60 protein-coding genes and 4 tRNA genes (1 of these 64 only partly in view) are annotated in these 56775 nt (G+C 71.4%); 59 read left to right on the top strand and 5 right to left on the bottom strand.

Annotation, left to right across the window (positions count from 1 at the left end; translation table 11 throughout):
- The 9 genes from GD970_RS14105 to GD970_RS14065 all read left to right on the top strand — a co-directional run.
- Positions 1-316: part of a molybdopterin dinucleotide binding domain-containing protein coding region (locus GD970_RS14105; RefSeq protein ID WP_152203531.1), annotated on the top strand (this coding region is incomplete at its 5' end). Its footprint begins 558 nt before the window's first position; the window shows 316 of its 874 annotated nt.
- A complete protein-coding gene (nuoH, locus tag GD970_RS14100) occupies positions 313-1668 on the top strand; it encodes an NADH-quinone oxidoreductase subunit NuoH (protein WP_152203530.1) in 1356 nt (451 codons plus the stop codon). The genes GD970_RS14105 and nuoH, both read left to right, overlap by 4 nt.
- Positions 1661-2374, top strand: coding sequence for an NADH-quinone oxidoreductase subunit NuoI (nuoI, locus tag GD970_RS14095; RefSeq protein ID WP_152203529.1), 714 nt, complete (start codon positions 1661-1663; stop codon positions 2372-2374). The genes nuoH and nuoI overlap by 8 nt, the downstream gene beginning before the upstream one ends.
- A complete protein-coding gene (locus GD970_RS14090; protein ID WP_226925352.1) occupies positions 2371-3372 on the top strand; it encodes an NADH-quinone oxidoreductase subunit J in 1002 nt (333 codons plus the stop codon). The genes nuoI and GD970_RS14090 overlap by 4 nt, the downstream gene beginning before the upstream one ends.
- A complete protein-coding gene (gene nuoK / locus GD970_RS14085) occupies positions 3369-3668 on the top strand; it encodes an NADH-quinone oxidoreductase subunit NuoK (RefSeq protein WP_152203528.1) in 300 nt (99 codons plus the stop codon). Before GD970_RS14090 ends, nuoK begins: the two co-directional genes overlap by 4 nt.
- An 11-nt stretch (positions 3669-3679) precedes the next feature.
- Complete coding sequence (gene nuoL, locus GD970_RS14080) at positions 3680-5632, top strand: NADH-quinone oxidoreductase subunit L (RefSeq protein WP_405002582.1); 1953 nt, start codon at positions 3680-3682, stop codon at positions 5630-5632.
- A gap of 21 nt (positions 5633-5653) precedes the next feature.
- Positions 5654-7252, top strand: coding sequence for an NADH-quinone oxidoreductase subunit M (locus GD970_RS14075; protein WP_152203526.1), 1599 nt, complete (start codon positions 5654-5656; stop codon positions 7250-7252).
- Positions 7249-8814: an NADH-quinone oxidoreductase subunit NuoN gene (gene nuoN, locus GD970_RS14070; protein ID WP_152203525.1), complete on the top strand. Its 1566-nt coding sequence runs from the start codon at positions 7249-7251 to the stop codon at positions 8812-8814. Before GD970_RS14075 ends, nuoN begins: the two co-directional genes overlap by 4 nt.
- A gap of 14 nt (positions 8815-8828) precedes the next feature.
- Entirely contained in the window at positions 8829-9833 is a 1005-nt protein-coding gene (locus GD970_RS14065) for a polyprenyl synthetase family protein (protein ID WP_405002581.1), read from the top strand.
- 105 nt (positions 9834-9938) lie between these two features.
- On the opposite strand, the gene rarD is transcribed toward GD970_RS14065, so the two are convergent.
- Positions 9939-10910 carry an EamA family transporter RarD gene (rarD, locus tag GD970_RS14060; protein WP_152203524.1) on the bottom strand — a complete coding sequence of 324 codons (972 nt, stop codon included), beginning with the start codon at positions 10908-10910 and terminating at the stop codon, positions 9939-9941.
- A 145-nt stretch (positions 10911-11055) separates the two neighbouring features.
- On the opposite strand from rarD, the gene GD970_RS14055 reads away from it, so the two are divergent.
- The 3 genes from GD970_RS14055 to GD970_RS14045 all read left to right on the top strand — a co-directional run bounded on the left by GD970_RS14055 (position 11056) and on the right by GD970_RS14045 (position 14711).
- Positions 11056-12462, top strand: coding sequence for an FAD-dependent oxidoreductase (locus tag GD970_RS14055; RefSeq protein WP_152203523.1), 1407 nt, complete (start codon positions 11056-11058; stop codon positions 12460-12462).
- 128 nt (positions 12463-12590) lie between these two features.
- Positions 12591-13451, top strand: coding sequence for a zinc metalloprotease HtpX (gene htpX, locus GD970_RS14050; protein ID WP_152203522.1), 861 nt, complete (start codon positions 12591-12593; stop codon positions 13449-13451).
- A 357-nt stretch (positions 13452-13808) separates the two neighbouring features.
- On the top strand, positions 13809-14711 hold the full coding sequence (locus GD970_RS14045) for a DUF559 domain-containing protein (protein WP_152203521.1): 903 nt from the start codon (positions 13809-13811) through the stop codon (positions 14709-14711).
- A gap of 147 nt (positions 14712-14858) precedes the next feature.
- On the opposite strand, the gene GD970_RS14040 is transcribed toward GD970_RS14045, so the two are convergent.
- Positions 14859-15356 (bottom strand): YajQ family cyclic di-GMP-binding protein, encoded by a 498-nt coding sequence (locus GD970_RS14040; RefSeq protein ID WP_152203520.1) that lies wholly within the window; start codon positions 15354-15356, stop codon positions 14859-14861.
- Between the two features lie 164 nt (positions 15357-15520).
- On the opposite strand from GD970_RS14040, the gene GD970_RS14035 reads away from it, so the two are divergent.
- The 7 genes from GD970_RS14035 (at position 15521) to GD970_RS14005 (ending at position 18425) form a co-directional block, all read left to right on the top strand.
- Positions 15521-15602: transfer RNA gene (locus GD970_RS14035), tRNA-Tyr, on the top strand.
- 169 nt (positions 15603-15771) lie between these two features.
- Positions 15772-15844: transfer RNA gene (locus tag GD970_RS14030), tRNA-Thr, on the top strand.
- An 85-nt stretch (positions 15845-15929) separates the two neighbouring features.
- Positions 15930-16006 (top strand) — tRNA-Met (locus GD970_RS14025).
- Between the two features lie 61 nt (positions 16007-16067).
- Positions 16068-16238 carry a 50S ribosomal protein L33 gene (gene rpmG, locus GD970_RS14020; protein ID WP_143419433.1) on the top strand — a complete coding sequence of 57 codons (171 nt, stop codon included), beginning with the start codon at positions 16068-16070 and terminating at the stop codon, positions 16236-16238.
- 35 nt (positions 16239-16273) lie between these two features.
- The gene (locus GD970_RS14015; RefSeq protein WP_152203519.1) at positions 16274-16747 is read left to right on the top strand and encodes an FAS1-like dehydratase domain-containing protein; all 474 of its coding nucleotides are present in this window, start codon (positions 16274-16276) and stop codon (positions 16745-16747) included.
- Positions 16744-17184 carry a MaoC family dehydratase gene (locus GD970_RS14010; RefSeq protein ID WP_152203518.1) on the top strand — a complete coding sequence of 147 codons (441 nt, stop codon included), beginning with the start codon at positions 16744-16746 and terminating at the stop codon, positions 17182-17184. Before GD970_RS14015 ends, GD970_RS14010 begins: the two co-directional genes overlap by 4 nt.
- 62 nt (positions 17185-17246) lie before the next feature.
- Entirely contained in the window at positions 17247-18425 is a 1179-nt protein-coding gene (locus GD970_RS14005; protein ID WP_405002580.1) for a UDP-N-acetylmuramate dehydrogenase, read from the top strand.
- Between the two features lie 25 nt (positions 18426-18450).
- Here the strand turns inward: GD970_RS14005 and GD970_RS14000 are convergent, their stop codons facing one another.
- Positions 18451-19200, bottom strand: coding sequence for an esterase/lipase family protein (locus GD970_RS14000; protein WP_226925351.1), 750 nt, complete (start codon positions 19198-19200; stop codon positions 18451-18453).
- A 53-nt stretch (positions 19201-19253) separates the two neighbouring features.
- Complete coding sequence (locus GD970_RS13995; RefSeq protein ID WP_170297248.1) at positions 19254-20288, bottom strand: adenosine deaminase; 1035 nt, start codon at positions 20286-20288, stop codon at positions 19254-19256.
- A gap of 107 nt (positions 20289-20395) precedes the next feature.
- Here GD970_RS13995 and GD970_RS13990 point away from each other — a divergent pair, with 107 nt between their 5' ends.
- From GD970_RS13990 to GD970_RS13980, 3 genes are all read left to right on the top strand, one after another.
- Positions 20396-21670, top strand: a complete 1275-nt coding sequence (locus GD970_RS13990) for a phosphotransferase family protein (RefSeq protein WP_152203517.1) — start codon at positions 20396-20398, stop codon at positions 21668-21670.
- A gap of 150 nt (positions 21671-21820) precedes the next feature.
- Positions 21821-22678, top strand: coding sequence for a ketopantoate reductase family protein (locus tag GD970_RS13985; protein WP_152203516.1), 858 nt, complete (start codon positions 21821-21823; stop codon positions 22676-22678).
- 100 nt (positions 22679-22778) lie between these two features.
- The gene (locus GD970_RS13980) at positions 22779-24191 is read left to right on the top strand and encodes an alanine/glycine:cation symporter family protein (RefSeq protein ID WP_211489801.1); all 1413 of its coding nucleotides are present in this window, start codon (positions 22779-22781) and stop codon (positions 24189-24191) included.
- Positions 24192-24250: 59 nt separating this feature from the next.
- Here the strand turns inward: GD970_RS13980 and GD970_RS13975 are convergent, their stop codons facing one another.
- Complete coding sequence (locus tag GD970_RS13975; protein ID WP_405002583.1) at positions 24251-25477, bottom strand: pyridoxal phosphate-dependent aminotransferase; 1227 nt, start codon at positions 25475-25477, stop codon at positions 24251-24253.
- A gap of 401 nt (positions 25478-25878) precedes the next feature.
- On the opposite strand from GD970_RS13975, the gene GD970_RS13970 reads away from it, so the two are divergent.
- The 37 genes from GD970_RS13970 to map all read left to right on the top strand — a co-directional run bounded on the left by GD970_RS13970 (position 25879) and on the right by map (position 56311).
- A tRNA-Trp gene (locus tag GD970_RS13970) sits at positions 25879-25954 on the top strand.
- A gap of 117 nt (positions 25955-26071) precedes the next feature.
- Positions 26072-26338 (top strand): preprotein translocase subunit SecE, encoded by a 267-nt coding sequence (secE, locus tag GD970_RS13965; RefSeq protein ID WP_152203515.1) that lies wholly within the window; start codon positions 26072-26074, stop codon positions 26336-26338.
- A gap of 78 nt (positions 26339-26416) precedes the next feature.
- A complete protein-coding gene (gene nusG / locus GD970_RS13960) occupies positions 26417-27244 on the top strand; it encodes a transcription termination/antitermination protein NusG (RefSeq protein ID WP_226925350.1) in 828 nt (275 codons plus the stop codon).
- A gap of 67 nt (positions 27245-27311) precedes the next feature.
- On the top strand, positions 27312-27743 hold the full coding sequence (gene rplK / locus GD970_RS13955) for a 50S ribosomal protein L11 (protein WP_152203514.1): 432 nt from the start codon (positions 27312-27314) through the stop codon (positions 27741-27743).
- A gap of 83 nt (positions 27744-27826) precedes the next feature.
- Complete coding sequence (gene rplA / locus GD970_RS13950; protein WP_152203513.1) at positions 27827-28543, top strand: 50S ribosomal protein L1; 717 nt, start codon at positions 27827-27829, stop codon at positions 28541-28543.
- Positions 28544-29300: 757 nt separating this feature from the next.
- Complete coding sequence (gene rplJ, locus GD970_RS13945; RefSeq protein ID WP_152203512.1) at positions 29301-29822, top strand: 50S ribosomal protein L10; 522 nt, start codon at positions 29301-29303, stop codon at positions 29820-29822.
- 72 nt (positions 29823-29894) lie between these two features.
- Positions 29895-30287, top strand: a complete 393-nt coding sequence (gene rplL, locus GD970_RS13940; RefSeq protein ID WP_152203511.1) for a 50S ribosomal protein L7/L12 — start codon at positions 29895-29897, stop codon at positions 30285-30287.
- Between the two features lie 282 nt (positions 30288-30569).
- Positions 30570-34079 carry a DNA-directed RNA polymerase subunit beta gene (rpoB, locus tag GD970_RS13935; RefSeq protein ID WP_152203510.1) on the top strand — a complete coding sequence of 1170 codons (3510 nt, stop codon included), beginning with the start codon at positions 30570-30572 and terminating at the stop codon, positions 34077-34079.
- Positions 34080-34210: 131 nt separating this feature from the next.
- Positions 34211-38098 (top strand): DNA-directed RNA polymerase subunit beta', encoded by a 3888-nt coding sequence (locus tag GD970_RS13930; RefSeq protein ID WP_152203509.1) that lies wholly within the window; start codon positions 34211-34213, stop codon positions 38096-38098.
- 501 nt (positions 38099-38599) lie between these two features.
- Positions 38600-38974, top strand: coding sequence for a 30S ribosomal protein S12 (gene rpsL, locus GD970_RS13925; RefSeq protein WP_139930145.1), 375 nt, complete (start codon positions 38600-38602; stop codon positions 38972-38974).
- Positions 38974-39444 carry a 30S ribosomal protein S7 gene (rpsG, locus tag GD970_RS13920; protein ID WP_152203508.1) on the top strand — a complete coding sequence of 157 codons (471 nt, stop codon included), beginning with the start codon at positions 38974-38976 and terminating at the stop codon, positions 39442-39444. The genes rpsL and rpsG overlap by 1 nt, the downstream gene beginning before the upstream one ends.
- A gap of 79 nt (positions 39445-39523) precedes the next feature.
- On the top strand, positions 39524-41626 hold the full coding sequence (fusA, locus tag GD970_RS13915; protein WP_152203507.1) for an elongation factor G: 2103 nt from the start codon (positions 39524-39526) through the stop codon (positions 41624-41626).
- Between the two features lie 122 nt (positions 41627-41748).
- The gene (gene tuf, locus GD970_RS13910) at positions 41749-42942 is read left to right on the top strand and encodes an elongation factor Tu (RefSeq protein ID WP_152203506.1); all 1194 of its coding nucleotides are present in this window, start codon (positions 41749-41751) and stop codon (positions 42940-42942) included.
- A 747-nt stretch (positions 42943-43689) separates the two neighbouring features.
- A complete protein-coding gene (rpsJ, locus tag GD970_RS13905; RefSeq protein WP_006502853.1) occupies positions 43690-43998 on the top strand; it encodes a 30S ribosomal protein S10 in 309 nt (102 codons plus the stop codon).
- Positions 43999-44009: 11 nt separating this feature from the next.
- Complete coding sequence (rplC, locus tag GD970_RS13900) at positions 44010-44678, top strand: 50S ribosomal protein L3 (protein ID WP_152203505.1); 669 nt, start codon at positions 44010-44012, stop codon at positions 44676-44678.
- Between the two features lie 5 nt (positions 44679-44683).
- Positions 44684-45337 carry a 50S ribosomal protein L4 gene (gene rplD / locus GD970_RS13895; RefSeq protein ID WP_152203504.1) on the top strand — a complete coding sequence of 218 codons (654 nt, stop codon included), beginning with the start codon at positions 44684-44686 and terminating at the stop codon, positions 45335-45337.
- A gap of 2 nt (positions 45338-45339) precedes the next feature.
- On the top strand, positions 45340-45639 hold the full coding sequence (rplW, locus tag GD970_RS13890) for a 50S ribosomal protein L23 (protein ID WP_152203533.1): 300 nt from the start codon (positions 45340-45342) through the stop codon (positions 45637-45639).
- Positions 45640-45675: 36 nt separating this feature from the next.
- Positions 45676-46512 carry a 50S ribosomal protein L2 gene (gene rplB / locus GD970_RS13885; RefSeq protein ID WP_152203503.1) on the top strand — a complete coding sequence of 279 codons (837 nt, stop codon included), beginning with the start codon at positions 45676-45678 and terminating at the stop codon, positions 46510-46512.
- Between the two features lie 18 nt (positions 46513-46530).
- Positions 46531-46812 (top strand): 30S ribosomal protein S19, encoded by a 282-nt coding sequence (rpsS, locus tag GD970_RS13880; RefSeq protein ID WP_152203502.1) that lies wholly within the window; start codon positions 46531-46533, stop codon positions 46810-46812.
- 44 nt (positions 46813-46856) lie between these two features.
- Positions 46857-47255: a 50S ribosomal protein L22 gene (gene rplV / locus GD970_RS13875; protein WP_152203501.1), complete on the top strand. Its 399-nt coding sequence runs from the start codon at positions 46857-46859 to the stop codon at positions 47253-47255.
- Positions 47255-48070 (top strand): 30S ribosomal protein S3, encoded by an 816-nt coding sequence (gene rpsC, locus GD970_RS13870; RefSeq protein WP_152203500.1) that lies wholly within the window; start codon positions 47255-47257, stop codon positions 48068-48070. The genes rplV and rpsC overlap by 1 nt, the downstream gene beginning before the upstream one ends.
- Before the next feature lie 3 nt (positions 48071-48073).
- Complete coding sequence (gene rplP / locus GD970_RS13865; protein WP_152203499.1) at positions 48074-48490, top strand: 50S ribosomal protein L16; 417 nt, start codon at positions 48074-48076, stop codon at positions 48488-48490.
- Positions 48490-48729, top strand: a complete 240-nt coding sequence (gene rpmC / locus GD970_RS13860) for a 50S ribosomal protein L29 (RefSeq protein WP_152203532.1) — start codon at positions 48490-48492, stop codon at positions 48727-48729. The genes rplP and rpmC overlap by 1 nt, the downstream gene beginning before the upstream one ends.
- 11 nt (positions 48730-48740) lie before the next feature.
- The gene (rpsQ, locus tag GD970_RS13855; protein ID WP_152203498.1) at positions 48741-49031 is read left to right on the top strand and encodes a 30S ribosomal protein S17; all 291 of its coding nucleotides are present in this window, start codon (positions 48741-48743) and stop codon (positions 49029-49031) included.
- A gap of 78 nt (positions 49032-49109) precedes the next feature.
- A complete protein-coding gene (rplN, locus tag GD970_RS13850) occupies positions 49110-49478 on the top strand; it encodes a 50S ribosomal protein L14 (RefSeq protein ID WP_152203497.1) in 369 nt (122 codons plus the stop codon).
- Positions 49478-49819 (top strand): 50S ribosomal protein L24, encoded by a 342-nt coding sequence (gene rplX, locus GD970_RS13845; RefSeq protein WP_152203496.1) that lies wholly within the window; start codon positions 49478-49480, stop codon positions 49817-49819. Before rplN ends, rplX begins: the two co-directional genes overlap by 1 nt.
- Positions 49820-49821: 2 nt before the next feature.
- Complete coding sequence (rplE, locus tag GD970_RS13840; protein WP_152203495.1) at positions 49822-50382, top strand: 50S ribosomal protein L5; 561 nt, start codon at positions 49822-49824, stop codon at positions 50380-50382.
- 1 nt (position 50383) lies between these two features.
- Positions 50384-50569, top strand: coding sequence for a type Z 30S ribosomal protein S14 (locus GD970_RS13835; protein ID WP_152203494.1), 186 nt, complete (start codon positions 50384-50386; stop codon positions 50567-50569).
- A gap of 54 nt (positions 50570-50623) precedes the next feature.
- On the top strand, positions 50624-51022 hold the full coding sequence (gene rpsH, locus GD970_RS13830; RefSeq protein ID WP_152203493.1) for a 30S ribosomal protein S8: 399 nt from the start codon (positions 50624-50626) through the stop codon (positions 51020-51022).
- A gap of 18 nt (positions 51023-51040) precedes the next feature.
- Positions 51041-51580 (top strand): 50S ribosomal protein L6, encoded by a 540-nt coding sequence (gene rplF, locus GD970_RS13825; protein WP_152203492.1) that lies wholly within the window; start codon positions 51041-51043, stop codon positions 51578-51580.
- A gap of 3 nt (positions 51581-51583) precedes the next feature.
- The gene (rplR, locus tag GD970_RS13820; RefSeq protein ID WP_152203491.1) at positions 51584-51955 is read left to right on the top strand and encodes a 50S ribosomal protein L18; all 372 of its coding nucleotides are present in this window, start codon (positions 51584-51586) and stop codon (positions 51953-51955) included.
- Between the two features lie 34 nt (positions 51956-51989).
- The gene (rpsE, locus tag GD970_RS13815) at positions 51990-52685 is read left to right on the top strand and encodes a 30S ribosomal protein S5 (RefSeq protein WP_152203490.1); all 696 of its coding nucleotides are present in this window, start codon (positions 51990-51992) and stop codon (positions 52683-52685) included.
- Entirely contained in the window at positions 52685-52867 is a 183-nt protein-coding gene (rpmD, locus tag GD970_RS13810; protein ID WP_152203489.1) for a 50S ribosomal protein L30, read from the top strand. Before rpsE ends, rpmD begins: the two co-directional genes overlap by 1 nt.
- The gene (gene rplO / locus GD970_RS13805) at positions 52867-53331 is read left to right on the top strand and encodes a 50S ribosomal protein L15 (protein WP_152203488.1); all 465 of its coding nucleotides are present in this window, start codon (positions 52867-52869) and stop codon (positions 53329-53331) included. Before rpmD ends, rplO begins: the two co-directional genes overlap by 1 nt.
- A 196-nt stretch (positions 53332-53527) precedes the next feature.
- The gene (gene secY / locus GD970_RS13800) at positions 53528-54817 is read left to right on the top strand and encodes a preprotein translocase subunit SecY (RefSeq protein WP_152203487.1); all 1290 of its coding nucleotides are present in this window, start codon (positions 53528-53530) and stop codon (positions 54815-54817) included.
- Positions 54814-55392, top strand: coding sequence for an adenylate kinase (locus GD970_RS13795; protein WP_152203486.1), 579 nt, complete (start codon positions 54814-54816; stop codon positions 55390-55392). Before secY ends, GD970_RS13795 begins: the two co-directional genes overlap by 4 nt.
- Before the next feature lie 85 nt (positions 55393-55477).
- Positions 55478-56311 carry a type I methionyl aminopeptidase gene (map, locus tag GD970_RS13790; protein ID WP_152203485.1) on the top strand — a complete coding sequence of 278 codons (834 nt, stop codon included), beginning with the start codon at positions 55478-55480 and terminating at the stop codon, positions 56309-56311.
- Positions 56312-56775: the final 464 nt, after the last annotated feature.

Below are 56775 nucleotides of genomic sequence, written 5' to 3'. Positions count from 1 at the left end.
CGGTCAGGCGGTGCTCGCCACCTGGAAGCCCCAGCTCGACGCCGGGCGCCTGCAGGACGGCGAGCCGCACCTGGCCGGCACCGCCCACCGCCCGGTGGTGCGCCTGAGCGCCGCCACCGCCGCCGCCCTCGGGGTGCGCGACGGCGCCGCGGTGACCGTCGCCGGCCCGCGCGGCAGCATCACCCTGCCGCTGGCCGTCACCACGATGCCCGACGGCGTCGCGTGGCTGCCGGAGAACTCTGCCGGCTCGAGCGTGCGCGCCATCGGCGCGGGCGCCGGCGCCGTCGTGACGCTCCTGTCCGAGGAGGACCGATGACCATCCTGGCGACCTCGGCGATGCCGACGGCCGACTTCAGTCAGGACACCTGGTGGATCTGGCTGATCAAGGCCGTCGCCATCCTCCTCTTCCTCGTCCTGTCGGTGATCTTCGCCCTGTGGGTCGAGCGCCGCGGCCTGGGCCGCATGCAGACCCGCCTGGGCCCGAACGTCACCGGCCCGCTGGGCTTCGGGCAGGCGTTCGCCGACGCCCTCAAGCTCGTCCTCAAGGAGGACTTCTGGCTCAAGGGCGCCGACAAGTTCGTCTACATGCTCGGCCCCTTCATCGCGGCCTTCACCTCGTTCCTCGTCTACGCGGTGCTGCCGTTCGGGCCCGAGGTCTCGATGTTCGGGATCACGACGCCGCTGCAGCTGACCGACATGCCGGTCGCCGTCGTCTACATCCTCGCCGTCACCTCGCTGGGCGTGTACGGCATCGTGCTGGGCGGCTGGTCGTCGAACTCCACCTACCCGCTGCTCGGGGCGGTGCGCTCGTCGGCGCAGATCATCTCCTACGAGCTGAGCATGGGCCTGTCCCTGGTGAGCGTCTTCCTCGTCTCGGGGTCGATGTCCACCTCGCAGATCGTCGACGCCCAGACCCAGCTGTGGTGGGGGATCTCGCTGCTGCCGGCCTTCGCGATCTACTTCGTCTCGATGGTCGGTGAGGTCAACCGCCTGCCCTTCGACCTGCCCGAGGCCGAGGGCGAGCTCGTGGCCGGGCACTCCACCGAGTACTCCTCGATGAAGTTCGCCTGGTTCTACCTCGCCGAGTACATCAACATGATGAACGTCTCCGGCGTGGCCGTGACGCTCTTCCTCGGCGGCTGGCGGGCGCCGTGGCCGCTGTCGGCCCTCGGCGACGGGGTGCTCAACACCGGCTGGTGGCCGGTGCTGTGGTTCCTCGTCAAGGTCTGGCTGGTCATGTTCGCGATGATCTGGCTGCGCGGCACGCTCCTGCGCTTCCGGTACGACCAGTTCATGCACCTGGGCTGGAAGCTGCTCATCCCCGCCGCCCTCGTGTGGCTCGTGGCCGTCGCCGTCATCCAGGGCGTGCGCCAGTTCGCCGCGGTGGACCTGCGGACGCTGCTGCTGTGGATCGCCGGTGCGTTCGTCGTCCTCATGGTGGTGCTGCTGCTGTGGCCCGCCAAGGAGGAGAAGAAGGAGCCGGAGGAGCCCGAACCGGCGGCGCGCCCCGACGTCGTGCCCGCGGGCTCGACCTTCGACGCCTTCGCCGGCGGCTACCCGGTGCCGCCGCTGCCCGGCCAGACCCTGCCGCCGTCGCCGCGCCGCGCCAAGCGCGAGGCCGCCGCGATGGCCGCTCAGACCCAGGACAAGGAGGGCCAGGATGTCTGAGGACTCCCAGAGCGCCGAGCTGGGGCGCCGCGACAAGCGCCGCCGCGGCGAGGTCGCCAAGTACGACCCGCAGGCGCTCGGCCCGGCGGAGAAGGGCCCGCTGGGCCAGCTGTTCGCGCCGGTCGCCGGGTTCGGGGTGACGATCTCCTCGATGTTCCGCCCGGTGGTGACCGAGCAGTACCCCTTCGAGAAGGTCCCCACCCAGCCGCGCTACCACGGCCGCCACCAGCTCAACCGCTACGCGGACGGGCTGGAGAAGTGCATCGGCTGCGAGCTGTGCGCGTGGGCGTGCCCGGCGGACGCGATCTACGTCGAGGCCGGCGACAATACCGCCGACGCCCAGTACTCCCCGGGCGAGCGGTACGGCCGCGTGTACCAGATCAACTACCTGCGCTGCATCTTCTGCGGCCTGTGCATCGAGGCCTGCCCGACCCGGGCGCTGACGATGACCAACGAGTACGAGCTGACCGGGCCGACCCGCGAGGGCCTGATCTTCGAGAAGCAGGACCTGCTGGCCCCGATGCTCGAGGGCATGCTCGCCGCCCCCCACCCCATGGTCGAGGGCACCGACGACGACGACTACTACCGCGGCGAGGTCACCGGCCCGACCGCGGCGCAGGTGGAGTGGGTGCGCGAACGCCGCCCCCACGACCCCACCGTGGCGACCGCCCGCGTCGTCGAACCCGCCCAGGAGGGCGCCAAGTGACCACCGCTGCCGTGCTGCCGACGACGCTGGCCCAGACGGGCACCGTCAGCGGCGGCGAGACCGTCCTGTTCTGGGTGCTCGCGCCGATCATGGTGATCGCCGCGCTCGGGCTGCTCTTCGCGCGCCGCGCGGTGCACGCCGCACTCAGCGTCGTCGTCGTCATGATCTGCCTGGCGTTCCTCTACGTCGCGCAGGAGGCGCCCTTCCTCGGCGTCGCCCAGGTCGTCGTCTACACCGGCGCGATCATGATGCTGTTCCTGTTCGTGCTCATGCTCGTCGGCGTCGACTCCTCCGACTCCCTCACCGAGACCATCCGCGGGCAGCGGTGGGTCGCCGTCCTCGGCGGCCTGGGCCTGGCCCTGGTGCTCGGCGGGGTCGTCGCGGCCGCCACCCTGCCGCAGGCGCGGGGGCTGGCCGCGGCCAACGCCGACTCCAACCCGGTGGGCGTGGCCCGGCTGATCTTCTCCGACCACGTCTTCACCATGGAGATCACCGGCGCGCTGCTCATCACCGCCGCGGTCGGCGCCGTGACGCTGACCCACATGGAGCGGCTGCGGCCCAAGGCCACCCAGCGCGACGTCCTCGAGCAGAAGATGCGCGCCTTCGCCGCCGGCCGCGGCGGCATCGGCCAGCTGCCCGCCCCCGGCGTCTACGCCCGGTCCAACGCCGCCACCGTGCCGGCGCTGTCCGCCGACGGCGAGGCGCTGGAGGTCTCCGTGCCCCGGGTGCTGCGCATCCGCGGCCAGGAGCGCACCCTCGCCGAGGTCAGCCCGGAGACCGTCGCGGCGATCGCCCGGGCGCGGGCCGGCGCCGCCGACGGGCTGCACGGCGGGGCCGTGAGCCGCGCGGTGGGCCAGTCCGGCCTGCCCGGCATGCGCGGCGAGGCGCCGCCCACCCCCCAGCTGCCCGGCAGCCCAGGGCAGGAGCCCACGCTCGAGCGCTCCGCCCGGCTCGCCGTGGACCACACCGACGGCGCGGCCAAGGAGGAGGAGCGATGAGCCTCGTGAACTACCTGGTGCTGGCCGCGATCCTGTTCGCCATCGGCGCCACCGCCGTGCTCGTGCGCCGCAACGCGATCATCGCGCTGCTCGGCGTGGAGATCATGCTCAACTCCTCCAACCTGGCGCTGGTGACCTTCTCCCGGCTCCACGGCGACCTCACCGGTCAGGTCGTCGCGTTCTTCGTGATGGTCGTCGCCGCGGCCGAGGTCGTCGTCGGCCTGGCGATCATCGTGTCCATCTTCCGAACCCGCAGGTCCGCGTCGGTCGACGACGTGAACCTGCTGAAGAGCTGACGGGGGCCGGCGTGACCGCCACCTTGTTCTCTGTGTCCGTCGCCGACGGCGCCGCCGCCGGGGGAGCGATCTCCCTGGCCTGGCTGCTCGTCGCCCTGCCGCTGCTGTCCGCCGGCGTGCTGCTGGTCCTGGGCCGGCGCGCCGACCGCTGGGGCCACTGGCTCGGCGTCGCAGCCTCCGCCGGGGCGCTCGTGGTGGGCGTGGCCGTGGCCGTGCAGCTCCTGAGCCGCCCGGCCGCCGAGCGGATCGTCGACGTCACCCTGTTCAGCTGGATCCCCGCCGGCGCGCTGGACGTGCCGGCCGGGATGCGCATCGACCCGCTGTCGGTGACGTTCGTGCTGCTGGTGACCTTCGTCGGCACGCTCATCCACATCTACTCCGTGGCCTACATGGAGCACGACACCGACCGGCGCCGGTTCTTCGCCTACCTCAACCTCTTCGTCGCGGCGATGCTGCTGCTGGTCCTGGCCGACAGCTACGCGCTGCTGTTCGTCGGCTGGGAGGGCGTGGGCCTGGCCTCCTACCTGCTCATCGGGTTCTGGAACTACCGCACCGACTACGCGGTGGCCGCGAAGAAGGCCTTCGTCATGAACCGCGTCGGCGACGTCGGCCTGCTGCTGGCGATGGCGATCATGTTCGCCGCGTTCGGCACGGTGAACTTCGCCGGCGTGTTCGGCGCCGCCGCCGGGGCCTCGGAGGGCGTGCTCACCGCCATCGGCCTGATGCTCCTGCTCGCCGCCTGCGGCAAGTCCGCGCAGTTCCCGCTGCAGGCCTGGCTCGGTGACGCCATGGCCGGCCCCACCCCGGTCTCCGCGCTCATCCACGCCGCGACCATGGTCACCGCCGGCGTCTACCTCCTGGTCCGTTCCGGCCCGATCCTCAACGGCGCCCCGAACGCGCTGCTGGTCATCGCCGTCGTCGGCGCCATCACCCTGCTGTTCGGGGCGATCGTCGGCTGCGCCAAGGACGACATGAAGAAGGTCCTCGCGGCCTCGACGATGTCCCAGATCGGCTACATGATGCTCGGCGCGGGCCTCGGCCCGATCGGGTACGCCTTCGCGATCTTCCACCTCGTCACCCACGGCTTCTTCAAGGCCGGGCTGTTCCTCGGTGCCGGGTCGGTCATGCACGCCATGGACGACCGGGTCGACATGCGCGGCTTCGGCGCCCTGGCCCCGTACCTGAAGATCACCTGGATCACCATGGGCCTGGGCTGGCTCGCGATCCTCGGCATCCCGCCCTTCTCCGGCTTCTGGAGCAAGGACCTGATCATCGAGACCGCCTTCATCGGCGAGGGCTGGCGCCCGTGGGTCTTCGGCCTCGTCGCGGTGCTCGGCGCCGGGATCACCGCCTTCTACATGTCCCGGCTGTTCTTCATGGTCTTCCACGGCAAGGCGCGCTGGAAGGACCCGGCCGCCGAGCCCGTGCACCCGCACGAGGCGCCGGCCCTGATGACCGTGCCGATGATCATCCTGGCCGTCGGCTCGGCGGGCCTGGGCGCGGTCCTGGCGTTCGGCGACAGCTTCGTCACCTGGCTCGAGCCGGTGACCGGGCACGCCGAGCACGGCGAGCCGGTGCTGCCCGTGGCCGCGATCATCGCGCTGACGCTGCTCGTGGTGCTGGTGGGCGCGTTCCTCGCCTGGCGCGCCTACGGCGCCCGCGAGGTGCCGGTGGAGGCCCCGCGCGGCTCCGCGCTCACCCGCGCCGCCCGCCAGGACCTGTACCAGGACGCCTTCAACGAGGGCGTGTTCATGCGGCCCAGCCAGTACCTCACCCGCTCGCTGGTCTACACCGACTCCTCGGTCGTCGACGGCGGCGTGATGGGCATCGCCCGGGCGACGGCGGGCCTGGGCGGCCTGCTGCGCCGGGTGCAGAACGGGTACGTCCGCTCCTACGCCGCCCTCATGCTCGCCGGCGTCGTCCTCGCTCTTGTCGTCGTCCTCGCCTCGCGCTTGCAGGCCTGAGGGAGAAGGTCACTAACAGACATGCAGACACTCAACGCGGCCTTCCCCTGGCTGACCGTCCTCATCGCCCTGCCCCTGGTGGCCGCGGCGGTGCTGTGGCTGGTGCGGCCCCTGCACAAGGTCGCCCGCCCCTACGGGCTCGCCGTCTCCCTCGTCGAGCTCGTCCTGGCCGTCGTGGCGGCCACCCAGTTCGACCTCGCCCAGGCCGGCCAGCAGCAGCTCACCGAGCTGGCCAGCTGGATCCCCCAGCTCGGCGTCTCCTACGCCCTCGGGGTCAACGGCCTCGGGCTGGTCATGGTCCTGCTCGCCGTCTTCCTCGTGCCGCTGGTGCTCCTGGCCGCCTGGCACGAGCAGGAGGCGGTGCCCGCCGGGGCCGTGCTCGAGCGGCGGCAGATGGGCTTCGTCGCCCTCGTGCTCGCCCTCGAGGCGCTCATGGTGGCCGTCTTCGCCGCCCGGGACGTGTTCCTCTTCTACGTCCTGTTCGAGGCGATGCTCGTCCCGGTGTACTTCCTCATCGGCAACTACGGCGGGCCCCGCCGGCGCACCGCGGCGCTGAAGTTCCTGCTGTACTCCCTCGCCGGCGGGCTGATCATGCTCGTCGGGGTGGTGGCGGTCTACCTCGCCGGCCCCGGCGGGGAGCAGGGCTTCCTCGTCGACACCCTCGCCGGGCACCTCGAGGTCTCCCCGGCCGTCGAGCGGCTGCTGTTCCTCTCCTTCTTCATCGCGTTCGCGGTCAAGGCGCCGGTGTGGCCGGTGCACACCTGGCTGCCCGACGCCACCCAGCAGGCCCCGGCCGGGACCTCCACGCTGCTCGTCGGCGTCCTGGACAAGGTCGGCACCTTCGGGATGATCACCCTGTGCCTGCCGCTGTTCCCCGAGGCCTCCCGGTGGGCGGCGCCGGCGATCATCGTCCTGGCGCTGATCTCGATCATCTACGGCGGGCTGCTCGCCGTCGGCCAGCGCGACATCATGCGGCTGATCGCCTTCACCTCGGTGAGCCACTTCGGGTTCATGGTGCTGGGCATCTTCGTCCGCGACCAGGTGGCCCTGACCGGCGCGATGGTCTACATGGTCGCCCACGGGGTCTCCACCGCCGCGCTGTTCCTCATCGCCGGGTTCCTCACCCGGCGCGGCGGGACCCAGCAGATCCCCGCCTACGGCGGCATGCAGCGGGTGACCCCGGTGCTGGCCGGCACGTTCCTCACCGCCGGCCTCGCCTCGATCGCCCTGCCCGGCCTGAGCGGGTTCGTGCCCGAGTTCCTCGTCATCCAGGGCACCTTCCGCGTCAACATCGTCGCCGCCGTCGTCGCGGTGCTCGGCGTCATCATCGCCGCGGTGTACATCCTGCTGCCCTACCAGCGCATCTTCACCGGCCCCAAGGTGCCCGAGCTGGCCCGCATCCCCGACCTCGGCGCCCGGGAGAAGTGGGTGGTCGGCCCGCTGGTCGCGGTCATGCTCGCCCTCGGCTTCTACCCGGCGCCGGTGCTCGACGCCGTGCGGCCGGTGGCGCAGTCCGTCGCGCTCGAGCAGCCCAGCTCCATCGACACCGCCCGGGGCCCGGCCGGCCCCGCGGACAGCGGCGCGGTCCTCGCGGCCGGCCCGGAGGGAACCACCAAGTGAACACGTTCGTCGCGCCCGAGGTGAACTGGGCCGCGCTCACGCCCGTCCTCATCGTCCTGGCCGCCGCCGTCGCCGGCGTGCTCGTCGAGGCCTTCGTGCCGCGCACCGCGCGCCGCCCGGTGCAGCTCGTGCTCGGGCTGCTCGCCACCGCCGGGGCGCTCGTCGCCGTCGTGTGGCGCTGGACCGTCGTGCAGGACGGCGGGCCCAGCGCGCTGGTCGCCGGCGCCCTCATCGAGGACGGCCCGGCGCTGGCCGCCCAGGCCGTGCTGGTGATCTTCGGCCTGCTGGGGCTGCTCGTCATCGCCGACCGCACCGAGTCCGGCGAGGGCGCCTTCGTCGCCCAGGCCGCCGCCCGGCCCGGGTCGACCGACGAGGCCGACGCCACCCGCGCCGGCATGGCGCAGACCGAGGTCTACCCGCTGACCCTGTTCGCGCTGTCCGGCATGCTGCTCTTCGCCGGCGCCGGGGACCTGCTGACCCTGTTCGTCGCCCTCGAGGTGCTCTCCCTGCCGCTGTACGTCCTCTCCGGGCTGGCGCGGCGCCGTCGCCTGCTGTCCCAGGAGGCGTCGCTGAAGTACTTCCTGCTCGGCGCGTTCGCCTCGGCGTTCTTCCTCTTCGGCATCGCCCTGCTCTACGGCTACTCCGGCACCGTGCGCCTGTCCGGCCTGGCCCAGTCCGTGCCGGCCACGGCCGGGATGGACTGGCTGTTGCTCGGCGGCGCCCTGCTCGTCATCATCGGGCTGCTGTTCAAGGTCGGCGCGGTGCCCTTCCACGCCTGGACCCCCGACGTCTACCAGGGGGCGCCCACCCCGATCACCGGCTTCATGGCGGCCGCCACCAAGCTCGCCGCCTTCGCGGCGCTGCTGCGGTTCCTCTACGTCGTCCTGCCGGGGATGAGCTGGGACCTCGAGCCGGTGATGTGGGTGGTGATCATCCTCACCATGCTCGTCGGCACCGTGCTGGGCATCGTGCAGACCGACGTCAAGCGGATGCTCGCGTACTCCTCGATCGCCCACGCCGGGTTCGTCCTCATCGGCGTCATCTCCCTGCGCAGCCTCGGCATCGCGGCGGTGCTGTTCTACCTGCTGGCCTACGGCCTGGCCACCATCGGCGCGTTCGCCCTGGTCACCCTCGTGCGCGAGCGCGACGCCGACGGCAACGTCACCGGCGAGGCCACCCACCTGGCCCAGTGGGCCGGGCTGGGCCGGCGCAGCCCCACCGCCGCCGTCGCGATGGTGATCTTCCTCCTGTCCTTCGCGGGCATCCCGCTCACCGCGGGCTTCATCGGGAAGTTCGCCGTCTTCTCCGCGGCGGTCGACAGCGGCGCCGCCGTGCTCGTGGTCCTCGCGGTGCTCGCCTCGGCCGCCACCGCGTTCTTCTACGTGCGCCTGGTGGTGCTGATGTTCTTCACCGAGCCCGACGGGGAGAGCACCGCGGTGGTCTCCTCCGAGGGGCTGACGTCCGTGGCGGTGGCCGTGTGCGCCGTCGGCACGGTGCTGCTCGGGGTGCTGCCCGGGCCCGTCCTCGACCTGGCCAACCAGGCGGCAGTGTTCCTTCCGTGAGTACCGTGCACCCTGTGACGACCTCCATCCTGCCCCTGGGCGACCACGAGCTCGAGGAGCGCCTGCTCCCGCTGATGTCCGACGTCGAGACGCGCCTGCGCGCGGCCGTGACCGGCGCGGACCAGCTGGTCGACGCCCCCGCCGCGCACCTGGCCGCGGCCGGGGGCAAGCGGCTGCGCCCGCTGCTGACCCTGCTGACCGCCGAGCTGGGCGGGGGAGCCAACGAGGAGGTGCTCACGGCCGCCGTCGCCGTCGAGCTGACCCACCTCGCCACCCTGTACCACGACGACGTCATGGACTCCGCGCCGATGCGCCGCGGGGCGCCGGCCGCCCACGAGGTGTGGGGCAACTCCGTGGCGATCCTCACCGGGGACCTGCTCTTCGCCCGCGCCTCGCAGATGGTCGCCCGGCTGGGCGCCGGCGCCGTGCGCGTGCACGCCGAGACCTTCGAGCGGCTGTGCCTGGGCCAGCTGCACGAGACCCTCGGGCCGGCCGAGGGGGAGGAGCCGGTCGCGCACTACATCCGGGTCCTCGCCGACAAGACCGGCTCGCTCATCGCCGCCTCGGCGCGCTACGGCGCGACGTTCTCCGGCGCCGGCGCCGAGGTGGCGGAGATCCTGACCCGCTACGGCGAGAAGGTGGGTGTGGCCTTCCAGCTGGCCGACGACGTCATCGACCTCTCGGCCGACGCCGCCACCACCGGCAAGACCCCGGGCACCGACCTGCGCGAGGGCGTGGACACCATGCCGGTGCTGCTGCTGCGCCGCCGGGCGGCCGAGGGCACCCTCGACGCCGCCGGGCTGGCCCTGCTCGACCGGCTCGGGCGCGACCTGGGCTCGGACGAGGCGCTCAGCGCCATCGTGGCCGACCTGCGCGGGCACGACGTGGTCGCCGAGGCCCGCGACCTCGCCGCCGCCTGGGCGCAGGACGCCGTCGCCGAGCTCGACCCGCTGCCCGCGGGCGAGGTCAAGGACGCCCTGGGCGCCTTCGCCGGGCTGCTGGTGGACCGCCTGGCCTGACCCCGCCGGCCCCTTGCCCCCCGCCCCGCGAGACGTCAAGTAGTGCGCGAGACGTCAAGTAGTGCGCGAGACGTCAAGTAGGGCGCGGGGTGCCGAGGGTGCGGCTCATGCCGCGCGGGCCAGGCGCGGCCGGTGCGTCCACCCGTCCACGGTGAGCACGACGATGGCCACCCACACCAGCACGAAGCCCGCCCACCGCTCCGGCGGCATGGGCTCGTGGAACAGCGCCACGCCCACGAGGAGCTGGAGCACCGGGGTGAGGTACTGGAGCATGCCGATGACACTCAGCGGCAGCCGGCGCGCCGCGGCCCCGAAGAGCAGCAGCGGGACCGCGGTGAGCGGGCCGGCGAGGGCCAGCAGCACCATGTGCTCGGTGCGGTCCGGGCCGGCGGCGCCGAAGGTGCCGGCGCCCGCGTGCGCGAGCCAGAGCAGGTAGCCCAGCGCGAGCGGGAACAGCGCCGTCGTCTCCACCGCGAGGCCCGGCAGCGCACCGACGGTGCGGCCCACCCGGTTCTTGGCCAGGCCGTACAGCCCGAAGGACACCGCCAGGGCGAGGGCGATCCACGGCACCTGCCCGTACCCGACGGTGATGACCACCACGGCCAGGGCGCCGATCCCCGTCGCCGTCCACTGCAGCGGGCGGAGGCGCTCGTGGAGCACCGCCACCGCGAGCAGCACGGTGACGAGTGGGTTGATGAAGTACCCCAGGGCGGCGTCGACCGTGTGCCCGGAGTTGACCCCGTAGACGTAGACCAGCCAGTTCGTCGCCACCAGCACCGCGGCCAGGGCCAGCTGCGCCACCGCCCGGGGCCGGCGCAGCACGGCGGTGAAGTCGCGCAGCGTGCGGGTGACCAGCAGCGCCAGCAGGCAGAAGCCCAGGCTCCACACGGCCCGGTGCGCCACGATCTCCACCGGGCCGGCCGGCTCGAGGAGCCGGAAGTACAGCGGGAACGCGCCCCACAGCAGGTAGCACGACAGGCCGAGGGCGAGCCCGGTGCGGTCCGTGCCCGGCTCCCGGGCCGGGGCGGGGGCCGCGGGGGCGGGGGCGCCGGCGCGTTCGGGGGAGTGATCGGTCACCGACCCACTCTGGCACCTCAGGGGCCGTGACCGCGCTCACCGGCCGGAAAGGTTGGCCGGCCGTAGACTGGAGGGTGGTTTTCCGCGACCCAGCCGCGCGCTGGTGCGTCGCGGTCGTCCCGTACACCCTGCACGAGAGGCACCCGTGACCAGCTCCCGCCCGCTCAGCGTGGCACTCGTCGGCGCCGGACCCGCCGGCATCTACGCGGCCGACATCCTGTCCAAGTCCGGGCTGGAGGTGAGCATCGACCTCTTCGAGCGCCTCCCCGCCCCCTTCGGCCTGGTGCGCTACGGCGTCGCCCCGGACCACCCGCGGATCAAGCAGATCATCGTCGCGCTGTACAAGATCCTCCAGCGCGGGGACATCCGGCTGATCGGCAACGTCGACGTCGGCACGGACGTGACGCTGGAGGAGCTGCAGAAGCACTACGACGCGGTCATCTTCTCCACCGGCTCCGACCGCGACGCCCCCCTGAACATCCCCGGGGTGGAGCTGCCCGGCTCCTTCGGCGCCGCCGACTTCGTCTCCTGGTACGACGGCCACCCCGACGTGCCGCGCACCTGGCCGCTGGAGGCCAAGGAGGTCGCCGTCATCGGCGTGGGCAACGTCGCCCTCGACGTCGCGCGCATGCTCGCCAAGCACGTCGACGACCTCATGGTCACCGAGATCCCGGACAACGTGGCGGAGGGGCTGCGCCGCAGCCCGGTCACGGACGTCCACGTCTTCGGCCGCCGCGGCCCCGCCCAGGTGAAGTTCACCCCGCTGGAGCTGCGCGAGCTGGGCAAGGTGCCCGACGTCGACGTCATCGTCTACGACGAGGACTTCCAGTTCGACGCCGGCTCGGAGGAGGCCATCCGCTCCTCGAACCAGACCAAGCAGGTCGTCAAGACCCTCATGGACTGGACGCTGCGTGACCCGGCCGAGCGCACCGCCTCCCGCCGCATCCACCTGCACTTCCTGCACCGCCCGGTCGAGATCCTCGGCGACGGCAAGGTCGAGGCCCTGCGCACCGAGCGCACCGAGCTGACCGGCGACGGGTCCGTGCGCGGCACCGGGGAGTTCGTCGACACCCCGGTCCAGGCCGTCTACCGCGCCGTCGGCTACTTCGGCTCCGCGGTGGCCGGGCTGCCGTTCGACGAGCGCAGCGGCGTCATCCCCAACACCGAGGGCCGGGTGCTGGGCGACGACGGCGAGTACCTGCCGGGCGTGTACGCCACGGGCTGGATCAAGCGCGGCCCGGTGGGCCTGATCGGCTCGACGAAGTCCGACGCGCAGCAGACCATCGCCCACCTCGTCGAGGACGCCCAGGCCGGGCTGCTCCACGCCCGCAGCGAGGACGAGGCCGGCGTCGGCCACGACGCCATGCTCGCCGCGCTCGAGGCCGCCGGGGTGCGCTACACCACGTGGGAGGGCTGGGAGCTGCTCGACGCCTACGAGAAGTCCCTCGCCGAGCGCTACAACGGGCTGGACCGCGAGCGGGTCAAGGTCGTCCACCGCGACACGATGACGGCGATCTCCCGGGGCGAGGAGCACGACGGCCGTCTGCTCTGAGGCTGCTGGGGCCGGACGGGCGTCCGGAACGAACGGGGCGCCGTCGGCGTTCAAGAGGGTGTCAGGCCCGCCGTGCACGCACGGCGGGCCCCGGCACGGATCTTGAGCGACCAGGAGCAGCGACCACCATGACGGACCGGCACCACAACGGGCTGAAGACCACCCTCCTCTTCGCGGTGATGTGGGTCATCCTGCTCGCCGTGGGGGCCCTGGTGGCCTCGGGGACCGGCAGGTCCTCGTTCATCTGGATCTTCGCCCTCATCGGCCTGGCGACGACGTTCTACGGCTACTGGAACTCCGACAAGCTGGCGATCCGGGCCATGGCCGCCCGCCCGGTCAGCGAGGCCGAGGCGCCGTGGCTGTACGCGATGGTCCGCGAGCTCGCCACCACCGCGCGCCAGCCCATGCCGCGCATCTACATCGCGCCGACGGCACAGCCCAACGCCTTCGCGACCGGCCGCAACCCGCGCAACGCCGCGGTGTGCGTCACGGAGGGCATCGTGCGCATCCTCGAGCCGCGCGAGCTGCGCGGGGTGCTCGGCCACGAGCTCATGCACGTGTACAACCGCGACATCCTCACCTCCTCGGTCGCGGCGGCGTTCGCCGGGCTTATCACCTCGGTGGCGCAGTTCCTCGTGTTCTTCGGCGGCCGGGACCGCAACGCCAACCCGCTGGCGCTGCTGGCGACGGCGCTGCTCGCGCCGATCGCCGCGTCCCTCATCCAGCTGGCCATCTCCCGCACCCGCGAGTTCGACGCGGACGAGGACGGCGCCCAGCTCACCGGCGACCCGCTGGCCCTGGCCTCGGCGCTGCGCAAGCTCGAGCGCGGCACCGCGGCGAGCCCGCTGCAGCCCACGCAGCGGCTGGAGAACGTCAGCCACATGATGATCGCCAACCCGTTCCGCGCGGGCGGGGTGGCGAAGATGTTCTCCACCCACCCGCCGATGAACGAGCGGATCGCCCGCCTGGAGCGCATGGCCGGGTACTGAGGCCCGCGGCCCAGCACCACTGACCACCTGCGCGAGTTCGACGGTGGGGCCGCGGCGGCGCTATCTGGCCCTCCTGGAGCACCGGCTGGCGGCGCAGCCGACTCAGATCGAGGTATTGGCTGTCACAGCAGCCAATACCTTGACCTGGTTTCGGCTGGAGCTCGCACGGTCGCCCACGTCATGAGCGTTGGTGCGCCGCGGCGCAACCAAGTCGAGGTTGTGGTTGTCACAGCAGCCAATACCCCGACTTCGCTTGGCGCGGGCGCGGGCGCGGGCGCGGGCGCGGGCGCGGGCGGTGCCGGGTGCGCCTGTGGATAGTGGCGACCGGCTCCCGAGGTGGCTCGCCATGCTGCAGGCGTGGACAGGAGCGACCGTGCGGCCGGCGAGGAGCGGCTTCGGCGAGCCAGCGTGCTCGGCGTGTTCACGCTCGCCACGGCGGCGGAAGCCGGGCTGACGCGCGGGGTGGTCCGCCACAAGGTCGCCACGGGCACATGGCGCCGCATCGTCGGTGCGGCGTTCATGGACGTCGGCGTCCCCAGCGCCCTGGACCCCGTCAGGCTCCGTGCCATCGGCGCCGCACTGACCTGGCCCGATGCGGTGATCTGCCACGGGACGGCGGCTCTCCTCCACGGTTTGCCGGTAGCCGACGACGGTCACGCCCACGTGCTCCTACCGCACCGTCGGCAGGCCCGGCACGGCCTCGTCCCGCACTACATGGAGGCCACGGAGGTGCGCCCCATGCTGTCGTTCCGGCTCACCGGAGCACGCAGCACGGCGCTGGACTGCCTGGCGCTGCTGCCCTTCGCCGAGGCCGAACGGCTCATGGCGTGGGTCCGAACCCGTGAGGTGATCACGGTGAGCCATCTCGCCGCCGACGTCGAGGAGCGCCGCGGCAGGCCGGGCGTCGAGCAGCTCCGCCGCCTCCTGGCGATGACGCGCGACGGCGCGCTGAGCGAGGCCGAGCGCCGCCTCCACCAGATCCTGCGCGGCGCGGGCATCCAGGGCTGGGAGACGAACCAGCCGATGGTCGTCGGCGCGCGGGTGGTGGCGCGCGCCGATGTCCTCTTTCGCGCACCCAAGGTCATCGTGGAGGTCGACGGCCGCCTCGCGCATGCGGACTTCGAGGTCGAGCGGCAGCGGCTCAACGCCCTGACCCTCGCCGGTTACACGGTGCTGCGGTTCACCTGGCGTCAGCTCGTGGACCGCCCCTGGCAGGTGCGTGAACAGGTCGAGGAGGCGCTACGCCTGGCGCGTCGCTGAGCACTGGTCCGACGCGCAGGACCCGCCGGGCCGGCCAGCCCTGAACGTTCGAACGGGCACGAGGTCGAGGTTCTGGTCGCAAATACAACCAGAACCTCGACCTCGTTCGCGGCGCCCAGGGGGTAGCGGGTGCCCGGGAAGGCCGACTCAGCGGTAGTTGGTGAACTGCAGCGCCGCGTCGATGTCGTCGGCGCCCTTGAGCAGCGTGATGACCGCCTGGAGGTCGTCGCGGCTCTTCGAGGTCACCCGCACCTCGTCGCCCGTGATCTGCGTCTTGACGCCCTTCGGGCCCTCGTCGCGGACGAGCTTGGTGATCTTCTTCGCCACGTCCTGGCCCAGCCCCTCCTTCAGGGTCCCGACGAGCCGGTACTCCTTGCCCGAGGCCTTCGGCTCCCCGTCGCCGGTGTCCAGGGACTTCAGCGAGACGCCGCGCTTGATGAGCTTGGACTGCAGGACGTCGAGGACCGCCTTGACCCGCTCGGGCGAGTTCGCCGTCATGGTGATGGTGTCGCCCGCGAGCGTCACCGAGGCGCCGACGTTCTTGAAGTCGTACCGCTGGGCGATCTCCTTGGCGGCCTGGTTCACCGCGTTGTCGACCTCCTGGTGGTCGACCTTGCTGACGATGTCGAACGACGAATCGGCCATGGCGCTCTCCTCCTGCGTGATGCGACGGGTGGTGCGGCGGGGTCTGCCGGCGGGGCGCGGGTCCACGGGCGGGCCGCGCCGGTGTGACCTTCCTCGCCCCCGAGCCGGTTAACGACCACCCGCGAGTTGTTGCTATCGTTCCGTGTGCACCTTACGGGGTGCGAGGCGAGTTGCCCGAGCGGCCAAAGGGAGCTGACTGTAAATCAGCCGCGGAATGCTTCGCAGGTTCGAATCCTGCACTCGCCACGGACCGGCCCATCACCTGCGCGCAGCGGTGGTGGGCCGTTGTCATGTCCCCGGGCGCCCGTCGTCGCCCCATGGGACGGCCCCCTCGCCGCTGTGAGGGGACTCACGGCCCGCAGGGGCCATCCGGATTTCACCTCCGGGCCCCCGGGTGTGTAGTGTCTTCACCGCTGCCCCGATAGCTCAGTCGGCAGAGCGTCTCCATGGTAAGGAGAAGGTCAAGGGTTCGATTCCCTTTCGGGGCTCTGGTCTACGGACCGTTACCGCCGGTCTACGGACCGCTACCGCCCGCGGCGCGCGGCAGGTAAAGTGGTGCGGTCCGCAGGACGCGGCGGGGTAGCTCAGTTGGTGAGAGCGCACGACTCATAATCGTGAGGTCGCGGGTTCGAGCCCCGCCCCCGCTACCAACAGGAACAGACGAAGCAGCCGGGAATGGCCGCTCGCACGACCGATACGTGAGGAACCGCCGTGGCCAGCAAGTCCACCGACGTTCGCCCCAAGATCACCCTCGCCTGCGAGGTGTGCAAGGAGCGCAACTACATCACCAAGAAGAACCGTCGGAACAACCCCGACCGTCTCGAGCTGGCGAAGTACTGCCCGCGCTGCAACGCCAAGACCACGCACCGCGAGACCCGCTGACCCCCTCGGTCACCGCCCTGCCCTAGTCTGGGGCGATGACCGAGAGCAGCACCCGCCCCACCGGCGTCAACACGACGCTCGTGGGGCGTTCTTATGCCCCCATCGAGACCTACGAGGTCTCCCGGGTGAAGATCGCCGAGATGGCCCGGGCCACCGGCGCCATCCACCCCGCCCACTACGACCCGGACGCCGCCTGGGCCCTGGGGTACGCCGACGTCGTCGCCACCCCGACCTTCGCCGTCGTCGTCGCGCAGCGCGCCGAGCAGGCGTACGTGGGCAGCGAGGAGGCCGGGATCGACTTCTCCCGCGTCGTCCACGCCGAGGAGCACTTCACCCACCACCGGCCCATCGTCGCCGGTGACCGGCTGCGGACCACCGTCCACGTCGACAAGATCCTCGAGCGGGCCGGGCTGACCCTGGTCAGCACGCGCGCGGAGATCGCCGACGCCGACGACGCCCCGGTGGCCACCGTGCGCTCCACCCTCGCCGTGCGGGGGGAGGGCCGATGAGCGAGAACCAGCCCGAGCAGCCCGTCCTCACCGACATCGAGGTGGGCCAGGAGCTGTTCCGCCGCACCTTCCCGGTCGACCGCGCGCTGCTCGTGCGCTACGCCGGCGCCAGCGGCGACTTCAACCCGATCCACTACAACGACCGCGTCGCCCGCGAGGTGGGGCTGCCCGGGGTCATCGCCCACGGCATGGCCACCATGGGCCTCGCGGCGGCGGCGGTGGAGGACTGGGCCGGGGACCCCGGCGCCGTCGTCGACTACGGCGTGCGCTTCACCCGCCCCGTGGAGGTGCCGGACCCCGGCGAGGCGGAGGTCGTCGTCGTCGGCAAGGCCGGGGCCGTCGACCTGGCGGCCAGCTCGGTGCGCGTGGACCTGACCGTCACCAGCGGCGGGACGAGCGTGCTCGCCAAGGCGCAGGCGCTGGTCCAGCTGCGGTGACGCCGCGGCGGGCGGCGAGGCTCACAGGGCCGGCCGACGGCGCCCCCTCGTACCCTGGAGGGGTGACCTCAGCTCCCGTGACCTCCCTCGCCGCCCCCGCCGGCGCCACCTTCGCCGGCGACACCCCCACGCTGGCCGAGCTGACCACGCTGCGGGTGGGCGGCCCGGTCGCCGCCTACGTCGAGGCGAGCACCGAGGCCGAGCTCGTCGACGCCGTGCGCGGCGCCGACGACGCCGGCACTCCGGTCCTCGTCCTGGGCGGCGGGTCCAACCTGCTCGCCGCGGACGCCGGCTTCGACGGCGTCGTCGTGCGCGACGCGCGCCGCGGCATCGCCGGCCAGGCGGACTCCTCCTGCGCCGGGGCCAACCTCACCGTCCCCGCCGGCCAGCCCTGGGACGAGGTGGTGGCCACCGCCGTGGCCGAGGGGTGGATGGGCGTCGAGGCCCTCTCCGGCATCCCCGGCTCCACGGGCGCCACCCCCGTGCAGAACGTCGGCGCCTACGGCCAGGAGGTCGCCGAGACCCTCTCGTCGGTGCGGGTGTACGACCGGCTCGAGCGGCGCACCCGGATGCTCGCCGTCGGCGAGCTCGCCCTGGGCTACCGCACCTCCCTCCTCAAGCGCTCCCTCTCGGACGCGACCGCGGGCGGCGGGCGCACCTGGGGGCCGACCCCGCGCTACGTCGTCCTCGAGGTCAGCTTCCAGATGCGCCTGGCCACCCTCTCGGCGCCGGTGCGCTACCCGGAGCTGGCCCGCCGGCTCGGCGTGGAGGTGGGGGCCCGGGTGCCGGCCGCCGAGGTGCGCGAGGCGGTGCTCGCCCTGCGCGGCGGCAAGGGCATGGTCCTGGACGCCGCCGACCACGACACCTGGTCCGCGGGCTCGTTCTTCACCAACCCGATCCTGCCCGTCGCGGAGGCCGACGCCCAGCTCCCGCCCGAGGCGCCGCGCTACCCGGTCACCGACCACACCCGCATCGGCCAGATCGGCGCGGCGGCCCCCGTCGTGGAGGGGCTGGTCAAGACCTCCGCCGCCTGGCTGATCTCCCACGCCGGCTTCGACAAGGGCTTCGGCCTGGGCGCGCCGGCCACGCTGTCGACCAAGCACGCCCTCGCGCTGACCAACCGCGGCGGGGCGACGGCGGCGGACCTGCTCGCCCTCGCCCGCGCCGTGCGGGACGGGGTGCGCGAGGCCTTCGGGGTCACGCTGGTGCCCGAGCCGGTGCTGCTCGGCGCCGGCCTGTGACCTGCGGTCCGCGGCCGGACCGACCTCACGCCAGCTCGACGACGCCGCGCTGGACCTCCGCGAGCACCTCGGCGTCGGCCAGCACCCGGAAGTGCCCGCTGGCGGCCACCTCGACGTTGCGGCGCGCGCCGGGCAGGCGCGAGCCGGACGGGATGTGCGGGTCCCAGGCCGGCACGACGGCGATGATGCGGTCGTCCACCGCCCGCTCGCGCGCCAGGGCCAGCAGCCCCGCGTGGCGCGGGGACAGGCGGTGCACCGGCGACCACGGCGGGAAGAACGCCGCGTAGCTCGACCCCGCCCACGGGGTGGCCACCGCGACCATCCCGCGCACGCGCTCCTCGCGCAGCATCAGCGCCTTGCCCACCAGGCCGCCCTTGGAGTGGGCCACGACGACGGCGTCGCCCAGGTCCGCCGCGCGCAGGTACCGGGCCGCGCGCTCGGCGCCGTCGAGGACCGCGACGCTGTTGAGGCCGAGCTCGGTCACCACGTGCACGGGGTGGCCGGCGGCGTGCAGGTGCGCGGCGAGGGGCTGGAGGAAGCGCCACGACTCGTAGATCCCGGGCAGGAGCAGCACCGGGGTGCCGGGCCCTTCGGCGACGCGGAAGGCGTCCGGCCGCGAGCGGCGGAGCCAGCCGGCCCCGGCCCGGGCCAGGCCGCGGGCGGCGAAGGCGTAGTCCGCGGCCCACGCCGCGGCCTGGCGCCAGGCGGTCAGCGGGCCCGCGCCGCCGGGCACCGGGCCGCCGGACGCCGCCGCGTCGCGCACCGCGTCGCTCATGCGACCAACCCCACCACCAGCCGGGCGACCTCGCGCGGCCGGCCGCGCGCGCCTCACGCCGCCGGCACCGGGTCCCGGGCCAGCCACACGTCGACGTCGGCGAGCATGGCCTCCTTGGACCGCTCGGAGGCCAGCGACGCCCGTATCGAGGCGCGGGCCAGGTCCGCCAGGGCGTCGTCGTCCAGGCCGTGGACGTCCCGGGCGATGCGGTACTGGTCGGCGAGGCGGGAGCGGAAGAGGAGCGGGTCGTCGGCGCCGAGCGCCACCTGCGCGCCGGCGTCGAGCAGCTCGGGCAGCGGGACGTGGGCGGCGTCGGGGTAGACGCCGAGGGAGACGTTGGAGGCCGGGCACACCTCCAGGGCGATGCCGGCGTCCACCAGCCGGGCCAGCAGGTCCGGGTCCTCGGCCGCGCGCACCCCGTGGCCGAGCCGGGCGGGCTTGAGGTGGGCGACGACGTCGCGCACGTGCTCGGGCCCCAGGAGCTCCCCGCCGTGGGGCACCCCGGCCAGCCCGGCGTGCCGGGCGATGCGGAACGCCGGGGCGAAGTCGGCGGTGTTCCCGCGCCGCTCGTCGTTGCTCAGCCCGAAGCCGATGACCTGCCCCGGCCCGTCCCCGGCGTGCGCGGCGGCCAGCCGGGCCAGCGTGCGCGCGTCGAGCGGGTGGCGGGTGCGGGAGGCGGCCACGACCACCCCGACCTCGACGCCGGTCGCGGCGCTGGCGAGCGCGGCCTCGTCGAGGATGATCTCCAGCGCCGGGGTGATGCCGCCGACGAACGGGGCGTAGGAGGTCGGGTCCACCTGGATCTCCAGGCGCCGCGAGCCCTCGGCGGCGTCGTCCTCGGCGGCCTCGCGCACGATGCGGCGCAGGGCGTCCTCGGAGCGCACGACGGCGCGCGCGGCGTCGTAGGAGCGCTGGAACCGGAACCAGCCGCGCTGGTCCGCCGGCACGTGCAGCGCCTGGTTGTCGAGGAGGTGCTCGGGCAGCACCATGCGCTGCTCGCGGGCCAGGTCGGACAGGGTCTCGAGCCGCATCGAGCCGGTGAAGTGCAGGTGGAGATGCGCCTTCGGGAGGGTCTGGAGGTCACGCACCTGGTCGAGTCTGCCACCGGGCGCCGGGAGGACCCGACGGTGCCCCCGGCACGCTCGGTCTCGTGTCCATGGGTGAACCGGCGCCATGACGTGGTGCACTATGAGCCATGACCGTTCCCGTCGCCGCGCAGCACGAGCCGGCCGACGTCGCGCTGCTGACCGGGCCGGAGGCCGGGACCATGCTCGCCGGTGCGCTCGACGTCGAGGGCAGCCGCCTCGTGGCGTGGCAGGTTCACACGATCCACCACCGGCCCGGCGCCGGGGTGACGGTGGGCTACACGGTCACCGTCGAGCGGGACCTGCCCGGCACGCCGGCCCCGCTGCGCAGCGAGGAGTACCTGTGCGCGACGACGGCGCGGCTCAGCCACCGGGCCGGGCCGGGCCTGGTCCGGCTCGAGCAGGGAGGGGACGGCCCGGCGATCCACCTGTGGCGCCACCCGGCGGACCCCGAGCTGCCCGCCCTGCCCGTCGCCTGCGACGCCACCGCACTCTCGCGCCGGCTCGGCACCCCGGTGACCGTCGAGCTGCTCGCCTACCGCCCCACCCGGCGGGCGGTGCTGCGAGTGCGGCGCACCGAGCCCGACGCGACGGCGTACCTCAAGGTGGTCCGCCCGTCCGGCGCCCGCATGTTCGCCGACCGGCACCGCATGCTCACCGCCGCCGGGGTGCCGGCCCCGCAGGTGCTGCGCGCCGACGACGACGGCCTCGTGCTGCTGGGGGAGGGGCGCGGGATCGCGCTGTCCAACCTCCTGGCGCGGGGCCTGGGCCGGGCGGCGCCGGCCGTGCTGGCCACGCTGCTGCGCACCCTCGACGCCCTGCCCACCGCCGTGCTCGACCTGCCCCGGCGGCCCGCGTGGTCCGAACGGGCCCACCACTACGCCCACGCCGCGGCCACCGTGCTGCCCGAGCACGCCGGCCGGGCCCGCGCGCTCGCGGACGGCATCGACGACCTGCTCGCCGTCGCCGACCCCGGCCCGGTGGTGCCCACCCACGGGGACTTCTACGAGGCCAACGTGCTCATGGACCCGCGCGAGGACGTCGTCGCGGTGACGGCGCTGCTCGACGTCGACGCCGTGGGGCCGGGCCACCGGGTGGACGACCTCGCCTGCCTGCTCGGGCACGTCAGCGTGCTGCCGCACCTGGCGCCGGCGACCTACCCGCACGTGCCCGACCTGCTGGAGAGCTGGACCCGCGCGTGCGAGCAGGTGGTCGACCCGGTGGCGCTGCACGCCCGGTGCGCCGGGGTGGTCCTCTCGCTCGTGGCCGGGGCGCGCCGCTCCGACGGCGGGGAGTGGCTCGCCGACGCCGAGGGACGCCTGGCCCGGGCGGAGGCCTGGCTGGCGCGCGGGCGCGAGCTGCTCGCCCAGCGCGGCCCGCACTGACCCCCTCGGTCCACGGCGCCACCCGCGCCCAGCCTCCCGCTCGCTCGACGCCGCCCTCGCTCGGCACCGGCCTCGCTCCGCACCGGCCGCGCTCCGCACCGGCCGCGTCGCGCGATAACCTCCCCGCGTCGTCGTCGAAAGGGAGCCGGAATGATCACCGTCGTCGGACCCGGGGCCGTGGGCGGCCTGCTCGCCGCGCTGCTGCACCGCGCGGGCGAGGACGTCGTGGCCGTCGCCCGCCCGGGCACCGCCCAGCGCATCGCGGCCGAGGGGCTCCACGTGCGCTCCGACGCCTTCGGCACCTGGACGGCGCACGTCCCGGCGACCACCGAGGTCCCGGCCGGCTCCGCCGTCGTCCTGGCGGTCAAGGCCTACGCCCTCGACGACGTCCTGCCCGGGATCGTCGCCGCCCGGCCGCCGGCCGTGCTGGCGCTGCTCAACGGCACCGCCCACGCCCGGGCGCTGCACGCGGCGGGGCTGGCGGACGTGGCCTGTGGGTCCATCCAGGTCGAGTCCGCCCGCGAGCAGGACGTGATCGTCCACCGCGGGCCGTACTGCATCGTCACCGTCCCCGACGCCGCAGCGGGCGGGGCGGTGCCCGAGGCGCTCGCGCGCGCGGGCGTGACGGTCCGGACCGGGGGCACCGAGAACGAGGTGCTGTGGCGCAAGTACAGCTTCCTCGCCCCGACGGCGCTGCTCACCAGCTGGACGGACCTGCCCATCGGGCCGGCGCTCGAGCGCGACCCCGCGGTGACCGCCGGGGTGGTGGCCGAGGTCGCGGCGATCGCCACGGCCGAGGGGCTCCCGCTCGAGAGCGAGCGGCTCATGGCCGCGCTGCGCAAGCTCCCCGGGACGCTGGAGTCCTCGCTCCAGCACGACGTGCGCCGCGGCGGCGCGAGCGAGCTCGAGGCGCTCGGCGGGAACCTGCTGGGCCTGGCCGCCGAGCACGGCTTCGCGGCGCCGACCCTCGAGCGGGTGGTCGGCGACCTGCGCGGCCGGGCGGCCTGACCGCCGTCCCGACGTGCGGCCCGCGCGGCCGTCGGTACCTTAGGGACTCGTCTCGGCCGCATAGCCGCGGCCGCAGGTCGGAGCTGACCCTGGGGGGACGATGGACCAGCTGGCAGACGTGCTCGGCGAGATCGGATCGGTGGTGTGGGGGCCGTTCGTCCTCATCCCGCTGCTCCTGGGAACGGGCCTGTACCTGACGATCCGCCTCGGCGGGCTGCAGGTGCGCAAGCTCTTCCCGGCCCTGCGCCTGGCGCTGGTCCAGCGCTCCGACGAGGGCGCCGACGGCGACATCTCCCACTACCAGGCCCTCACCACCGCCCTGGCGGCCACGGTCGGCGTCGGCAACATCGCCGGCGTGGCCACCGCCATCCACCTCGGCGGGCCCGGGGCGCTGTTCTGGATGTGGGTGACCGGGGTGCTCGGCATGGCCTCGAAGTACGCCGAGGCCTTCCTCGGGGTGCGCTTTCGCACCACGGACGCCAACGGCGAGAAGTCCGGCGGGCCGCAGTACTACCTCGCCCGGGCGATCCCCAACCGGTTCGGCCTCGTGCTCAGCCTGCTCTTCTCGGTCTTCGCCGTGCTCGCCAGCTTCGGCATCGGCAACATGACCCAGTCCAACACGGTGGCGACGTCGATCGAGGGCTCCTTCGGCGTGCCGCTGTGGCTCACCGGCGTGGTGCTCACCGTGGGCACCGGGGCGGTCCTGCTGGGCGGCATCCGCTCGATCGGCAAGGTCACCGCCGGCTTCGTGCCGATGATGATCGTCTTCTACGTCCTCGGCGCGCTCGCGGTGCTGCTGCTCAACCTCGGCGACATCCCGGCGGCGCTCGCCCTGATCGTCACGGACGCGTTCACCGGCACCGCCGCCGCGGGCGGTTTCCTCGGCTCGACGTTCATCCTGGCGGTCCAGTACGGCGTCGCCCGCGGCATCTTCTCCAACGAGTCGGGCATGGGCTCGGCCGCGATCGCGGCGGCGGCCGCGCAGACCCGCCACCCGGTGCGCCAGGGCCTGGTCTCGATGACCCAGACCTTCATCGACACCCTCATCGTGGTGTCCATGACGGGCCTGGTCATCATCACCACCGGGGCCTGGGACAGCGGCATCGAGGGCGCCGGCATGACGGCGGCCGGCTTCGATGCGGGCCTGCCGGGGGAGTGGGGCCACTACCTCGTGACCATCGCGGTGGTCTTCTTCGCCTTCTCCACCGTGCTGGGCTGGGCCTACTACGGCGAGCGGTGCATGGAACGGCTCGTCGGGGTGCGCGGCGTGCGGCCCTACCGGGCGGTCTTCACCCTCGTCGTGTTCGTCGGGGCCACCACCGAGCTGGACGTGGTGTGGAACTTCTCCGACATCATGAACGGCCTCATGGCGATCCCGAACCTCCTGGGCCTGCTGGTCTGCGCGGGCTTCATCGCCCGGGAGACCCGCGCCTACCTGGCGCACGACCCGGACCTGCGCCAGGAGCCGGCGTTCTCGACGCTCGACGGCCCGGTGGACGCGTCGGTGCGCTGACCTGGCCGGGGAACGACGACGGGCCGGGACCCCGTGGTCCCGGCCCGTCGCGCTGCCTGTCAGGCGAGCAGCTCCTGGATGCGCCCGACGCCCTCGGCGAGGTCGTCGTCGCCCAGCGCGTAGCTCAGGCGGAGGAACCCGCTCGGCCCGAACGCCTCGCCCGGCACCACCGCGACCTCGACCTCGTCGAGGATGAGGCTCGCCAGCTCGGCGGAGGTGGTCACGGTGCGTCCGCGGATGGTCCGCCCGAGGATCCCCTCGACGGAGGGGTAGGCGTAGAAGGCCCCGCGCGGGGTGGGCAGCTGCACGCCGTCGATCGCCCGGAGCATCTCGACCATGGTGCGGCGGCGGCGGTCGAAGGCCGCGCGCATGTGCTCGACGGCGGACAGGTCGCCGGAGAGGGCAGCGATCGCGGCCCGCTGGGAGACGTTCGCGACGTTCGAGGTCAGGTGCGACTGCAGGTTGGTGGCCGCCTTGACGACGTCGCTGGGGCCGATGAGCCAGCCCACCCGCCAGCCGGTCATCGCGTACGTCTTGGCGACGCCGTTGAGCACGATGGAGGTGTCCACCAGGTCGGGGACGACCTTCTGGATCGGGGTGAACACCGCGTCGTCGTAGACGAGGTGCTCGTAGATCTCGTCCGTGATGACCCAGATGCCGTGCTCCACGGCCCAGCGGCCGATGGCCTCGGTCTGCTCGGGGGAGTACACCGCCCCGGTGGGGTTGGACGGCGAGCAGAACAGCAGCGCCTTCGTCTGCGGGGTGCGCGCCGCCTCGAGCTGGTCGACGGTGACCAGGTACTCCTGGTCCACGCCCGCGAAGACCTCCACGGGCACGCCGCCGGCGAGCTTGATGGCCTCGGGGTAGGTGGTCCAGTACGGCGCCGGCAGCAGCACCTCGTCGCCCGGGTCGAGCACCGCGGCGAAGGCCTCGTAGACGGCCTGCTTGCCGCCGTTGGTGACGAGGACGTTGTCCGGGGAGACCTCGTAGCCGGAGTCGCGCAGCGTCTTGGCCGCGATGGCCTCGCGCAGCGCGGGCATGCCCTTGGCCGGGGTGTACCGGTGGTTGGCCGGGTCCTTGGCGGCGGCGACGGCGGCCTCGACGATGTAGTCAGGCGTGGGGAAGTCCGGCTCGCCGGCGCCGAAGCCGATGACGGGACGGCCGGCCGCCTTGAGGGCCTTGGCCTTCGCGTCCACGGCCAGGGTGGCCGACTCGGCGATCGCCGCCAGGCGCGCGGACACGCGGGGCTTGGTCACGGGAGAGATGGGTGCGCTCACGCGCCCTATCGTGGCACGCGCCACGTGGGCGGCACACGGGCCGGTCGGGTGCTGGACCGGGGCTGCCCCGCACGACGGGGGCCGCGCCCGCCCGGCGCCGCCCGGGCAGGACCGGCCGACGCCGTCGGGGGACCCTGGCCGACGCCGTCGTGCGGACCCGGCCTACGCCGTCGCCAAAGCCGGGGCGACGCCGCTGCGGGGCATCGACGCGCCCCGTGGGTGGAGCCGCCCGGGTAGAGTGGTGCGCCGCCGTCGGAGATGCTCACGGGACGGGTGTGACCAGGCTCCCTGCGGAGCGGGTTCGACCAAAGTGCCGATGAGGCCGTACACTCGACGGCGGTGGTTGACGTCCACCAGGCTGGAGCACGCCCATCAGGTGCTCTCCGGCCCTCCGGACGCCGATCGCTGATAGGGCAGTGGCGCAATTGGTAGCGCACCGGTCTCCAAAACCGGCGGTTGTGGGTTCGAGTCCCTCCTGCCCTGCCAGGACTGGCTCCTGATCAGCAGGGGCCGAGGCGTCCTGAAGGCTCTGCCACCCGGCGAGCCTGACCCGCCCCACGGGGCGGCGAGAGGACCTGGCCGGAAACCGTGAGGGATGGACCTGTGAGCGAGTCTGCAAGCGCGACCTCGGGTCGTCCCGAGCGCGCCCGCAGCACGTCCGAGCGAGACGTCAAGAAGCGCGGGTTCTTCGGTCGGATCGTCCTGTTCTTCCGTCAGGTCATCGCCGAGCTCAAGAAGGTCGTGCGCCCCACGCGCAGCGAGCTGATGACCTACTTCGTCGTCGTGCTCGTCTTCGTGGCGGCGATCGGCGTCTACGTGGGCCTGCTCGACCTGGGCTTCGGCCAGCTCGTGCTGTGGGTCTTCGGCTGAGCCACATGACGTCGTCCGCCCGCCCCCAGCTGGCTGACCCGCCAGCGAAGTCCCAACTGAGCAGAAAGCAGGTCGCCTGTGTCTGAGAACCTCGAGCCTACGAACCTCGACGAGGCGTCGGCCGAGTCCGCACAGCCGGAGGTCGACGCCCTGGGCGCCGACGTCGACGCGCCCGCTGCCGCCGAGGACGAGCTGGACACCGTGGCCGACGACGACGTCGAGCCGGCCGCCGACGAGACCGCGGAGGAGGCCGCCGAGGCTCCCGCCGCCGACGAGACCGCCGAGGCCGAGGAGGAGGTCGACCCCGCCGAGGCGTTCCGCCGCGAGCTGCGCACGCTGCCCGGCGACTGGTACGTCGTCCACACCTACGCCGGGTACGAGAAGCGCGTGAAGGCCAACCTGGAGAACCGCATCCAGAGCCTGAACATGGAGGACTACATCTACCAGGTGGAGGTCCCCATGGAAGAGGTCGTGGAGATCAAGAACTCCCAGCGCAAGCTCGTCAACCGCGTGCGCGTGCCGGGCTACACCCTCGTGCGCATGGACATGACCGACGAGTCCTGGGGCGCCGTCCGCCACACGCCCGGCGTCACGGGCTTCGTGGGCAACACCCACCAGCCGGTGCCGCTGACGGAGGACGAGGTCTTCTCGATGCTGGCCGCCAACATCCAGACGAAGGCCGCCGCGACGCCCGCCAAGGCCGCGGCCGGTGGCCAGGCCGCCACGCCGATCCAGGTGGACTTCGAGGTCGGCGAGTCCGTCACCGTCACCGACGGGCCGTTCGAGACGCTGCCCGCCACCATCTCCGAGATCAGCCCCGAGAGCCAGAAGCTCAAGGTGCTCGTCACGATCTTCGGCCGGGAGACGCCGGTCGAGCTGTCGTTCTCGCAGGTCGCCAAGATCTGACGCGCGGCAGCACCGTGCCGGACGTCCGGTCCGGCCACACCCGAGGAAGAACCGTAAGGACCCCAACATGCCCCCCAAGAAGAAGGTTGCAGGCCTGATCAAGCTCCAGATCCAGGCCGGCGCCGCGACCCCCGCGCCGCCGATCGGCCCCGCGCTGGGTCAGCACGGCGTGAACATCATGGAGTTCTGCAAGGCCTACAACGCGGCCACCGAGTCGCAGCGTGGCAACGTGATCCCGGTGGAGATCACGGTCTACGAGGACCGCTCCTTCACCTTCATCACCAAGACCCCGCCGGCCGCCGAGATGATCAAGAAGGCCGCCGGTGTGGCGAAGGGCTCTGCCACCCCGCACACGGTGAAGGTCGCGAAGATCACCCGTGAGCAGGTGCAGGAGATCGCCCGCACCAAGCAGGAGGATCTCAACGCCAACGACCTCGAGGCCGCCGAGAAGATCATCGCCGGCACCGCCCGCTCCATGGGCATCACCGTCGAGGGCTGACCGAACACCCGTATCCGCGCCCCCGGGCGCGTAGTGGCAGGGTCCGCGCGGACCCGTACCACGACTGCATTCAGGAGAAGCAGATGGCAACGCGCAGCAAGAAGTACCGCCAGGCCGTGGAGAAGATCCACGACGGCGAGGTGTACGCCCCCCTCCAGGCCGTCCGGCTGGCGAAGGAGACGTCCACCACGAAGTTCGACGCCACCGTCGAGGTCGTCTTCCGCCTCGGCGTCGACCCCCGCAAGGCAGACCAGATGGTGCGTGGCACCGTCAACCTGCCGCACGGCACCGGCAAGACCGCTCGGGTCCTGGTCTTCGCCGTCGGTGAGCGGGCCAACCAGGCCATCGAGGCCGGGGCGGACGAGGTCGGCGGCGACGAGCTGATCGAGAAGGTCGCGGCCGGGTACACCGACTTCGACGCCGCCGTGGCGACCCCGGACCTCATGGGCAAGGTCGGCCGCCTGGGCCGCGTGCTCGGTCCGCGTGGTCTCATGCCGAACCCGAAGACCGGCACCGTGACGATGGACGTGGCCAAGGCCGTGTCCGACATCAAGGGCGGCCGGATCGAGTTCCGCGTCGACAAGCACTCGAACCTGCACTTCATCATCGGCAAGGCGTCCTTCACGGACGAGCAGCTGGTGGACAACTACGCCGCGGCGCAGGAGGAGATCCTGCGGCTGAAGCCGGCCAGCTCGAAGGGCCGCTACATCACGAAGGCGACCATCAGCACCACGATGGGCCCCGGCATTCCGCTGGACGCCACGAAGACGCGCAACCTCAAGACCGAGGACGCCGCCTGACGCAGGCCCGCACGAACGCACGACGGCCCGGCACCCGCGAGGGTGCCGGGCCGTTCGGCGTTCTCGGTGGGAGAGCGTGCGGGGAGGTCTTGGGGGCCAGGGGCTCTCTCACACGCACGGCGTGCGCGGCGGGGACGGTCGAGGGCGGGGCGCGGGGCTGATCCACTCAGGGTGCTTCCCGTCCACAGAAGCACCGCCACCGTCGTCACCCGTCCGCGCCCACCGGTCAGGGTGACCCCATGGGAGACGCCATCCCCGCGCCGAGGACGCCCCACGCCTCCTGCGGTTTCCTGCTGACTCGGCGGTGGTCGCACGGCCGCCGGCGCAGGTGAGGTCGAGATTCTGCGGCGAGGTCGAACCGTTTCGATGAGGTCGCGGAGATTCGGGTGCTGGTTCACCGGTCTGCTGCTGGTTCGCCGGTTTCCTGCTGACTCGCGGCCCCCGCCGATGGAGCGCAGCGGTGCGGCGGGGGCCGCGGCCCCGTCGGAGAGGCCCGGCCGACGACGGCCCCACCGTCCGCGTGCGCCAGACCACACCGCGACGGGTTTGCCCCGACCCACCCGCGCCCGGTACCGTGTTCCCTGCCAAAGACCGCCGGTCACCCGTGACAACGGGGCCAAGTCCGCAGCAGCGGAGCCAGCGCAGGTGTGTACAGCTTTTCCCGCCCCCGAGGTGGGCCGAGCCCCGTGCCGTCCTGCGCACGGGGCTTTTCTGATGTCCGGACCTCCGGCCGCGCGGCACTATCGGAAGGAGGGCCATGGCGAGGCCTGACAAGGCGGCAGCGGTTGCCGAGCTCGCGGAGCAGTTCCGTGGGTCGAGCGCCGTCCTGCTGACCGAGTACCGCGGGCTCAGCGTCGCCCAGCTCAAGCAGCTGCGCCGCTCGCTCGCCGGTAACGCAAGCTACGCCGTGGTGAAGAACACGCTGACGGCCATCGCGGCGAAGGAGGCCGGCGTCGACGTGCTCGACGGCGACCTCACGGGCCCGACGGCGATCGCCTTCGTGACCGGTGAGCCGGTCGAGGCGGCCAAGTCGCTGCGTGACTTCGCCAAGGCGAACCCTCAGCTCGTGATCAAGGGTGGGGTCCTGGAGGGTCGCAAACTCTCCGCCGAGGACGTCACCAAGCTCGCCGAGCTCGAGTCCCGCGACGTGCTGCTGGGCAAGGCAGCCGGCGCGTTCAAGGCGGCCCTGTTCCAGGCCGCCTACCTCTTCACCGCGCCGGCCACCAAGGCCGCCCGCACCATCGAGGCCCTGCGCGAGAAGCAGGCCGCCGAGGCCTGAGCCTTCAGGCACCGGCACGCACCACCCCCACCTCTGCTCGCGTAGCAGGACAACCAGGAAGGAACGCCAACCATGGCGAAGCTCAGCACCGAAGAGCTCATCGAGGCTTTCAAGGAGCTCACCCTCATCGAGCTCTCCGAGTTCGTGAAGCAGTTCGAGGAGACCTTCGAGGTCACCGCCGCCGCCCCCGTCGCCGTCGCCGCCGCGCCGGCCGCCGGTGGTGCCGCTGGTGGCGAGGAGGCCGCCGAGGAGAAGTCCGAGTTCGACGTCATCCTCGAGTCGGTCGGCGACAAGAAGATCCAGGTCATCAAGGAGGTGCGCGCCCTGACCTCCCTCGGCCTGAAGGAGGCCAAGGACCTCGTCGACGGCGCCCCGAAGCCCGTCCTCGAGGGCGTTGCCAAGGACGCCGCGGACAAGGCCAAGGAGCAGCTCGAGGGCGCCGGCGCCACCGTCACCCTCAAGTGACCCAGCCCGGCCCCCACGGCGACGCGCGCCGCGCCGCCTGAGGGACGCCGGCTCAAGGACGAGGCCCGCACCAGACACGGTGCGGGCCTCGTTCTCGCATGGGCACCGGCCCGGGGGCCACCCGCCTCATCTACCACGGGTCGTCGCGTCGACGACTCTGGACACGCACTACCACAGCGGCTATGCTGTCGCTTTGCGCTGACTCATGCCTGGACGCCAGGCACCCCACCCGCCCCAGGTGGTCGGCGCTGGTTGCAACCCATTCGCAGGGAAGGACCCCCTTTGGCTGCCTCGCGCACCTCTTCCGCACCTACTGCTGACGCTATCGCGGCCCGCACGGCGTCGCGTCGCATCTCGTTCGCCAAGATTCACGAGCCGCTCCAGGCTCCCAACCTGCTCGGTCTGCAGACTGAGAGCTTTGACTGGCTGCTCGGCAACGACGCCTGGCGTGCCCGCGTCCAGGCCGCCGCCGAGAGCGGCGACACCAACGTTCCGACCACCTCGGGCCTGGAGGAGATCTTCGCCGAGATCTCCCCGATCGAGGACTTCGGGCAGTCCATGTCCCTGAGCTTCCGGGACCACCGCTTCGAGCCGCCGAAGTACACGGCGGAGGAGTGCAAGGAGAAGGACTTCACCTACGCCGCTCCGCTGTTCGTCACCGCGGAGTTCGTCAACTACACCACGGGCGAGATCAAGTCGCAGACGGTGTTCATGGGCGACTTCCCGCTCATGACCGAGCGCGGCACGTTCATCATCAACGGCACCGAGCGCGTCGTCGTCTCCCAGCTCGTCCGCTCGCCGGGCGTGTACTTCGAGCGCGTGCCGGACAAGACCTCCGACAAGGACGTCTTCACCACCAAGGTCATCCCGAGCCGCGGCGCCTGGCTGGAGTTCGAGATCGACAAGCGCGACGCCGTCGGCGTGCGCATCGACCGCAAGCGCAAGCAGTCCGTCACGGTCTTCCTGCGCGCCCTGGGCATGACGGAGTCGGAGATCCGCGAGGAGTTCGCCGACTACCCGGTCCTCATCGAGACCCTCGAGAAGGACAACGTCCACACCCAGGACGAGGCGCTGCTCGACATCTACCGCAAGATCCGCCCCGGCGAGCCGCCCACGGTTGAGGCCGGCCGGACCCTGCTGGAGAACTACTACTTCAACGCCAAGCGCTACGACCTCGCCAAGGTCGGACGTTACAAGATCAACAAGAAGCTAGGGCTGACCGCCGACCTCGGCGAGTCGGTGCTGCGCATCGAGGACGTCACCGCGGCGACCAAGTACCTCCTCGCCCTGCACAAGGGCGTCGAGGAGCTCGACGGCACCCGCAACGGCGAGCCGGTCAAGGTCCGCGTCGAGACCGACGACATCGACCACTTCGGCAACCGCCGCATCCGCGCCGTCGGCGAGCTCATCCAGAACCAGGTCCGCACCGGCCTGTCCCGGATGGAGCGCGTCGTGCGCGAGCGCATGACCACCCAGGACGTCGAGGCGATCACCCCGCAGACCCTGATCAACATCCGCCCGGTCGTGGCGTCGATCAAGGAGTTCTTCGGCACCTCGCAGCTGTCGCAGTTCATGGACCAGAACAACCCGCTGGCCGGCCTGACGCACAAGCGGCGTCTGTCCGCGCTGGGCCCGGGCGGTCTGTCCCGCGACCGCGCCGGCATGGAGGTCCGCGACGTCCACCCGTCGCACTACGGCCGCATGTGCCCGATCGAGACCCCTGAGGGTCCGAACATCGGCCTCATCGGCTCGCTGGCCACCTACGCGCGCATCAACCCCTTCGGGTTCGTCGAGACCCCGTACCGCAAGGTCGTCGACGGGCACGTCACCGACGAGGTCGTCTACCTCACGGCCGACGACGAGGACCGTCACGTCATCGCCCAGGCCTCGGCCCCGATCGACGACAACGGCAAGTTCGTCGAGGACCGCGCCCTGTGCCGCATGAGCGGCGGGGAGCCGGCCCTGGTGCCGGTCGACGAGATCGACTACATGGACGTCTCGGCGCGCCAGATGGTCTCCGTCGCCACCGCGATGATCCCGTTCCTCGAGCACGACGACGCCAACCGCGCCCTCATGGGCGCGAACATGCAGCGCCAGGCCGTGCCGCTGCTGCGCAGCGAGGCCCCGCTGGTCGGGACCGGCATGGAGCGGCGCGCCGCGGTCGACGCCGGCGACGTCATCGTCGCCACCAAGCCCGGTGTGGTCACCGAGGTCTCGGCCGACGCCATCCACGTCGCGGGCGACGACGGCTCGAACCAGCTCTACCGGGTCGCGAAGTTCCGCCGGTCCAACCAGGGCAACTCCTACAACCAGCGCGTGCTGGTCGAGGAGGGCGCCCGGGTCGAGGTCGGCTCGGTGCTCGCCGACGGCCCCGCCACCGACGAGGGCGAGCTCGCCCTGGGCAAGAACCTCCTCGTGGCGTTCATGTCCTGGGAGGGCTACAACTACGAGGACGCCATCATCCTGTCCCAGCGCCTCGTCGCCGACGACGTGCTCACCTCGATCCACATCGAGGAGCACGAGGTCGACGCCCGCGAGACGAAGCTGGGCGCCGAGGAGATCACCCGGGACATCCCGAACGTCTCCGAGGACGTGCTGGCCAACCTCGACGAGCGCGGCATCATCCGCATCGGCGCCGAGGTCAGCTCCGGCGACATCCTCGTCGGCAAGGTCACCCCGAAGGGCGAGACCGAGCTGACCTCCGAGGAGCGGCTGCTGCGCGCGATCTTCGGCGAGAAGGCCCGCGAGGTGCGCGACACCTCCCTGAAGGTCCCGCACGGCGAGTCCGGCATCGTCATCGGCATCCGCGAGTTCTCCGCGGACAACGACGACGAGCTGCCCCCGGGCGTGAACCAGATGGTCCGCGTCTACATCGCCCAGCGCCGCAAGATCACCGAGGGCGACAAGCTCGCCGGCCGCCACGGCAACAAGGGCGTCATCTCCAACATCCTCCCCGTCGAGGACATGCCCTTCCTGCCCGACGGCACCCCGGTCGACGTCATCCTCAACCCGCTCGGCGTGCCGGGCCGCATGAACGTCGGCCAGGTCCTCGAGCTGCACCTGGGCTGGATCGCCGCGCAGGGCTACGACGTCACCGAGGCCCGCAAGGCCGCGGAGGAGTGGACCCGGCAGCTGTCCGAGGACGCCCTCACGGCCGAGCCGCGCACCCCGGTGGCCACGCCGGTGTTCGACGGCCTGCAGCACGAGGAGCTCACCGGGCTGCTCGCGCACACCCGGCCCAACCGGGACGGCGAGCGCATGGTGAACACCGACGGCAAGGCCCAGCTCTTCGACGGCCGCTCCGGCGAGCCGTTCCCGGAGCCGATCTCGGTCGGCTACATGTACATCCTGAAGCTGCACCACCTGGTGGACGACAAGATCCACGCGCGCTCCACGGGCCCGTACTCGATGATCACCCAGCAGCCGCTGGGTGGTAAGGCCCAGTTCGGTGGCCAGCGCTTCGGCGAGATGGAGGTGTGGGCCCTCGAGGCCTACGGCGCCGCCTACGCCCTGCAGGAGCTGCTCACCATCAAGTCCGACGACGTCACCGGCCGCGTGAAGGTCTACGAGGCCATCGTCAAGGGGGAGAACATCCCCGAGCCGGGCATTCCCGAGTCCTTCAAGGTGCTGATCAAGGAGATGCGGTCGCTCTGCCTGAACGTCGAGGCACTCGACGCCGAGGGCAACGCCATCGAGCTGCGGGACGCCGACGACGAGGTGTACCGCGCGGCCGAGGAGCTCGGCATCGACCTGTCCCGCCGCCCGGACGCGAGCAGCGTCGAGGAACTCTGAGCCAGGCGGCCCGGCCGCGGTGCGCCGGGGGAGCGTTCGGAACACGCTGCCCCGGCGCCCCGCCGGCCCCGACGGCCCGCCTCGTTCAACTAATGCTGTACACGGTGTTCTACCGGAGGAAGTAGGAACCCTTGCTCGACGTCAATGTCTTCGACCAGCTGCACATCAGCCTGGCCACGGGTGCCGACGTGCGCGAATGGTCGCACGGCGAGGTCAAGAAGCCCGAGACGATCAACTACCGGACGCTCAAGCCCGAGAAGGACGGCCTGTTCGGCGAGCAGATCTTCGGTCCCACCCGGGACTGGGAGTGCGCGTGCGGCAAGTACAAGCGCGTGCGGTACAAGGGCATCATCTGCGAGCGCTGCGGTGTTGAGGTCACCCGCTCCAAGGTCCGCCGCGAGCGGATGGGCCACATCGAGCTCGCCGCCCCCGTCACCCACATCTGGTACTTCAAGGGCGTGCCCTCGCGCCTGGGGTACCTGCTCAACCTGGCCCCGAAGGACCTCGAGAAGGTCATCTACTTCGCGGCCTACATGATCACCGAGGTCGACGACGACGGTCGTCACGAGGACCTCACCATGCTCCAGAACGAGATGGACCTGGAGAAGAAGCAGGTCGAGACCAAGCGCGACGCCGACATCGAGGCCCGCGCCCAGCGTCTCGAGGCCGACCTCGCCGAGCTCGAGGCGTCCGGCGCCAAGGCCGACGCCCGCGAGAAGGTGCGCAAGTCCGCCGAGCGCGAGATGGCCCAGCTGCGCAAGCGCTCCGAGCAGGACCTCGACCGCCTCGAGCGGGTCTGGGACCGGTTCAAGAACCTCAAGGTCGGCGACCTCGAGGGCGACGAGGTGCTCTACCGCGAGCTGCAGGCCCGCTACGGCATCTACTTCAAGGGCGCCATGGGCGCCGAGGCGATCAAGAAGCGCCTGGAGACCTTCGACCTGGAGGCCGAGGCGGAGTCGCTGCGCGAGACCATCGCCACCGGCACCGGCCAGCGCAAGACCCGGGCGCTGAAGCGCCTCAAGGTCGTCAACGCCTTCCTCACCACCGGCAACTCCCCGCTGGGCATGGTGCTGGACTGCGTCCCGGTCATCCCGCCGGACCTGCGCCCCATGGTCCAGCTCGACGGCGGCCGCTTCGCCACCTCGGACCTGAACGACCTCTACCGCCGCGTCATCAACCGCAACAACCGCCTCAAGCGGCTGCTGGACCTGGGCGCGCCGGAGATCATCGTCAACAACGAGAAGCGCATGCTCCAGGAGTCCGTGGACGCGCTGTTCGACAACGGCCGCCGCGGGCGTCCGGTCACGGGGCCGGGCAACCGCGCCCTGAAGTCGATCTCGGACATGCTCAAGGGCAAGCAGGGCCGGTTCCGCCAGAACCTGCTCGGCAAGCGCGTGGACTACTCCGGCCGTTCGGTCATCGTCGTCGGCCCCACGCTCAAGCTGCACCAGTGCGGCCTGCCCAAGCAGATGGCGCTGGAGCTGTTCAAGCCCTTCGTCATGAAGCGGCTCGTGGACCTCAACCACGCCCAGAACATCAAGGCCGCCAAGCGCATGGTCGAGCGCTCGCGCCCGCAGGTGTGGGACGTCCTCTCCGAGGTCATCCGCGAGCACCCGGTTCTGCTCAACCGTGCGCCGACGCTGCACCGCCTGGGCATCCAGGCGTTCGAGCCGCTGCTCGTCGAGGGCAAGGCCATCAAGCTCCACCCGCTCGTCTGCGGCGCGTTCAACGCCGACTTCGACGGCGACCAGATGGCCGTGCACCTGCCGCTGAGCGCCGAGGCGCAGGCCGAGGCCCGCATCCTCATGCTCTCGAGCAACAACATCCTCAAGCCGTCCGACGGCCGGCCCGTGACCATGCCCTCCCAGGACATGATCATCGGCCTGTTCCACCTGACCTCGGACCGCGAGGACGCCAAGGGTGCCGGGCGCTCGTTCTCCTCCCCGGCGGAGGCGATCATGGCCTTCGACGCCGGCGAGCTGGACCTCAACGCCGTCATCAAGGTGCGCATGCCCGAGCTGGTCGCGCCGGCCGGCTGGACCGCGCCGGAGGGCTGGGAGGAGGGTGACCCGATCACCCTCGAGACCACCCTGGGCCGCACCCTGTTCAACGAGCTCCTCCCGGTGGACTACCCGTACATCAACGGCGTCGTCGACAAGAAGGTGCTCGGCTCGATCGTCAACGACCTGGCCGAGCGGTACCCCAAGGTCGACGTCGGGGCGAGCCTGGACGCGCTCAAGGAGGCCGGCTTCCGGTGGGCCTCCCGCTCGGGCGTGACCATCGCGATCTCGGACGTCGTGGCCCCGGAGGCCAAGGCCGCCATCCTCGAGAAGTACGAGGGCGAGGCCGAGAAGATCCAGGACCAGTACGACATGGGCCTGATCACCGACGACGAGCGTCGTCAGGAGCTCATCGACATCTGGACGCAGGCCACCAACGAGGTCGACGAGGCGATGCGGGAGAACTTCCCCCAGCGCAACACCGTCTTCCGGATGGTCTCCTCCGGTGCGCGTGGTAACTGGATGCAGGTGCGTCAGATCGCCGGTATGCGCGGTCTCGTGGCGGACCCGAAGGGCGAGATCATCCCCCGCCCGATCAAGTCCAACTACCGCGAGGGCCTGTCGGTGCTGGAGTACTTCATCGCCACGCACGGCGCCCGCAAGGGCCTGGCGGACACCGCCCTGCGGACCGCCGACTCCGGGTACCTCACCCGTCGTCTGGTCGACGTCTCCCAGGACGTCATCGTCCGCGAGGACGACTGCGGCACCCGCATGGGCCTGACGATGCCCATCGCCGAGCGCCTCGGCGACGGCACCCTGGTGCGTGCCGACACGGTCGAGACGAGCGTCTACGCCCGCACGCTGGCCACCGACGTCAAGGACGCCGAGGGCAACGTGCTGGCCCAGGCCGGGGACGACGCCGGTGACGTGCTCATCGAGCGCCTGGTCGAGGCCGGGGTCACCGAGGTCAAGGTGCGCTCCGTGCTCACCTGCGAGTCGCGGGTCGGGACGTGCGCGAAGTGCTACGGCCGCTCCCTGGCCACCGGCAAGCTGGTGGACATCGGCGAGGCCGTCGGCATCATCGCCGCCCAGTCCATCGGCGAGCCCGGCACGCAGCTGACGATGCGGACCTTCCACACCGGTGGTGCCGCCTCCGCGGAGGACATCACCCAGGGTCTGCCGCGTGTCCAGGAGCTGTTCGAGGCCCGCACCCCCAAGGGCGAGGCCCCGATCGCCGAGGCCGCCGGCCGGGTGAAGATCGACGACTCCGAGCGCACGCGCAAGATCGTCATCACCCGCGACGACGGCCAGGAGGACGCCGTCTACCCGGTGACCAAGCGCGCCCGCCTGCTGGTGGAGGACGGCGAGCACGTGGCGGTGGGCAAGCAGCTCATCGCCGGTGCGGTGGACCCGAAGAAGGTCCTGCGCATCCTCGGCCCGCGCGCCGCGCAGAAGCACCTGGTGGAGCAGGTCCAGGAGGTCTACCGCTCGCAGGGCGTGGACATCCACGACAAGCACATCGAGGTCATCGTCCGGCAGATGCTGCGCCGGGTCACGGTGCTCGACTCCGGCGAGACCCGTCTGCTGCCCGGTGAGCTCATGGAGCGCACCCGGTTCGAGGACGAGAACCGCCGCGTCGTGTCCGAGGGCGGGGCCCCGGCCGCCGGGCGCCCCGAGCTCATGGGCATCACCAAGGCCTCGCTGGCCACCGACTCGTGGCTCTCCGCCGCCTCCTTCCAGGAGACGACGAAGGTGCTCACCGAGGCGGCCATGAGCAGCCGGCGCGACCCGCTGCTGGGCCTGAAGGAGAACGTCATCCTCGGTAAGCTCATCCCCGCCGGGACGGGCCTGCCGCGCTACCACGAGGTCGTCGTGGAGCCGACCGAGGAGGCCAAGGCGGCCGCGTTCAGCCGCCTGGGCTACAGCGACATCGACTTCGCGCCCGCAGCCGGCAACGACTCCATCCTGCTCGAGGAGCTGGACTTCGGTCCGGACACCTACGGGCTGGAGTTCCGCTGACACACTGACGTGCGGTGGGGCGGGCATCCCGCCCCACCGCACGCGTGCGTGAAGCACCGTGACCGGCTGACCCGGCCGGCCACCAACCCGCCCGCCAACCGCCCACCGCGGCCGCTACGCCGGCCACCCGGGTCCCCGCCCGGGTGGTGGACGCCACGCCGGACGGCCCTTCCTACACTTTGACGCCGTAATCCGCCGCAGAGTACTCTGGTCGGCGGTGCCCGCGACATCGGGCTCTCGTGCGTGCGCCTCTCACGCGGCCGGAAGTACCGGCGGCCGTGGCTGGAGCGGGGTCCGCAGGCGTCCTCGCCAGCTGGGTAGCCAGCGTCCGTCCCCCTCAGGGTGGCAGACCTGGAGCGCCCGTTGCTGGTCGACACGCCCGACAACGGGGGCAGGGGAGCGAGCCAGGACGGGCGGAAAGTCCCAGCGCCCGAGCCGGTCGACCCCATGGTCGGGCGAGCAGAAACATCGACACAGCAAGAACTTCGAGACGGAGACGTAGTGCCTACGATTCAGCAGCTGGTCCGCAAGGGCCGCAGCCGCAAGGTCGGGACCTCCAAGACGCCGGCCCTCAAGGGCAGCCCGCAGCGGCGCGGTGTGTGCACCCGCGTGTACACGACCACCCCGAAGAAGCCGAACTCGGCGCTTCGCAAGGTCGCCCGCGTGCGCCTGTCCAGCGGCATCGAGGTCACCGCGTACATCCCGGGTGTCGGCCACAACCTGCAGGAGCACTCGATCGTGCTCGTGCGCGGCGGCCGTGTGAAGGACCTGCCTGGTGTGCGTTACAAGATCGTCCGCGGCGCGCTCGACACGCAGGGTGTGCGTGGGCGCCAGCAGGCTCGCAGCCGCTACGGCGCGAAGAAGGAGAAGAAGTAATGCCTCGTAAGGGCCCCGCACCCGCTCGCCCGCTCGTCGTCGACCCGGTCTACGGCTCGCAGGTCGTCACGCAGCTCGTCAACCGCGTGCTCATGGACGGCAAGAAGTCCACCGCCGAGCGCATCGTCTACGGCGCCCTCGAGGGCGTGCGTGAGAAGACGCAGAGCGACCCGGCCGTCGTGCTCAAGCGCGCGCTGGACAACGTCAAGCCGTCGCTGGAGGTGCGCTCCCGCCGCGTCGGTGGCGCCACCTACCAGGTCCCGATCGAGGTCCGCACCTCTCGGCAGACCCAGCTGGCGCTGCGCTGGCTGGTCAGCTACTCCCGGTCGCGCCGCGAGAAGACCATGACCGAGCGCCTCATGAACGAGATCCTCGACGCCTCCAACGGCCTCGGCGCCGCGGTGAAGCGCCGCGAGGACACGCACAAGATGGCCGAGTCCAACAAGGCCTTCGCGCACTACCGCTGGTAGTGCCGGTCGCGCGGCCGCCCCACCCGCGGCGGCCGCGCTCAGTCCTCACACCCACCGACACGACCGAAGAGAGCCTCACGTGGCACTTGACGTGCTGACCGACCTGACCAAGGTCCGCAACATCGGCATCATGGCGCACATCGACGCCGGCAAGACGACGACGACCGAGCGGATCCTGTTCTACACCGGCATCAACTACAAGATCGGCGAGACGCACGACGGCGCCTCGACGATGGACTGGATGGAGCAGGAGCAGGAGCGCGGCATCACCATCACCTCCGCCGCCACCACCTGCTTCTGGAAGAACAACCAGATCAACATCATCGACACCCCGGGCCACGTGGACTTCACGGTCGAGGTCGAGCGCTCCCTGCGCGTGCTCGACGGCGCGGTGGCCGTCTTCGACGGCAAGGAGGGCGTCGAGCCCCAGTCCGAGACGGTGTGGCGCCAGGCGGACAAGTACAACGTCCCGCGCATCTGCTTCGTCAACAAGATGGACAAGCTCGGTGCGGACTTCTTCTTCACCGTCAAGACCATCGAGGACCGCCTCAAGGCCACCCCGCTGGTGATGCAGATCCCGATCGGCTCGGAGTCCGACTTCCAGGGCGTCGTGGACCTCGTCAACATGCGCGCGCTGACCTGGCGCGGCGACGTCAAGATCGGCGAGGACTACGAGGTCGAGGAGATCCCCGCCGACCTCGCGGACAAGGCCGAGGAGTACCGGGCCAAGCTGATCGAGCAGGTCGCGGAGGCCGACGAGGAGCTGCTCGAGAAGTACCTCGGCGGCGAGGAGCTCACGGTCGAGGACATCAACAAGGGTGTCCGCGCCCTCACGGTCGCCGGCGAGGCCTACCCGGTCTTCTGCGGCTCGGCGTTCAAGAACAAGGGCATCCAGCCCATGCTCGACGCCGTCATCGCCTACCTCCCGACCCCGCTCGACGTCCCGGCCGTCCAGGGCCACGCCGTCGGCGACGAGGAGAAGGTCCTCGAGCGTCACCCGAACGAGGACGACCCGTTCGCCGCGCTGGCGTTCAAGGTCGCCGCCCACCCGTTCTTCGGCAAGCTCACCTACGTCCGGGTGTACTCCGGCAAGGTGGCGCAGGGCGTGCAGGTGCTCAACTCCACCAAGGGCAAGAAGGAGCGCATCGGGAAGATGTTCCAGATGCACTCCAACAAGGAGAACCCGATCGAGGAGGCCCACGCCGGGCACATCTACGCGTTCATCGGCCTCAAGGACGTCACCACCGGTGACACCCTGTGCGCCATCGACGCGCCGATCGTGCTCGAGTCGATGACCTTCCCCGAGCCGGTCATCCACGTCGCCATCGAGCCCAAGACGAAGGGCGACCAGGAGAAGCTCTCCACGGCCATCCAGAAGCTGGCCGAGGAGGACCCGACGTTCTCCGTCGAGCTGGACGAGGAGACCGGCCAGACCGTCATCGGCGGCATGGGCGAGCTCCACCTCGACATCCTCGTCGACCGCATGCGCCGCGAGTTCAAGGTCGAGGCCAACGTCGGCAAGCCGATGGTCGCCTACCGCGAGACCATCCGCCGCAAGGTGGAGAAGGTCGACTACACGCACAAGAAGCAGACCGGTGGGTCGGGCCAGTTCGCCAAGGTCCAGGTCAGCTTCGAGCCGCTGGACACCGCGGACGGCGAGCTGTACGAGTTCGAGAACAAGGTCACCGGTGGCCGCGTCCCGCGCGAGTACATCCCCAGCGTCGACGCCGGCATCCAGGACGCCATGCAGAACGGTGTGCTGGCCGGCTACCCGCTGGTGGGCATCAAGGCCACCCTGCTCGACGGCGCCTACCACGAGGTCGACTCCTCCGAGATGGCGTTCAAGATCGCCGGCTCGATGGTCCTCAAGGAGGGCGTCCGCAAGGCGGACCCGGTCCTCCTCGAGCCCATGATGGACGTCGAGGTGCGTACGCCCGAGGAGTACATGGGCGACGTCATTGGCGACCTCAACTCCCGCCGTGGCATGATCCAGTCGATGGAGGACGCGAGCGGCGTCAAGGTCGTCCGCGCTCTTGTGCCGCTGTCCGAGATGTTCGGCTACGTCGGCGACCTGCGGTCCAAGACCCAGGGTCGCGCGGTGTACTCGATGCAGTTCGACAGCTACGCGGAGGTTCCTCGGAACGTCGCCGAGGAGATCATCAAGAAGACCCGGGGCGAGTGAGTCCCACAGGTCGACCCTGCAAGTAATCCATAACCGACCCGTAGGACCCCATCTGCCCCGGCGGGAGCGCCCCGCACCTGCCAGAGCTGTGAGACAACTACCCAAGTCCCAGGAGGACCCCAGTGGCGAAGGCCAAGTTCGAGCGGACCAAGCCGCACGTCAACATCGGCACCATCGGTCACGTCGACCACGGCAAGACGACGCTGACGGCTGCCATCACCAAGGTGCTGGCGGACAAGTACCCGGACCTGAACTCGTTCACCCCGTTCGACCAGGTCGACAACGCTCCTGAGGAGCGCCAGCGCGGTATCACGATCAACGTCTCGCACGTCGAGTACCAGACCGACAAGCGCCACTACGCGCACGTCGACGCCCCCGGTCACGCCGACTACATCAAGAACATGATCACCGGCGCCGCCCAGATGGACGGCGCGATCCTGGTGGTCGCCGCGACCGACGGCCCGATGGCCCAGACGCGCGAGCACGTGCTGCTCGCCCGCCAGGTCGGCGTGCCGTACCTGCTGGTCGCCCTGAACAAGTCGGACATGGTCGACGACGAGGAGATCCTCGAGCTCGTCGAGATGGAGGTCCGCGAGCTGCTGTCGTCGCAGGGCTTCCCCGGCGACGACGTGCCCGTGATCCGCGTCTCCGCGCTCAAGGCGCTCGAGGGCGACCCGAAGTGGGTCAAGTCGGTCGAGGACCTCATGGAGGCCGTCGACGAGAACGTCCCGGACCCGGTCCGCGACATCGACAAGCCCTTCCTCATGCCGATCGAGGACGTCTTCACCATCACCGGCCGCGGCACCGTGGTCACCGGCCGCGTCGAGCGCGGTCAGCTCAAGGTGAACGAGGAGGTCGAGATCGTCGGCATCCACCCCGAGAAGCAGAAGACCACCGTCACCGGCATCGAGATGTTCCGCAAGCTTCTCGACACCGCCGACGCGGGCGAGAACGTCGGTCTGCTGCTCCGCGGCACCAAGCGCGAGGACGTCGAGCGCGGGCAGGTCGTCTGCAAGCCCGGCTCGATCACCCCGCACACCAAGTTCGAGGGCGCGGTCTACATCCTCGCCAAGGACGAGGGCGGCCGTCACAACCCCTTCTACTCGAACTACCGTCCGCAGTTCTACTTCCGGACCACCGACGTCACCGGCGTCATCACGCTGCCCGAGGGCACCGAGATGGTCATGCCCGGCGACAACACCGACATGACGGTCGAGCTCATCCAGCCGATCGCCATGGAGGAGGGCCTCGGCTTCGCCATCCGCGAGGGTGGCCGCACCGTGGGCTCGGGCCGGGTCACCAAGATCATCGAGTGATCTGACGCCGGGGCGACCCGGCACCGCCGGCACCCGCCGGCCGCCGGCCCAGGCCGGCACGCAGGACCCAGAGGGCCCGGCAGCTGCTCCAGCTGCCGGGCCCTCGGCGCGTCCGCCCACCGCTGCGCGAGTCGACGGCAGTCGGCCGGCCCGGGCGCTGCGGCCAGGGGGCGAGGGCCGGGCGCACGTCAGCGCGCGGGTGCTTGCGCCCCGAGCGGGTGGCAGATCACCCGCCCGGGGTGCGACGAGGCGCCCGCGGCGGGAGGCCGCTCGGTGCGCGGCCACCGGTGGAGCGGCCGGCGGGGGAGTTGCGTGCACCCGGGGGAGCCCGGCCGGCCGGGGAGCCGCGTGCACCCGGCGGAGCTCGAGCCGGCGGGGGAGCGGCGCCGCGTGCGCAGCCTCACAGGAGCGCTTCGTCAAGGAGGCTCGCGGGCGGGCGGCCGACCCTGGTAATGTTGCGGAGCCGGTGCGCGCGAGCGCGCGCCTGCCGGGCGTGACCGGTTCCTCACCGCGTAGGAGCCGGTCGGATTGGCCAAGCCGCTGATCCGTCTGGCAGACTAGACCGGTTGCCTGGGGCTGCGTCCCAGGCGGAATGACTGCCCGGAGCGGGTGCCACCACCCGCCCCCACAAGCATCACAACGACCTGCCCCGTGCCGGGGTGCCCGGTCGGAGCGCGCCGCGATTCGCGACACGCCCGAGTGCGGGGGTCGGTACAGGTAGCGGTACGAGAGAGGTTAGACGACGCCATGGCGGGACAGAAGATCCGCATCCGGCTCAAGTCCTACGACCACGAGGTCATCGACAGCTCGGCGCGCAAGATCGTCGACACGGTGACCCGCGCTGGTGCGACGGTCGTGGGCCCGGTGCCGCTGCCGACGGAGAAGAACGTCTTCGTCGTCATCCGTTCGCCCCACAAGTACAAGGACAGCCGCGAGCACTTCGAGATGCGCACGCACAAGCGGCTCATCGACATCGTCGACCCGACGCCGAAGGCGGTCGACTCGCTCATGCGGCTCGACCTGCCGGCGGACGTCAACATCGAGATCAAGCTCTGAGGACACCTGCAATGACTACGACTTCCCAGCAGGCTGCCGGCCGCGCCGTCAAGGCGCTGCTCGGCACGAAGCTCGGCATGACCCAGGTCTGGGACGAGGCCGGGCGCCTCGTCCCCGTCACGGTCGTCCAGGTGGGCACGAACGTGGTGACGCAGGTGCGCACCCCGGAGACCGACGGCTACAGCGCCGTCCAGCTCGCCTTCGGCCAGATCGACCCGCGCAAGGTCACCCAGCCGCTCAAGGGCCACTTCGGCAAGGCCGGGGTCACCCCCCGCCGCCACGTGGCCGAGATCCGCACCGCCGACGCCGCCGAGTACAGCCTCGGTCAGGAGCTCACGGCGGAGGCGTTCGAGGCGGGGACGACCGTCGACGTCGTCGGCACCACCAAGGGCAAGGGCACCGCCGGTGTCATGAAGCGCCACGGCTTCGCCGGCGTCTCGGCCTCCCACGGTGCGCACCGCAACCACCGCAAGCCGGGCTCCATCGGCGGCGCGTCCACGCCCTCGCGCGTGTTCCGCGGCCTGCGCATGGCCGGCCGGATGGGCAACGCCCGCCACACCACCCAGAACCTGACGATCCACGCCGTCGACGCCGAGAAGGGCCTCCTTCTCGTCACCGGCGCCGTGCCCGGCCCCAAGGGCGGGATCGTCGTGGTTCAGACCGCCGCGAAGGGGGCGTGAAACCGATGGCTGACCAGACCGCGATGTCTGTCGATGTGCTCGACGCCTCGGGGGCCAAGGCCGGCTCGGCCGACCTGCCCGCCGACGTGTTCGACGTCCAGACCAACGTTCCGCTGATCCACCAGGTCGTCGTCGCGCAGCTCGCCGCCGCGCGTCAGGGCACCCACGCCACCAAGACCCGCGGCCAGGTCCGCGGCGGCGGCAAGAAGCCCTACAAGCAGAAGGGCACCGGCCGCGCCCGCCAGGGCTCGGTGCGCGCCCCGCAGTTCGCCGGCGGTGGCACCGTCCACGGCCCGCAGCCGCGCGACTACTCCCAGCGGACCCCCAAGAAGATGAAGGCCGCCGCGCTGCGCGGCGCCCTGTCCGACCGCGCCCGCGCCGGCCGCGTCCACGTGGTCAGCTCCCTGGTCGAGGGCGAGGCCCCCAAGACGAAGGCCGCGCTCACCGCGCTGCGCAACGTCGTCGCCGAGCGCAGCGCGCTGGTCGTCGTCGAGCGCACCGACGAGCTGACGGTGCTGAGCCTGCGGAACGTCCCCAGCGTGCACCTGCTCTGGGTCGACCAGCTGAACACCTACGACGTCCTCGTCAACGACGACGTCGTGTTCACCGCCGGTGCGCTGGCCGCCTTCGTCGGCGGCGCCGAGGAGGAGACCAAGTGAGCATCGAGGCGAGCAAGAACCCCCGCGACATCATCATCAAGCCGATCGTCTCGGAGAAGAGCTACGGCCTGATCGACGAGGGCAAGTACACCTTCGAGGTGGACCCCCGCTCGAACAAGACCGAGATCAAGAACGCCATCGAGAAGATCTTCGACGTCAAGGTCGCCTCGGTGAACACGGCGAACCGGCAGGGCAAGACCCGTCGGACGAAGTTCGGCCTCGGCAAGCGCAAGGACACCAAGCGCGCGATCGTCACGCTGCGCGAGGGCTCCATCGACATCTTTGGCGAGGTGGCCGGCTGAGGCCGGCTCCACCAGAGGGATTGAGGATCGACACCCATGGGAATCCGTAAGTACAAGCCGACGACGCCGGGCCGCCGCGGTTCGAGCGTGGCTGACTTCGTCGAGATCACCCGGTCCGAGCCGGAGAAGTCGCTGGTCCGTCCGCTGAGCAAGTCCGGCGGCCGCAACTCCACCGGCCGGATCACCACCCGCCACAAGGGCGGCGGCCACAAGCGTGCCTACCGCGTCATCGACTTCCGTCGCCACGACAAGGACGGCGTCCCGGCCAAGGTCGCGCACATCGAGTACGACCCCAACCGCACCGCCCGCATCGCGCTGCTGCACTACGCCGACGGCGAGAAGCGCTACATCATCGCCCCGAACAAGCTCAAGCAGGGCGACCGCATCGAGGCTGGCCCCGGCGCCGACATCAAGCCCGGCAACAACCTGCCGCTGCGGAACATCCCGGTCGGTACGGTCATCCACGCCATCGAGCTGCGGCCCGGCGGCGGCGCGAAGATCGCCCGCTCGGCCGGCGCCTCGGTGCAGCTCGTCGCCAAGGAAGGCATGTTCGCCCAGCTGCGCATGCCCTCCGGCGAGATCCGCAATGTCGACGCCCGCTGCCGCGCCAGCATCGGCGAGGTCGGCAACGCCGAGCAGTCCAACATCAACTGGGGCAAGGCCGGCCGCATGCGGTGGAAGGGCAAGCGCCCGACCGTCCGTGGCGTCGTCATGAACCCGGTCGACCACCCGCACGGTGGTGGTGAGGGCAAGACCTCCGGTGGTCGTCACCCGGTCAGCCCGTGGGGTAAGCCTGAGGGCCGCACCCGCCGTCCGAACAAGCCGAGCGACCAGCTGATCGTGCGCCGTCGTCGCACCGGCAAGAAGCGCTGATAGGGAGAGGGCGACGACATGCCGCGCAGTCTGAAGAAGGGTCCCTTCGTCGACGACCACCTGCAGAAGAAGGTGGACGTCGCCAACGAGACGGGCTCGAAGAACGTCATCAAGACCTGGTCCCGCCGTTCCGTGATCACCCCGGACTTCCTGGGTCACACCTTCGCGGTGCACGACGGGCGCAAGCACGTCCCGGTCTTCGTCACCGAGGCGATGGTCGGCCACAAGCTCGGGGAGTTCGCCCCGACCCGCACCTACCGCGGGCACGACAAGGACGACCGCAAGGCCCGCCGCCGCTGACGCGCGGGTCCCCGAGCAACCGAACCGACAAGTAAGGCAGGAACATGGAAGCCAAGGCGCAGGCGCGATTCGTCCGCGTCACGCCCCAGAAGGCGCGTCGCGTCGTGGACGTCGTCCGCGGCAAGCGCGCCGAGGAGGCTGTGGCGGTGCTGCGGTTCGCCCCGCAGGCGGCGGCCGAGACCGTGCGCAAGGTCGTCGAGAGCGCGATCGCCAACGCGCGCGTCAAGGCCGACCAGGCCAGCGAGGCCTTCGACGAGAGCAAGCTCGTCGTCCTCGAGGCGTACGTCGACGAGGGCCCCACCCTGAAGCGGTTCCGTCCGCGCGCTCAGGGCCGGGCGGCGCGCATCCTCAAGCGCACCAGCCACATCACGGTCGTCGTGGGTGAGGCTGAGACCAAGGGCGCGGCCACGCTGGCCGCCGGCACGAAGGGGAGGACCCGCTAGTGGGTCAGAAGGTCAACCCGACCGGGTTCCGGCTCGGCATCACCACCGATCACCGCTCGCGCTGGTTCGCCGACAGCACCAAGGCCGGCCAGCGCTACCGCGACTACGTCCGCGAGGACGTCGCGATCCGCCGCCTGATGTCCGCGGGCCTCGAGCGCGCCGGCATCTCCAAGGTCGACATCGAGCGCACCCGCGACCGGGTCCGCGTCGACCTGCACACCGCCCGCCCGGGCATCGTCATCGGGCGCCGCGGCGCGGAGGCCGACCGCCTGCGCGGCGAGCTGGAGAAGCTCACCGGCAAGCAGGTCCAGCTGAACATCCTCGAGGTCAAGAACCCCGAGGTCGACGCCCAGCTGGTCGCCCAGGGCATCGCCGAGCAGCTCGCGAGCCGCGTGTCGTTCCGCCGCGCCATGCGCAAGGGCATGCAGTCCGCCCAGCGCGCCGGCGCCAAGGGCATCCGGGTGCAGTGCTCCGGCCGTCTCGGCGGCGCGGAGATGTCGCGCTCGGAGTTCTACCGCGAGGGGCGCGTGCCGCTGCACACGCTGCGCGCGAACATCGACTTCGGGTTCTTCGAGGCCCGGACCACCTTCGGCCGCATCGGCGTGAAGGTGTGGATCTACAAGGGTGACGTGACCGAGAAGGAGTACGCCCGCGAGCAGGCCGACTCCGCCGGCCGGGCCCCGCGTGGTCGTGGCGAGCGCCGTGGCGGCGCGCGCCGCGAGGGCGGGCGCGGCGGCGAGTCCCGCCCGCAGGGCGCTCCGCAGGCGGCGGCTGCCGCCGGCGAGACCTCGGCGACCACCGGAACGGAGGCCTGAGCCGTGCTCATCCCTCGGCGGACCAAGCACCGCAAGCAGCACCACCCCACGCGTCGCGGCGTGGCGAAGGGTGGCACCACGATCGCGTTCGGGGACTACGGCATCCAGGCACTGGAGGGCGCGTACGTCACCAACCGGCAGATCGAGGCCGCTCGTATCGCCATGACCCGCCACATCAAGCGTGGCGGCAAGGTGTGGATCAACATCTTCCCCGACCGTCCGCTCACCAAGAAGCCGGCCGAGACCCGCATGGGCTCCGGCAAGGGCTCCCCGGAGTGGTGGGTCGCCAACGTCAAGCCCGGCCGCGTCATGTTCGAGCTCGCCGGCGTCGATGAGGGGCTGGCGCGCGAGGCCATGAGCCGCGCGCAGCACAAGCTCCCGATGAAGACGCGTTTCGTGCGTCGTGAGGGTGGTGAATGATGGCCATCGGATCCAAGAACCTGACCCCGGCCGACCTGGACGGGATGGACAACGACCGCCTGGCCGAGGAGCTCGACAAGGCCAAGGCCGAGCTGTTCAACCTGCGGTTCTCCGCCGCCACCGGGCAGCTCGAGGACCACGGCCGGCTCAAGGCCGTGCGCCGGGACATCGCCCGCATCTACACGATCGTGCGCGAGCGCGAGCTCGGCATCCGTACCGCGCCCAGCACCGAGAAGTGAACGAGGTCCCAGTGAGCGAGAACCAGACCGTCGAGCCGACGGCCGCCGGCGAGCGGAACTTCCGCAAGACCCGCCGCGGCTACGTCGTCAGCGACAAGATGGACAAGACCGTGGTGGTCGAGGTCGAGGACCGCGTCAAGCACGCCCTGTACGGCAAGGTCATCCGCCGCACCGAGCGGGTCAAGGCGCACGACGAGCAGAACGAGGTCCGCGTCGGGGACCTGGTCCTCATCATGGAGACCCGTCCGCTGTCTGCGACCAAGCGGTACCGCGTGGTCGAGATCCTCGAGAAGGCCAAGTAACCAGGCCCTCCCAGCCCACCATCCGTTCGGCCAGGCTCGGCAGAGCCGAGAACCGGCACGACAACAGGAGTACATCGAATGATCCAGCAGGAGTCGCGGCTGAAGGTCGCCGACAACACCGGTGCCAAGGAGATCCTTTGCATCCGTGTTCTCGGCGGCTCCGGCCGGCACTATGCCGGCATCGGCGACACCATCGTCGCCACCGTCAAGGACGCCATCCCCGGCGGCAACGTCAAGAAGGGCGACGTGGTCAAGGCCGTCGTCGTCCGCACCACCAAGGAGCGTCGTCGCCCGGACGGCTCGTACATCCGCTTCGACGAGAACGCGGCCGTGATCCTCAAGGGCGACGGCGAGCCTCGCGGCACGCGCATCTTCGGCCCCGTGGGCCGGGAGCTGCGTGACAAGAAGTTCATGCGCATCATTTCTCTGGCGCCGGAGGTGCTCTGATGGCCAAGATCAAGAAGGGCGACCTCGTCGTCGTCATCGCGGGCCGGGACAAGGGCAAGCAGGGACGGGTGCTCGAGGTCCACAAGGACGACCAGCGCGTCGTCGTCGAGGGTGTGCAGCGCGTCAAGAAGCACACCAAGGTTGGCCAGTCCAGCCGTGGCGCGCGCACGGGCGGCATCGAGACCGTCGAGGCCCCCATCCACGTCAGCAACGTGATGCTGGTCGACCCGGAGACCAAGAAGGGCACCCGGGTGGGCTACCGCACCGAGACTGTCGAGCGCGACGGGCGCACCCGCACCGTGCGGGTCCGCGTGGCCAAGCGCTCCGGTAAGGACATCTGAGCATGACCGAGACCACCACCCTGCCGCGCCTCAAGCAGCGCTACCGCGACGAGATCGTCGCCGGGCTGCGTGAGGAGTTCCAGCACGAGAACGTCAACCAGGTCGCCGGCCTGACCAAGATCGTGGTCAACATGGGCGTGGGCGACGCGGCGCGCGACTCCAAGCTCATCGAGGGCGCCATCCGCGACCTGAGCCTCATCACCGGCCAGAAGCCGCAGGTCACCAAGGCCCGCAAGTCCATCGCGCAGTTCAAGCTGCGCGAGGGCCAGCCGATCGGCGCGCACGTCACGCTGCGCGGCGACCGCATGTGGGAGTTCCTCGACCGGCTGCTCTCCCTCGCCCTGCCCCGCATCCGCGACTTCCGCGGGCTGAGCCCCAAGCAGTTCGACGGGCACGGCAACTACACCTTCGGTCTGACCGAGCAGTCGATGTTCCACGAGATCGACCAGGACAAGATCGACCGCGTGCGTGGCATGGACATCACGGTCGTCACCTCGGCCACTACCGATGAAGAGGGGCGGTCGCTGCTGCGTCGCCTGGGCTTCCCGTTCAAGGAGGACTGAGATGGCGAAGACCGCTCTGATCCAGAAGGCCAACCGCAAGCCGAAGTTCGGCGTGCGCGCCTACACCCGGTGCCAGCGCTGCGGGCGCCCGCACTCGGTGTACCGCAAGTTCGGGCTGTGCCGCATCTGCCTGCGCGAGATGGCCCTCGCCGGGCAGCTGCCCGGCATCACCAAGTCCAGCTGGTAACACTGACGTCGCAGGTCCCGTGAGGAAACCGCGACGAGGAAGGGCCGAGGCCCGATGACTATGACTGACCCCATCGCAGACATGCTGACGCGTCTGCGTAACGCCAACTCGGCGTACCACGAGTCGGTGTCCATGCCGTACTCGAAGCTCAAGGCGAACATCGCGGAGATCCTCAAGTCCGAGGGCTACATCGCCGGTTGGAAGGTGGAGGACGCGGAGGTCGGCAAGAAGCTGACCCTGGAGCTGAAGTTCGGCCCCAACCGCGAGCGCTCCCTCGCCGGCGTGCGCCGGGTGTCCAAGCCCGGTCTGCGCGTCTACGCGAAGTCGACGAACCTGCCCAAGGTCCTCGGCGGCCTCGGGGTGGCCATCCTGTCCACCTCCTCCGGCCTGCTGACCGACCGCGAGGCACAGAACAAGGGCGTGGGCGGGGAAGTCCTCGCCTACGTCTGGTGACCAGGAAGGAAGACGAGCATGTCCCGAATCGGTAGGCTCCCCGTCCCGGTCCCCGCTGGCGTCGACGTCACCATCGACGGTCGCGCCGTGACGGTCACGGGCCCCAAGGGCACCCTGACCCACAACGTCGCCGAGCCCATCACGGTCTCGCGCGACGAGGACGGCGCTCTCGTCGTCGCCCGCCCGAACGACGAGCGGGAGTCCCGCTCGCTGCACGGCCTGACCCGCACGCTCCTGGCGAACCTCGTCACCGGCGTGACCCAGGGCTACACCAAGGACCTCGAGATCGTCGGCACCGGGTACCGCGTGATCGCCAAGGGCTCGGACCTCGAGTTCGCCCTCGGCTTCTCGCACCCCGTGACCGTGAGCGCCCCGGAGGGCATCACCTTCACGGTGAACGGCCCGACGAAGTTCTCGGTCTCCGGCATCGACAAGCAGCAGGTCGGCGAGGTCGCTGCGAACATCCGCAAGATCCGCAAGCCCGAGCCGTACAAGGGCAAGGGCGTGCGCTACGCCGGCGAGCAGGTCCGCCGCAAGGTCGGAAAGGCTGGTAAGTAAGCGATGGCTATCTCCGTCAAGGGCAAGGGCAAGGCTGTCGCCCGCACGCGCCGCCACATCCGGCTGCGCAAGCGCATCACCGGCACCGCCGAGCGTCCCCGCCTCGTCGTCACCCGCTCGAGCCGCCACATGGTCGCCCAGCTCGTGGACGACACCACGGGCCGCACGCTGGCCTCGGCCTCCACGCTGGAGGCGGACCTGCGCGCCGCCGAGGGCGACAAGACCGCCAAGGCCCGCCGGGTCGGCGAGCTCGTCGCCGAGCGGGCGAAGAAGGCGGGCGTGGCGTCCGTCGTCTTCGATCGAGGCGGCAACAAGTACCACGGGCGGGTCGCGGCGGTGGCCGACGGCGCCCGCGAGGGCGGTCTGACCCTGTGACCATGCCGACCGTACGAGAGCAGAGGAACATCTGATGGCTGCACCGCAGCGAAGCAGGACCGGCTCCGGTCCCGCCGCCTCGGGCGAGAACCGCGAGGGCGGCAACCGCCGCGAGGGGCGTGGGCGGGGCGACCGCCGCGACAACCGCCGCGGGGCCGAGGAGAAGAGCAACTACATCGAGCGCGTCGTGACGATCAACCGCGTCGCGAAGGTCGTCAAGGGCGGCCGCCGCTTCAGCTTCACCGCCCTGGTCGTGGTGGGCGACGGCGACGGCACCGTCGGCGTCGGCTACGGCAAGGCCAAGGAGGTGCCGGCGGCGATCGCCAAGGGCGTCGAGGAGGCGAAGAAGAACTTCTTCCGCATCCCGCGCGTCAAGCGGACGATCCCGCACGCCGTCCAGGGCGAGGCCGCCGCGGGCGTGGTGTTCCTGCGCCCGGCGTCCCCGGGTACCGGCGTCATCGCCGGCGGCCCGGTGCGCGCCGTCCTCGACTGCGCCGGCGTGCACGACGTGCTGAGCAAGTCGCTCGGCTCGTCCAACGCGATCAACATCGTCCACGCGACCGTGGCGGCGCTGAAGATGCTGGAGCAGCCCGAGGCCGTCGCCGCCCGCCGTGGCCTGCCGCTGGAGCACGTGGCCCCGGCCGCGCTGCTGCGCGAGCGCGCCGAGGGCGAGGCGAAGGACCGCGAGGCCAAGGCCGCGGCCGAGCAGACCGTCGGGGCAGGTGCGTGATGGCTCAGCTGAAGGTGACCCAGACGAAGTCCGTCATCGGCGGCAAGCAGAACCAGCGTGACACGCTGCGCACGCTCGGCCTGCGGAAGATCGGCCAGTCGGTCGTCCGCGAGGACCGGCCCGAGGTGCGCGGCATGATCACGACGGTGGCGCACCTCGTCACCGTGGAGGAGGTCGACTGATGTCCGACAGCACGAACAACGGCACGCCGCTGCGGGTGCACCACCTGCGTCCGGCCCCCGGCGCCAAGACCGCCAAGACCCGCGTGGGTCGTGGTGAGGGCTCCAAGGGCAAGACGGCCGGCCGCGGCACCAAGGGCACCAAGGCCCGCTACCAGGTGCCCGAGGCCTTCGAGGGCGGGCAGATGCCGCTGCACATGCGGCTGCCCAAGCTCCGCGGCTTCAAGAACCCGTTCCGCACCGAGTACCAGGTGGTCAACCTGGACAAGCTCGGCACGCTGTACCCCGAGGGTGGCGCCGTCACCGTCGAGGACCTGGTCGCCAAGGGCGCGGTGCGCTCCGGCCGGCCGGTGAAGGTCCTCGGCACCGGTGAGCTGGGCGTCAAGCTCGAGGTCGCCGTGGACGCGTGGTCCGCGTCGGCCAAGGAGAAGATCGAGGCCGCCGGCGGGACCATCTCCGCCAAGTGAGCCACCCGCGCGGGCGGCCCGGCACAGCCGGGCCGCCCGCGCCGCTGTCTGGGGCCGGGCCTGCTGTGGCCCGGCCCGTCGGCGCTCCGGCGGGGGCCCGCCCGGCGCCGGCCCCATCCGCGATAGTCTGACCCGCGGCCCGTGCCGCGTCCGGCGGCCGTCAGGCCCTCTCGGGCCACACACGCAGGAGGAAGTTTTGCTCAGCGCATTCGCCCAGGCGTTCCGCACGCCTGACCTGCGGCGCAAGCTGCTGTTCACGCTGGGGATCATGGCGGTCTTCCGGCTCGGCACGTTCATCCCGGCCCCGGGCGTCAGCTACGGCAACGTGCAGCAGTGCATCGCGGCCACCGGCACCGGGGACCTGCTGGGGATGGTCAACCTCTTCAGCGGCGGCGCCCTGCTCCAGCTGTCGATCTTCGCGCTGGGCATCATGCCGTACATCACCGCGAGCATCATCATCCAGCTCATGCGCGTGGTCATCCCGCGCTTCGAGGACCTCCACAAGGAGGGCCAGGCCGGGCAGGCGAAGCTCACCCAGTACACCCGGTACCTGACGATCTTCCTGGCGATCCTGCAGTCCGCGGTCATCGTCACGGTCGCCAACACCGGCCTGTTCGCCGGCTGCCCGGTCAACCCCATCCCGGACGACTCGCCGGTCAACCTGCTCATCACCATCGTCGCGATGACCGCCGGCACCGGCCTGGTCATGTGGCTCGGCGAGCTGATCACCGAGCGCGGCGTGGGCAACGGCATGTCCCTGCTGATCTTCACCTCGATCGTGGCGGCCTTCCCCTCGCGGCTCGGCTCCATCGCCGGCGGCACCGACGGCATCCTCCACGTGCTGGTCATCGTCGGCCTGCTGCTCGTGGTGACCCTGCTCGTCGTCTTCGTCGAGCAGTCCACCCGGCGCATCCCGGTGCAGTACGCCAAGCGGATGGTCGGCCGGCGCATGTACGGCGGCTCGTCGACCTACATCCCGATCAAGATCAACATGTCCGGCGTCATCCCGGTGATCTTCGCGTCCTCGCTGCTGGCGCTGCCCACCCTGGTGGCCCAGTTCGGCAACCAGAACGAGCCGTGGGTGCAGTGGGTCGTCGCGAACGTGGCCAACCCGACCGCGCCGCTGTACATCGTCATCTACGCGGCGATGATCCTGTTCTTCGCGTACTTCTACACCTCGATCACGTTCAACCCCGAAGAGGTCGCCGACAACATGAAGCGCTACGGCGGCTTCATCCCCGGCATCCGCGCCGGGCGGCCCACGGCGGAGTACCTCCAGTACGTGATCTCCCGCATCACCACCGCGGGCGCCATCTACCTGACGCTGGTGGCCCTGCTGCCGACCATCGTCATGGGCCAGATGAACATCACCCAGCTGACCCTGGGCGGGACCTCGATCCTCATCGTCGTGGGCGTCGGCCTGCAGACGGTCAAGGAGATCGACTCCCAGCTCCAGCAGCGCCACTACGAAGGGTTCCTGCGATGAGCGCACGACTCGTCCTCCTCGGTCCGCCCGGTGCCGGCAAGGGCACCCAGGCCGTCCGGATCTCCGACCGCCTCTCGGTCCCGGCCATCTCGACCGGCGACATCTTCCGGGCCAACGTCGCCGAGCAGACCGAGCTCGGCAAGCGCGCCCAGCGCTACATGGACGCGGGGGAGTACGTCCCCGACGAGGTCACCAACGCGATGGTGCGCGACCGGCTCGCGCAGCCGGACGCCGTTCCGGGCTTCCTGCTCGACGGCTACCCGCGCACCGCGGACCAGGTCGCCGAGCTCGACGGGATGCTCTCCGGCGACGGCCAGCGCCTCGACGCCGTCGTGGAGCTGACCGCCGACACCGACGAGGTGGTCACCCGGCTGCTCAAGCGGGCCTCCGAGCAGGGGCGCGCCGACGACACCGAGCCGGTCATCCGCCGCCGCCTGGAGGTCTACGCCGAGCAGACGGCGCCGCTGGCCCGGCTCTACGCCGACCGCGGCCTGCTGGTGCAGGTCGACGGCATCGGCGAGATCGACGAGGTCACCGACCGGATCCTGGCGGCCCTGGCCCCCAAGCTGGGCTGACCCGCCCCCCACTCACGCGGCGCCGTCCGACCCGGACGGCGCCGCGTCGTTCGACGGGCGCTGCGGCGCCGCAGAGGAGATGGCCATGTTCGGCCGCGAGAAGATCGAGTACAAGACGCCCGAGCAGGTCCGGGTCATGCGCCGGGCCGGGCTCGTGGTGGCGGACATCCACGCCGCCCTGCGCGCCGCCGTGGCCCCCGGCATGACGACCGGCGACCTCGACGCCGTCTCCGCCGAGGTCATCGAGCGCGCCGGGGCGCGGTCGAACTTCCTCGGCTACCAGGGCTTCCCCGCCACCGCGTGCATCTCCGTCAACGAGGAGATCGTCCACGGCATCCCGGGCGAGCGGGTGATCCAGGACGGCGACGTCGTCTCCTTCGACTGCGGCGCGGTGGTCGACGGCTGGCACGGTGACGCGGCGTTCTCCATGGTGGTCGGTCAGGCCGCCGCCGAGGACCTCGCCCTGGTGGAGACCACCGAGGCGGCCATGTGGGCCGGCATCGCCGCGCTGGCCACCGGCAGCCGGCTCGGGGACGTCGGCGCGGCCGTCGAGGACGCCGTCGAGCGCGCCAACGCCGAGCGCGGCCTGCGCCTGGGGGTCGTCGAGGAGTACGTCGGCCACGGCATCGGCACCGCGATGCACCAGCCGCCCGAGGTGCTCAACTACCGCACCCGCGAGAAGGGCCCGCGGCTGCGGCCGGGCATGTGCCTGTGCGTCGAGCCGATGATCACCGCCGGGTCCTCGGAGAACACCGTCCTCGAGGACGAGTGGACCGTGGTGACCCTCGACGGCTCCCGGGCCGCGCACTTCGAGCACACCGTGGCCCTGCTCGACGGCGGCATCTGGGTGCTCACCGCGCCCGACGGCGGCGCCGCCGCGCTGGCCGCCCACGGCGTCGAGGTCGCCCCGCTCACCTGAACGACCGCCGCCACCTGCGGCTCCGCGACCCCGGGGTGAGGACGGCTCACCCCCCTCCGGACGCGGCCCGCCCGGCCCCCGGCGTGACCCGTCACCCGCCTCATCCCGGCCGATTCAGGCCCGCATCATCCCCGTGACCCGGCCCCGCCGCCTGCCCGCGCTGGTTGCCTGCTGAGGGTTCCCAGGTGACGGCCGGCCCCGGCCGTGACCGCCGGGGCGGCGGAGGGGGAGGCGTGGACGAGGTCATGACACAGGCGGTGGCCGGAGCCCTCACACGGGCGGGGGTGGCCCGGTGGCGGTGACCGTCGCGAGCAGGCCGCTCGCGCTGCCCGCCCTCACCACCGACAGCGCCAAGATGCGCCGGCGGCGCCCCGCGCCGCGGACGCGCACGGCGGGCGCCTCCCCGCGGCTCGCCGCCGGCTGCGACCTGGTGCTCGGCGCCGCGGCGGCCGCCCTCGCGACCG

This window comes from Georgenia thermotolerans (assembly GCF_009193185.1).
GTDB lineage: Bacteria > Actinomycetota > Actinomycetes > Actinomycetales > Actinomycetaceae > Georgenia > Georgenia thermotolerans.
Note: the sequence above shows the minus strand (reverse complement) of the source record. Positions and strands in the feature narration are given on the sequence as shown.

Bases quoted from the DNA above. Each gene is read 5' to 3' on its own strand.
- nuoH (WP_152203530.1), top strand. From the start codon at position 313: ATGACCATCCTGGCGACCTCGGCGATGCCGACGGCCGACTTCAGTCAG.
- nuoI (WP_152203529.1), top strand. From the start codon at position 1,661: ATGTCTGAGGACTCCCAGAGCGCCGAGCTGGGGCGCCGCGACAAGCGC.
- nuoK (WP_152203528.1), top strand. From the start codon at position 3,369: ATGAGCCTCGTGAACTACCTGGTGCTGGCCGCGATCCTGTTCGCCATC.
- GD970_RS14075 (WP_152203526.1), top strand. From the start codon at position 5,654: ATGCAGACACTCAACGCGGCCTTCCCCTGGCTGACCGTCCTCATCGCC.
- htpX (WP_152203522.1), top strand. From the start codon at position 12,591: ATGACGGACCGGCACCACAACGGGCTGAAGACCACCCTCCTCTTCGCG.
- GD970_RS14040 (WP_152203520.1), bottom strand. From the start codon at position 15,356: ATGGCCGATTCGTCGTTCGACATCGTCAGCAAGGTCGACCACCAGGAG.
- GD970_RS14015 (WP_152203519.1), top strand. From the start codon at position 16,274: ATGACCGAGAGCAGCACCCGCCCCACCGGCGTCAACACGACGCTCGTG.
- GD970_RS14010 (WP_152203518.1), top strand. From the start codon at position 16,744: ATGAGCGAGAACCAGCCCGAGCAGCCCGTCCTCACCGACATCGAGGTG.
- GD970_RS14000 (WP_226925351.1), bottom strand. From the start codon at position 19,200: ATGAGCGACGCGGTGCGCGACGCGGCGGCGTCCGGCGGCCCGGTGCCC.
- GD970_RS13990 (WP_152203517.1), top strand. From the start codon at position 20,396: ATGACCGTTCCCGTCGCCGCGCAGCACGAGCCGGCCGACGTCGCGCTG.
- GD970_RS13985 (WP_152203516.1), top strand. From the start codon at position 21,821: ATGATCACCGTCGTCGGACCCGGGGCCGTGGGCGGCCTGCTCGCCGCG.
- GD970_RS13980 (WP_211489801.1), top strand. From the start codon at position 22,779: ATGGACCAGCTGGCAGACGTGCTCGGCGAGATCGGATCGGTGGTGTGG.
- rplK (WP_152203514.1), top strand. From the start codon at position 27,312: ATGCCCCCCAAGAAGAAGGTTGCAGGCCTGATCAAGCTCCAGATCCAG.
- rplA (WP_152203513.1), top strand. From the start codon at position 27,827: ATGGCAACGCGCAGCAAGAAGTACCGCCAGGCCGTGGAGAAGATCCAC.
- rplJ (WP_152203512.1), top strand. From the start codon at position 29,301: ATGGCGAGGCCTGACAAGGCGGCAGCGGTTGCCGAGCTCGCGGAGCAG.
- rplL (WP_152203511.1), top strand. From the start codon at position 29,895: ATGGCGAAGCTCAGCACCGAAGAGCTCATCGAGGCTTTCAAGGAGCTC.
- rpsG (WP_152203508.1), top strand. From the start codon at position 38,974: ATGCCTCGTAAGGGCCCCGCACCCGCTCGCCCGCTCGTCGTCGACCCG.
- rpsJ (WP_006502853.1), top strand. From the start codon at position 43,690: ATGGCGGGACAGAAGATCCGCATCCGGCTCAAGTCCTACGACCACGAG.
- rplC (WP_152203505.1), top strand. From the start codon at position 44,010: ATGACTACGACTTCCCAGCAGGCTGCCGGCCGCGCCGTCAAGGCGCTG.
- rplD (WP_152203504.1), top strand. From the start codon at position 44,684: ATGGCTGACCAGACCGCGATGTCTGTCGATGTGCTCGACGCCTCGGGG.
- rplB (WP_152203503.1), top strand. From the start codon at position 45,676: ATGGGAATCCGTAAGTACAAGCCGACGACGCCGGGCCGCCGCGGTTCG.
- rpsS (WP_152203502.1), top strand. From the start codon at position 46,531: ATGCCGCGCAGTCTGAAGAAGGGTCCCTTCGTCGACGACCACCTGCAG.
- rplV (WP_152203501.1), top strand. From the start codon at position 46,857: ATGGAAGCCAAGGCGCAGGCGCGATTCGTCCGCGTCACGCCCCAGAAG.
- rpmC (WP_152203532.1), top strand. From the start codon at position 48,490: ATGGCCATCGGATCCAAGAACCTGACCCCGGCCGACCTGGACGGGATG.
- rplN (WP_152203497.1), top strand. From the start codon at position 49,110: ATGATCCAGCAGGAGTCGCGGCTGAAGGTCGCCGACAACACCGGTGCC.
- rplX (WP_152203496.1), top strand. From the start codon at position 49,478: ATGGCCAAGATCAAGAAGGGCGACCTCGTCGTCGTCATCGCGGGCCGG.
- rplE (WP_152203495.1), top strand. From the start codon at position 49,822: ATGACCGAGACCACCACCCTGCCGCGCCTCAAGCAGCGCTACCGCGAC.
- GD970_RS13835 (WP_152203494.1), top strand. From the start codon at position 50,384: ATGGCGAAGACCGCTCTGATCCAGAAGGCCAACCGCAAGCCGAAGTTC.
- rpsH (WP_152203493.1), top strand. From the start codon at position 50,624: ATGACTATGACTGACCCCATCGCAGACATGCTGACGCGTCTGCGTAAC.
- rplF (WP_152203492.1), top strand. From the start codon at position 51,041: ATGTCCCGAATCGGTAGGCTCCCCGTCCCGGTCCCCGCTGGCGTCGAC.
- rplR (WP_152203491.1), top strand. From the start codon at position 51,584: ATGGCTATCTCCGTCAAGGGCAAGGGCAAGGCTGTCGCCCGCACGCGC.
- rpsE (WP_152203490.1), top strand. From the start codon at position 51,990: ATGGCTGCACCGCAGCGAAGCAGGACCGGCTCCGGTCCCGCCGCCTCG.
- rpmD (WP_152203489.1), top strand. From the start codon at position 52,685: ATGGCTCAGCTGAAGGTGACCCAGACGAAGTCCGTCATCGGCGGCAAG.
- rplO (WP_152203488.1), top strand. From the start codon at position 52,867: ATGTCCGACAGCACGAACAACGGCACGCCGCTGCGGGTGCACCACCTG.
- GD970_RS13795 (WP_152203486.1), top strand. From the start codon at position 54,814: ATGAGCGCACGACTCGTCCTCCTCGGTCCGCCCGGTGCCGGCAAGGGC.
- map (WP_152203485.1), top strand. From the start codon at position 55,478: ATGTTCGGCCGCGAGAAGATCGAGTACAAGACGCCCGAGCAGGTCCGG.